The organism is Variovorax multivorans (assembly GCF_051216835.1).
Taxonomy (GTDB): Bacteria; Pseudomonadota; Gammaproteobacteria; order Burkholderiales; family Burkholderiaceae_C; genus Variovorax.
This window is the reverse complement of record NZ_JBPJZL010000005.1, coordinates 219,029-275,187: the sequence shown is the minus strand read 5'-3', so window position 1 is coordinate 275,187 and position 56,159 is coordinate 219,029. Positions and strand designations below refer to the sequence as shown.

Sequence of the window (56,159 nt, the reverse complement as noted above, 5' to 3'; positions counted from 1 at the left end):
TCGACATCGATTCGTACAACTACTACGTCGGGTCGTCCACGGCGCGGCGCCGCAGGACGGTCGCGAGACCATAATTGGCGTCCGCCAGACCCTCCTGATACTCATCATGAAGAAAATCCTCGTCCTCAACGGCCCCAACCTCAACCTGCTCGGCACGCGCGAGCCCGAACAGTACGGACGCGACACGCTGGCCGACGTCGAGCGCCTGTGCAGGGACACGGGCGCGAAGCTGGGCGTAGAGATCGAATGCCGCCAGTCGAACCACGAAGGCGTGCTGATCGACTGGATCCAGGAAGCCGGCCGTGAAGTGGCGGCGGGCACCATGCTCGGCGTGGTGATGAACCCGGGCGCCTACACCCACACGTCGATTGCGCTGCACGACGCCATCAAGGGCGCGAGCGTGCCGCTGATCGAACTGCACATCTCCAACGTGCATGCGCGTGAAGAATTCCGCCACCACTCGTACATCTCGCCCGCGGCGAAGGGAATCATCGTGGGGCTGGGGGTGAAGGGCTACACGTTGGCCATCGCGGCCCTGGTGCCCTGAGCCTTCTCTAGTACAGCTGCTTCGGCGCTGTGGCTTTCCAGCTGCGGCTGATGCGCCCGGCGCTGTCGATGCTTTCGAGGTGCACGTCGAAGCCCCAGAGCCGCGCGACGTGCTTCAGCACTTCTTCCGCCCCGTCGTGCAGCGGCAGGTTGTTGCGCTGCGTATGACGCAGCGTCAGCGAACGGTCGCCGCGCGTGGCCACGCTCCACACCTGGATGTCGGGCTCGCGGCTGCTGATGTCGTACTGGCGTGACAGCGATTCGCGCAGCGCCTGATAGCCGCTGTCGTCGTGGATGGCGGACACCTCCAGCTCGGCCTCGCTCTGGAAGTCACGGATCGAGAACAGGCGGAAGTCGCGCATCGTCTTCGGGCTCAGGAACTGGCCGATGAAGCTCTCGTCCTTGAAGTTGCGCATCGCGTAGTCGAGCGTCTTGAGCCAGTCGCTGCCCGCGAAGTCGGGGAACCAGCGGCGGTCTTCCTCGGTCGGCTTCTCGCAGATGCGCCGCAGGTCGGTGTACATCGCAAAACCCAGCGCATACGGGTTGATGCCGCTGTAGGCGCGGTGCCCCACCGGCGGCTGGAAGATCACGCCCGTGTGCGAGCTGAGCCATTCCATCATGAAGCCGTCGGCCAGCTGGCCACGGTCGTACATGGTGTTGAGCAGCGTGTAGTGCCAGAAGGTGGCCCAGCCTTCGTTCATTACCTGGGTCTGGCGCTGCGGGTAGAAGTACTGCGCGATCTTGCGCACGATGCGCACCACCTCGCGCTGCCAGGGCTCGAGCAGTGCGGCGTTCTTCTCGATGAAGTAGAGCAGGTTCTCCTGCGGCTCCGACGGAAAGCGTTTTGACGAATCGGACTCGGCCGCCTGCTCGCTCTTGCGCGGCAGCGTGCGCCACAGGTCGTTCACCTGCTGCTGCATGTGGCGTTCGCGCTCGGCGCGCTGGGCGCTTTCTTGCGCCAGCGAGCGCTTCTGCGGGCGGCGATAGCGGTCGACGCCGTAGTTCATGAGCGCATGGCAGGAGTCGAGCAGTTCCTCGACCGCATCGAGGCCGTGGCGCTCCTCGCACTCGGCGATGTAGTGCCGTGCGTAGACGAGGTAGTCGATGATGGACGACGCATCGGTCCACATGCGGAACAGGTAGTTGCCCTTGAAGAAGCTGTTGTGGCCATAGGCCGCATGCGCGATCACCAGGGCTTGCATGGCCATGGTGTTTTCTTCCATCAGGTAGGCGATGCACGGATCGGAGTTGATGACGATCTCGTAGGCCAGCCCCATGTGCCCGCGGCGGTAATTCTTTTCGGTGGCGATGAACTGTTTGCCGTACGACCAGTGGCGATAGATCATGGGCATGCCCACGCTCGCGTAGGCATCCATCATCTGCTCGGCCGTGATGACCTCGAGCTGGTTCGCGTACACGTCAAGGCCATAGCCCTTGGCAGTCTTGGCGATCTCGGTGTGATAGGTCTCGATAAGGTCGAATGTCCAGTCGGAAGGGCTGGGCAGGCGTTCGAGTCGAGGGGGGACGATGATGGCGCTCATGACGTGACCCCTTCCTTCTTGAACAGGTCGCGGAAAACCGGATAGATGTCTTGCGCGTCGGACACCTTGCGCATGGCGAAGTTGGGCGCGACGCCCTCGAGCTGCTGGTACTCCTGCCACAGGTTCTGCTCGGTCTCGGCCACCTGCACGTAGGCGTAGTAGCGCACCACCGGCAGGATGTTCTCGACCAGCAGCTCGCGGCAGCGGCCGCTGTCCTGGTGCCAGTTGTCGCCGTCGCTGGCCTGCGCGCCGTACACGTTCCATTCGCCGCTGGGGTAGCGCGCCTTGATGATCTCGTCCATCAGCACCAGCGCGCTCGACACCACGGTGCCGCCGGTTTCGGTGGCGTGGAAGAACTCTTCTTCAGTCACCTCCTGCGCCTGCGTGTGGTGGCGCAGGAACACGAGGTCGATGGTCTCGTAGTGCCGCGTGAGGAACATGTACAGCAGCATGAAGAAGCGCTTGGCCATGTCCTTGCGCGCCTCGTCCATCGAGCCCGACACGTCCATCAGGCAGAACATCACGGCCTTGGCGCTGGGCACCGGCGTCTTCACGCGGTTGCGGTAGCGCAGGTCGATGGGGTCGATGTAGGGCACGTGCCGCATCGTGCGGCGCAGTTCGGCAATGCGCTCCTCGGTTTCGCGAATCTCCTTCTGGATGAGCGCTGAAGTGACCTGCGGATGCAGCTTCAGGTGTTCGAGGTGCGCTTCGAGGCGCTTGAGTTCCTTGCGCGGTTCGCCGCCCAGCGCGATACGGCGGGCGAGCGCACCGCGCATCGAGCGCACCACGTGCAGGTTGTTGGGCGAGCCGTCGCTGGTGAAGCCGGCTCGGTGGCTCTTCCACTCAGGCACATCGGCGATCTGCGTGCGAATGAGGTGCGGCAGCGCGAGGTCGTCGAAGAACACGCGCATGAACTCTTCGCGCGTGAGGCGGAAGACGAAGTCGTCCTCGCCTTCGCCGCTGTCGCTGGCCTCGCCGCTGCCGGAGCCGCCGCTGCCCCCGCCTTCGGGGCGCTTGATGCGGTCGCCTTTCAGGTACTCCTGGTTGCCCGGATGCACGTACTCGCGGTCGCCACCACGCGCATGGCCGAACACCGGTTCGGACACGTCGTGGCGCGGCAGGGTCACGTCTTCGCCTTGCTCCAGTTCGCGGATGTTGCGGCCGCTGACGGCGCGCCTCACCGCTTCCTGGATCTGCCCCTTGTAGCGCCGAAGGAAGCGCTCGCGGTTGCCAATGGACTTGTTCTTGCCCGATAGCCGGCGGTCGATGATCTGCTGCAGGATGGCCACGATGTTGTCAAAGCTCCTTGCAAAGAGAGAACGAACGAAGGGTCGTCTTTTTTATGAACTCTTGCGCACCCGCAGATACCACTCGCAGAGCAGGCGAACCTGCTTGGCCGTGTAGCCCTTCTCGACCATGCGGGTCACGAAGTCTTCGTGCTTCTTCTGTTCGTCGGCGCTGCTCTTGGTGTTGAAGCTGATCACCGGCAGGAGCTCTTCGGTGTTGGAGAACATCTTCTTCTCGATCACCGCGCGCAGCTTTTCGTAGCTGGTCCACGCCGGGTTGCGCCCTGCGTTGCCAGCCCGTGCGCGCAGCACGAAGTTGACGATCTCGTTGCGGAAGTCCTTCGGGTTGCCGATGCCCGCGGGCCGCTCGATCTTCTCAAGTTCGCCATTGAGCGAGGCGCGATCGAACACTTCGCCGGTGTCGACGTCGCGGAACTCCTGGTCCTGGATCCAGTAGTCGGCGTAGGTGACGTAGCGGTCGAAGATGTTCTGGCCGTACTCGCTGTAGCTCTCGAGATAGGCGGTCTGGATCTCCTTGCCAATGAACTCGGCATAGCGAGGCGCCAGCAGCTCCTTGATGTAGCTGATGTACTTCTGCTCGATCTCGGGCGCGAACTGCTCGCGTTCGATCTGCTGTTCAAGCACGTACATCAGGTGCACCGGGTTTGCGGCCACTTCCGAGCTGTCGAAGTTGAAGACCTTCGAGATGATCTTGAAGGCGAAGCGCGTCGACACACCGCTCATGCCTTCGTCGACGCCCGCGTAGTCGCGGTACTCCTGAATCGACTTGGCCTTGGGGTCGGTGTCCTTGAGGTTCTCGCCGTCGTACACCTGCATCTTGCTGAAGGTGCTGGAATTTTCGGGCTCCTTCAGGCGGGTGAGCACCGAGAGCTGGGCCATCATGCGCAGCGTTCCGGGCGCGCAGGGCGCCTGGGCCAGCGACGAGTTGCGCACCAGCTTCTCGTAGATCTTGATTTCTTCCGAGGCGCGCAGGCAGTAGGGCACCTTGACGATGTAGATCCGGTCGAGGAAAGCCTCGTTGTTCTTGTTGTTGCGGAAGGCCTTCCACTCGCTCTCGTTGCTGTGCGCGAGCACGATGCCGTCGAACGGAATGGCGCCGAAGCCTTCGGTGCCCTTGAAGTTGCTTTCCTGCGTTGCCGTGAGCAGAGGGTGCAGCACCTTGATGGGCGCCTTGAACATTTCCACGAACTCCAGCAGGCCCTGGTTGGCCAGGCACAGGCCGCCGGAGTAGGCGTATGCGTCGGGGTCGTCCTGGGCGTAGGTTTCGAGCTTGCGGATGTCGACCTTGCCGACCAGCGAGGAAATGTCCTGGTTGTTCTCGTCGCCGGGCTCGGTCTTGGCGACGGCGATCTGCCGCAGCACCGACGGGAAGCGCTTGACGATCTTGAACTGGCGTATGTCGCCGCCGTACTCCTCGAGCCGCTTGACGGCCCAGGGCGAGAGAATTCGATTCAGGTACCGGCGCGGGATGCCGTATTCTTTTTCAAGGATCTCCCCGTCTTCGAGCGTGTCGAAGAGGCCAAGCGGGGATTCGTTCACCGGCGAGCCCTGGATGGCGTAGAAGGGCACGTGCTCCATCAGCTGCTTCAGGCGCTCGGCGATCGAGCTCTTGCCGCCGCCGACAGGGCCCAGCAGGTAAAGGATTTGCTTCTTTTCTTCCAGCCCCTGGGCTGCGTGGCGGAAATAGGACACCACCTGTTCTATGGCGTCTTCCATGCCATAGAACTCCTTGAACGCCGGATAGATCTTGATGACCTTGTTGGCGAAGATGCGCGAAAGACGGGGGTCGTTGCGCGTATCGACCAGCTCCGGGTCGCCGATGGCCTTGAGCATGCGCTCGGAGGCGGTGGCGTAGGCCGTGGGGTCACGCTTGCAGATGTCCAGATAGTCCTGCAGCGAGATGACTTCCTCGCGGGTGCGCTCGTAGCGGGCGGCAAAGTTGCTGATCACATCCATGGTCACGCCTCCATCAAGTCAGTGGGCTTTAGCCCGATGGCGTGCAGCAAAGGCCTTGCGCAACATTTAAAGGTGTGCCTGCCCATGGCTGCATGCCGCGGAAAACTCCCTTACAACAATCTGCTAACAATCAGCATAAAGCAAAGATTGAACCCGGCAAATCATTTGTTAATTCAGAACCACACGGACGAGTAAAGTTCAACGAAAAACAAGGAACAAATTTCCGGATTTCAGTTAAATTCAAAGGCTCGCTTTCCTAATTCTCCCCGGGTGAAAACACCTATGCCAAATGGCTATCGTCCGTTTTTGCCTTTTCTCCGGGAAAGCATCGCCTATTGAGCCTCGGGGCTCAAAAAAACGGGCGTCTCCTGCAATAACGCGCGGTCTGTCGTTTGGTTTATTGCACAGCCAAAAAAAATATAAAAGCAATCCTCGCGCCACTTTTTGATGGGCCGCTTGCGCGTGTTGGCGTGGGAAGGAAGCTTGGGCGCGGGTCGGCATGTACCGCAGAGGTGCAAGACGCACTGCCAATGTGCCTGCTACGGGCCTGGGAGGGCTGGATGCACCAGTCCGGCGACTCCAGCATGACAAAGGGCCGCTAAGCGGCCCTGGTTGGAGGTGGTGGCATCCACTGAAAGTGAAGCCCCCGGCGTTACATCTCTCGGATGGAGAACAGGTCCGGCGCGTAACGCTGGCGCCGGACGGCGTGGGGATCAAGGCCGCTAGCCAGCCCCTGCACGCCTTTGGTGCTCACGAGCCAACTCAGCTGAAGAATTCCTTCGCCTTGTCGAACCAGCCCTTGTCGGTCGGACTGTGCTTCTCGCCGCCTTTCTTGAGCGACTCGTCGAGTTCCTTGAGCAGCTTGCGCTGGAACTCGGTGAGCTTCACCGGCGTCTCGACGCGCACGTGGCAGTACAGGTCGCCTGGGTAGCTCGAGTTGACGCCCTTGATGCCCTTGCCGCGCAGGCGGAACTGCTTGCCGCTTTGCGTGCCTTCGGGAATGTCGATGGCCGCCGCGCCCTTGAGCGTGGGCACGTTGATCTCGCCGCCCAGCGCCGCCGTGGTCATGCTCACGGGCACCACGCAGTGCAGGTTGTCGCCGTCGCGCTCGAAGATGTCGTGCTTCCTGAGCCGGATCTCGATGTACAGGTCGCCCGGCGGGCCGCCGTTGACGCCTGGCTCGCCGCTGCCGGTCACGCGCATGCGCTGGCCGTCGTCGATGCCCGCGCGGATCTTCACTTCGAGCGTCTTGTTGCGCTTGATCTTGCCTTGGCCATGGCACACGGTGCAGGGCTCGGGAACGATCTTGCCGCTGCCGTGGCAGGTGGGGCAGGTCTGCTGCACGCTGAAGAAGCCCTGGCGCATCTGCACCGCGCCCGCGCCGTGGCAGGTGGTGCAGGTGATGGGCTTGGTGCCAGGTTTCGCGCCTGAGCCATGGCAGGTGTCGCACTCGTCCCAGGTGGGAATGCGGATCTCAGTGGTCTTGCCTTCTGCAGCCTCTTCGAGCGAGATCTCCATCGCGTAGCTCAGGTCGCTGCCGCGGAACACCTGGCGGCCGCTGCTGGTGCGGCCGCGGCCGCCGCCACCGAACACGTCGCCGAAGATGTCGCCGAAGGCTTCCGCGAAGCCGCCGAAGCCTTCCGCGCCCGGGCCGCCGCGCATGTTGGGGTCGACGCCGGCATGGCCGTACTGGTCGTAGGCCGCGCGCTTCTGTCCGTCGGACAGCATTTCGTAGGCTTCCTTCACCTCCTTGAACTTGGCCTCGGCCTCCTTCGAGGTGTCGCCGTGGTTGCGGTCGGGGTGGTGCTTCATCGCAAGCTTGCGATAAGCCTTCTTGATTTCTTCCTCGCTCGCGTTCTTGGGGACGCCGAGGGTTTCGTAGTAGTCGCGTTTGGTGGCCATGGCAGGTCGATCAGCAGATCAGGGAAGCAGCGGGAACTCGGGTAACTTGAAGCGAGAAAGGCTGGAGCACCTTTTCAGGTGTTCCAGCCTTGCTCAAGGGGCTGAAGATCAGCCCTTCTTGACTTCTTTCACTTCGGCGTCGACCACGTTGTCGTCGGCCTGTGCGCTTGCAGCAGCTTCCGCGCCACCCGGGCCTGAGGCGGCCGAGGCGCCGGCTGCAGCCTGCGATTCGGCGTACATCTTCTCGCCCAGCTTCTGGCTTGCGGTCATCAGCGTGTTGGTCTTTTCCTCGATCACGGTCTTGTCTTCACCCTTGAGGGCTTCTTCCAGGTCCTTGATCGCTGCTTCGATCGCGTCCTTCTCGGCGGCTTCGAGGCTTGCACCATGTTCGCCCAGCGACTTCTTCACGCTGTGCACCATTGCCTCGCCCTGGTTGCGCGCCTGCACGATTTCGAGCTTCTTCTTGTCGTCTTCGGCGTTGAGTTCGGCGTCCTTCACCATCTTCTGGATCTCGTCCTCGGAGAGGCCCGAGTTCGCCTTGATGGTGATCTTGTTTTCCTTGCCGGTGCCCTTGTCCTTCGCGCCGACGTGCAGGATGCCGTTGGCGTCGATGTCGAAGCTCACCTCGATCTGCGGCGTGCCGCGCGATGCCGGCGGAATGCCTTCGAGATTGAATTCGCCGAGCGCCTTGTTGCCCGAAGCGATTTCACGCTCGCCCTGGAACACCTTGATCGTCACGGCCGGCTGGTTGTCTTCGGCGGTCGAGAAGGTCTGCGCGAACTTCGTCGGGATCGTGGTGTTCTTCGTGATCATCTTGGTCATCACGCCACCCATGGTCTCGATGCCGAGCGACAGCGGCGTCACGTCGAGCAGCAGCACGTCCTTGCGGTCACCCGAGAGCACCTGGCCCTGGATGGCAGCGCCCACAGCCACGGCTTCGTCGGGGTTCACGTCCTTGCGCGGTTCCTTGCCGAAGAAGGCCTTCACCTTTTCCTGCACCTTGGGCATGCGGGTCATGCCGCCGACCAGGATCACGTCGTTGATGTCCGACACGCTGATGCCGGCGTCCTTGATGGCCAGGCGGCAAGGCGCGATGGTGCGCTCGACCAGCTCGTCGACCAGGCTTTCGAGCTTGGCACGGGTGAGCTTGATGTTCAGGTGCTTCGGACCCGATGCATCGGCCGTGATGTAGGGCAGGTTGATGTCGGTCTGTGCGCTGTTCGACAGTTCGATCTTGGCCTTTTCAGCGGCTTCCTTCAGGCGCTGGAGCGCAAGCACGTCCTTGCTCAGGTCGACGCCCTGGTCCTTTTTGAACTCGGCAATGATGTAGTCGATGATGCGCTGGTCGAAGTCTTCGCCGCCCAGGAAGGTGTCGCCGTTGGTCGACAGCACTTCGAACTGCTTCTCGCCGTCGACGTCGGCAATTTCGATGATCGACACGTCGAAGGTACCGCCGCCGAGGTCATACACGGCGATCTTGCGGTCGGCCTTGTCCTGCTTGTCGAGGCCGAAGGCCAGGGCAGCAGCGGTGGGCTCGTTGATGATGCGCTTGACGTCGAGGCCCGCGATGCGGCCGGCGTCCTTGGTGGCCTGGCGCTGGGCGTCGTTGAAGTAGGCCGGCACCGTGATCACGGCTTCGGTCACGGTTTCGCCGAGGTAGTCTTCGGCGGTCTTCTTCATCTTGCGCAGGATGTCGGCGCTGACCTGTTGCGGCGCCATCTTCTTGCCCCGCACTTCCACCCATGCGTCGCCGTTGTCGGCCTTGGCGATGGTGTAGGGCATCAGGTCGATGTCCTTCTGGACTTCCTTTTCCTCGAACTTGCGGCCGATCAGGCGCTTGATCGCGTACAGCGTGTTCTTGGGGTTGGTGACGGCCTGGCGCTTGGCCGAGGCACCGACCAGCACTTCACCGTCTTCCTGGTACGCGACGATCGACGGCGTGGTGCGCGCACCTTCCGAGTTCTCGATCACACGCGTGGTGTTGCCTTCCATGATCGACACGCACGAGTTGGTGGTGCCGAGGTCGATGCCGATGATCTTTGCCATGTTCTTTACTCCTGAAAGCCTGAAAAATATGTTGTTATGAACTTGTGGATAACCCGTCGCGATTCAAGGTATGAAGCGGGGATTTCCTGTGGGAATCTTGTGTGCCGATGCGAGCCGGTTACTTCGGCGCGCTGACCGTGACCAGCGCCGGGCGCAGCACGCGGTCGTTGATGGTGTAGCCCTTCTGCAGCACGCTCACCACGGTGTTCGGCTCCTGGTCGACGGCGGGCACCACCGAGATGGCCTGGTGCTGGTGCGGGTCGAACTTGGTGCCGGGCGCGGGGGCCACTTCGATCACCTTGTTGCGTTCGAGTGCGCTCTTGAGCTGGCGCAGGGTGGCTTCGGCGCCTTCGCGGATCTGCTCGGGGGTGGCGTCCTTGATGGCCAGGCCGGCTTCGAGGCTGTCGGTCACCGGCAGCAGGCTCTCGGCAAAGGCCTCGACGGCGAACTTGCGGGCCTTGGTGATCTCGTCGTCGGCGCGGCGACGGGCGTTCTGCACATCGGCCTGGGCGCGCAGGTACTGGTCGGCCAGTTCGGCATTCTTGGTCTGCAGGGCGGCGAGTTCGCCTTGTGCCACGGCCAGGGCGTCGAGCGCCTCGGCTTCATTGGCGGCGTGCGCAGCCTCCAGTTCTTCGGGGCTTGGCTCGCCTTGCAGCATTTGAGAATTCTGTGCGGATTGTTGCGGGTCAGACATTTTTCAAAGAACCGGCATGTGCCGGAAAACAAACGTTAGCCAGCCACATGGGGCTGGCCCAAAGCATTTCAAGCGAAAAAACGCGGCCAAAAGGGCCGCGGAGGCATGAAAAAGGCCCGGAATCGGGCCTTGGAGCCGCCGGCTCGAATGCTCAGTGTGCGTCCAGGAGTTCGACGTCGAACTTCAGGGTGGCGTTCGGCGGGATCACGCCGCCGGCGCCGCGAGCGCCATAGCCCAGCGATGCGGGAATGATCAGCGTGCGCTTGCCGCCGATCTTCATGCCGGCCACGCCTTCGTCCCAGCCCTTGATGACCTGGCCCGCGCCCAGCGAGAACGCGAACGGGTCGTTGCGGTCGCGGCTCGAATCGAACTTGGCGCCTTGCACGCCGTCGTTGTAGAGCCAGCCGGTGTAGTGCACGTGCACGTGCTGGCCGGCCTTGGCTTCGGCGCCGGTGCCGACTTCGGTGTCTTCGTATTGCAGGCCGGAGGGAGTGGTAGGCATGAGAAACGCTCCTTGCGTCGATGTGAGATCAGTGGATCGAAGGCGCGGAGTTTACCGATGCCGGGAAGGCCGGCCTGTGGTCCGTCAGCTCTGGCTGGTGTCGTCGGAGGGGGGCGCGGGTGTGGACGCAGGCGCTGCCACTGGGGCCGAAGCGGGCGCGACCGCTGGAGAAACCGCCGCGGCGGGCGGTGCGACCGCTGCGGGTGCCGCCGCTTTCTTGAGTTGTCCCAGTTGCCATTTACCGGCAAAGGCCTGCAGGTCGGAAAGGCGCTTGAGCAGGTCTTGCCCGCTGAGCGTGAGGCTGTAGCCGTCGCTGCCGTGGCCGACGATGCCGGCCTCGCGCAGTTCCTTGATGCGGGTGTTGAGCGTGTTGGGAGTGATGCTGCCCACGCTGTCCTGAAGCAGCCGGAAGGTCTGCGCATGGCCGTCGCGCAGGGCCCAGAGCACGCGCAGTGCGTAGCGGGCTTCGAGCAGGGCGAGCAACTGGCTGACGGCTGCGTTTTCCTTGGTACTCATCGACATCATCTCCTCGAAGCGTTCTTGTGGTTGGTATGAACCGTCTCGTTGGCCGGCGACTATAGCGCAATCGAGGAGGATGCTACTAGTTTTATAGCTGTCAGGGCATGCTGCATGCGGGTTGTGAGACAAACACTCACAAATTGGTGTAGTTGGCCATGGCTTCGCCCAGTCGGATCGCGCGTGTGGGCGACCAGTCCTGGTTGAAGGCCAGCGCGGGCGCCGGGAACAGCATGACGACCGTCGACCCGAGCAAGAAACGGCCCATCTCGTCGCCCTTGCGGATGTCGATCTGCTGGTCGGTGTAGTGCCACTCGCGCAGCTCGCCCACGCGCGGCGGATTGACCACGCCGTGCCACACGGTGGCCATGCTGCCGACGATGGTGGCGCCCACCAGCACCAGCACGAAGGGCCCGTGCGCCGATTCGAAGACGCACACCACTCGCTCGTTGCGCGCGAACAGGCCGGGCACGCCGCGCGCCGTGGTGGGGTTCACCGAGAACAGGTCGCCCGGCACATGGATCATGCGCACCAGCCGCCCGTCGCAAGGCATGTGGATGCGGTGGTAGTCCTTGGGGCTCAGGTACAGCGTGGCGAAGCTGCCGTGCGCGAACTTCGCGGCCAGCGCTGCGTCGCCGCCGACCAGTGCGGTGGTTGTGTAGTTGTGGCCCTTGGCCTGGAAGATCTGGTCGCCCTGGATCGCGCCGAACTGGCTGATCGCGCCGTCCACGGGGCAGACCAGGTCAGCCTGCGCGAGCGGCCGCGCACCGGGCTTGAGCGCGCGCGTGAAGAACTGGTTGAAGCTCTTGTAGTGCTGGATGTCCGACTCCAGCGCCTCGCCCATGTCCACGCCGTACTTGGCCACGAAGCGCCGGATGATCCACGTCGTCACGGCGCCCCGTTCCTTGCCCGCAACCCAGCCGGCGAAATTGGTCAGGGCCTGCTTGGGGAACAGGTATTGGGGCAGTACGGCAGAGCGGTCGGACACGTGGGGAAGGCCTGGAATGCGGAATCGGAGGGGCATTCTATAAAGCGCTTCTCCCCCGGGGCGTAGGAAGCTTCCCTTGGTTCGCCCGGCCCGCCGTCAGCCGGTCAGTCGGCCTTGATGCCCGCCGCCTTGATCACCTGCGCCCACTTCTCCACTTCGGCCTTCTGGAACGCCGCGATCTGCGTGGTGCTCAGGTCGGTCGGCTCCATGCCGAAGCCCTTGAGCTTGTCCTGCATCTCGGGCGTTGCAAGGATCTTGCGGATCTCGGTGTGCAGCCGGTCGACCACGGGCGCCGGCGTGCCCGCGGGCACGAAGATCGCCTGCCACGACACCACCTCGAAGTCTTGCAGGCCCGGCACGCCCGACTCGGCCACCGTCGGCACGTCGGGCATCGAGGCCAGGCGCTTCGACGATGTGACGGCGATCGCGCGCAGCTTGCCGCTCTGGATGTGCGGGCCCGCGACCACCGTGGTGTCGAACATCATGTCGACCTGTCCGCCGATCACGTCCTGGATCGCCGGGCCGCTGCCCTTGTACGGAATGTGCGTGAACTTCACGCCCGACTTGAAGGCCAGCAGTTCCAGCGCCAGATGCTGCGAGGTGCCCGTGCCGGCCGAGGCCGACGAGAGCCCGCCCGTCTTGGCCTTGCTCGCGGCCATCACATCCTTCAAGGTTTTGTACGGGCTCGCCTGATTCACCACCAGCACCACCGGGTTGGTGCCGATCAGCGTGACCGGCGCGAATGACTTCTGCGGGTCGTAACCGATCTTCGGATACAGGCTCACGTTGATTGCGTGCGAGCTGATGGTGCCGCCGATCAGCGTGAAGCCATCGGGCGCCGCGCGCGCGCCGACTTCGGAGCCAACGCTGCCGCCGGCCCCGCCCTTGTTGTCGATGATCACGCTCGTGCCCAGCACGGTGCCGAGCTTCTGCCCGATCAGCCGGCCCAGCACGTCGGTGGTGCCGCCCGCGGGAAAGGGCACGAGATATGTGATGGCCTTGCCCGTCGGCCAGTTGTTGCTGCTCTGCGCGAAGGCCACCGGAAGACCGGCGGCGAGCGAAGAGGCGAGGGCGGTGCGAATGAGTGTGCGGCGTTGCATGCGAAGGTCTCCTATTAATGTGTGGTGCGGCGCCCGTCAGGGCATGTCGACGATCTCGATCCAGTTCGGGTTCTTGCCCACGTCCAGGTGCTGGGGCTTGCCCAGCGCGCCGGTGGCGGCGTCGATGGTGTAGAGCGAGATGCCGTTCGACTCCTGCCCCGCGGCGATCAGGTAGCGCCCGGTGGCATCGATGGCGAAGCCGCGCGGCGTTTTCTCGGTCGGGGTCTGCCCGAGCGGCTGCAGTTGTCCCGTGGCGGCATCGACCTTGAACGTCGACAGCGTGCTCGTCGTGCGCTCCGACGCGTACAGGTAGCGCCCATCGGGCGTCAGGTGCAGGTCGGCGGCCCAGGGCTTGCCGGTGAAGCCGGCGGGCAGCGTGGTCGTGCTCTGTTCGAGCTTGAGCGTGCCGCGCGCGGCATCCCACGCGAACACGTGCAGCGCCGCGTCGAGTTCGTCCAGCAGATAGACATGGCGCTGGGCCTTGTCCCAGACGAAGTGGCGCGGCCCCGCCTTCGCGGCGGTGGTGGTCAGCGGCGGATCGTTGGGCGACAGCAATCCTTTTTCCGCATCGAAGCGCCAGCTCGACACGTTGTCGCCGCCTAGGCTGGTGGCGAGCACGAAGCGGTTGCTCGCGTCCGCATGGATCGCGTGCGCGTTGGGCCCGGTCTGGATCAGCTGGTGAATGGGGCCCACCGCGCCGTCCTTGCCGACGGCGTTGACCGTGATCTTGCCGCCCTGGTATGAGGCCGCGAAGAGCCACTTGCCGCTCGCGTCCAGGTCGATGTTGGCCATGCTGTCGGCCAGCGGCGCCTCGCCGAGCTTCTGCAATTTTCCGGTGGCGCCGTCGATCGACAGCGCGGTCACGCGAAAGGGCTGCGAGCGCAGTGCGGCATACAGCATGCGCTTGTCATGGCTCACAACCATCGGCATCACCGTGCCGCCGACGTTCAGCGTCTGCACCTGCTTGAGCGCGCCCTGGGCACGGTCGAGTTCGAGCACCGAGATTTCCTGGCTGTCGGCGTTCGACACATAGACCCAGGTCGCGGCCGAAGCCTGGCCGATGGCGGCCAGCCACAGCAGCGATGCGATGGTTGTTTTTTTCATGGCTGTGCGGCTCAGGGCTTGATGTTGAGCTTGGTGATGAGCTGCTTGAAGTACACGTTGTCCTTCGCCAGCGTTTCCTTGAACACGGCGCCGTCGGTGTAGACATAGCCAAGGTTCTGCTTGTCCATCACCTCGTGCATCAGCGGCTCGGCGGCAGTCTTCGCGGTGATCTCGCGCAGCTTCGCCATCACTTCGGGCGGTGTGTTCTTCGGCGCGCCGAGGCCGCGCCAGGTGCCGATCGACAGGTCGATGCCGCGCTCCTTGGCGGTAGGCACTTTCTCGAAGCCCTTCACGCGCTTGTCGGCCATCACCATCAGCACCTTGAGCTTGCCGCCCTGCACGTGCGTCGTTACTTCGGCCGGGCTCACCGCCACGGCTTCGATGTGGCCGCCGAGCAGCGCCAGCACGGCGGGTGCCGCGCCCTGGAACGGGATGTGGCCGAACTTGGCGCCGGTCTTGTCTTCCAGCGCCGCGGCGGCAAGGTGCCAGATCGAGCCGTTGCCCGAGTTGCCCACGCGCACGCTCTCTGGCGACTTCTTCGCGGCCGCCAGGAACTCCTCGATGGTGTTCCACGGCGCATCGGCCTTCACCGTGATCGCGGCCGGGTCGGCGTTGAGCTGTGCGATGGGCTGGAAGTCGTCGTAGTTGAACTTGGCCAGGCCCAGGTGCGGCAGCGTCAGCAGCTCGACCGTGAGCACCGCGAGCTTGTAGCCGTCGGGCTTGGCGTTGATCACTTCGGTCCAGCCGATGGCGCCGCCCGCACCGGGGCGGTTGACGATCACGATGCTCTGCGAGATGTGCTTGCGGCTCGCCTCGGCGAATGCGCGCGCCAGGCCGTCGGTGCCACCGCCGGGCTGGTAGGGCACCAGCAGTTCGATCGTGCGGTTCGGAAAATCTGCCTGCGCCGCGGCCGGCGTGACCAGCCCGAGCGAGAGCGCGGCCGTGGCCGAGAGGGCGGCGATGCCGCGAAGAAGTTGGCTTCTCTTCATGATGTCTTTGTCTCCGTTGTTGATCTGATCCTTCAGCCCCGGGGTGTTTCCTCTGTGGGCTTCCTCACTGTCCTCGTGCGTCAGGGCATGTACTGGCCCCCGTTCACCTCGATCACCTGCCCGGTGACGTAGCCCGAGAGCTGCTCCGAGGCGAGATAAAGAAACGCGCCCACGCATTCCTCGGGCTCGCCGATGCGGCCCATCGGAATGCTGGCGCGGAAGTTCTCCAGCATCGCGGGCGTCGAGAAGCGGTCCTGGAACGGCGTCTGAATGACGCCCGGCGCCACTGCGTTCACGCGGATGCGGTCGCCCACCAGTTCCTTCGCCAGGCCGTGCGTTGCCGTGCTCACGAAGCCCTTCGAGCCCGCGTACAGGTACGCGGCCGGCCCGCCGCCGGTGCGCGCAGCAACCGAGGTCACGTTGATGATGTTGCCGCCACCCTGCATGCGCATCAGCGGAACCACCTCGCGGCAGAACGCGAGCACCGAGCGCGCGTTGATGTGCATCACCTCGTCGAACAGCGCATCGTCGAACTCTGCGATGGGCACGCGCTTGACCAGGCTGCCGGCGTTGTTCACCAGCACGTCGATGCGGCCGAACTGCGCCGCGGTCTGCTTCACGCAGTCGCGGATCGCGGCCGTGTCGCGCACGTCGGCCTTCAGCGCAAAGGCCGTGCCGCCGGCCGCGCGGATGGTGTCGACCACGCGGTTCGCTGCATCGGCCGAGCTGTTGTAGTGCACCGCCACGCGCATGCCGCGTGCGGCGAATGCGATGGCCACCGCGGCACCGATGCCGGTGCTGGCACCGGTGACGAGCGCGGTCTTGTCCTTGAGGTCTTCCATGTCGTCGCTCCGTGTCTGAAGGGAATGAAAAGAGTCAGGTGACCGGGGCCGGGTTGAACAGCACCAGCGCGTTGTGCAGCTTCCAGTGCTCGGCCCAGGTTTTCTTGCGGCCGCTGGCCACGTCGAGCATCAGGTGGAACATCTCCCAGCCGATGTCCTCGATGGTGGCGTCGCCATCGGCGATGCGGCCCGCGTTCACGTCCATCAGGTCGTGCCAGCGGCGTGCGAGGTCGCTGCGCGTGGCGACCTTGATCACCGGCACTTCGGCCAGCCCGTAGGGCGTGCCGCGGCCGGTGGTGAACACGTGCAGGTTGATGCCGGCCGCCAGCTGCAGCGTGCCGCAGATGAAGTCGCTGGCCGGCGTGGCGGCGTAGATCAGGCCCTTCTGCGTTGCCTTCTCGCCGGGCGCGAGCACGCCGGTGATGGGGGCCGAGCCCGACTTGACGATGGAGCCCATCGCCTTCTCGACGATGTTCGACAGCCCGCCTTTCTTGTTGCCCGGCGTGGTGTTGGCGCTGCGGTCGACGCGGCCCTTTTCCAGGTAGGCGTCGTACCAGGCCATCTCGCGGATCATGGCCTCGGCCACCTCGGGCGTGGATGCGCGCGAGGTGAGCTGGTCGATGCCGTCGCGAACCTCGGTCACTTCCGAGAACATCACGGTGGCGCCCGCGCGCACCAGCAGGTCGGTGCAGAAGCCAACGGCGGGATTGGCGGTGACGCCCGAGAAGGCGTCGCTGCCGCCGCACTGCACGCCCACCACCAGTTCGCTGGCGGGCACGGTTTCGCGCCTGCGCTTGTTGAGCCGCGCGAGGTGTTCCTCGGCCTGCCGCATGACCGAATCGATCATCGACATGAAGCCGACGTGCTCGTCGTCCTGCAGGCAGACCACGTCGAGTTCCGCGTCACCTTCCTTGCCTTCGATTTCGCCGCGCTTGTCGACGATGGGAATGCTCCCCGGCGGCAGCAGCCGCTCGGGCTGCAGCTTCTCGCAGCCCAGGCTCACCACCATCACCTCGCCGCCGAAGTTCGGGTTGAGGCTGATGTTGCGCAGCGTGCGGATCGGCACGATGGCATCGGGCGCGTCGATGGCCACTCCGCAGCCGTAGGTGTGCGCCAGCGCCACCACGTCGTCGACGTTCGGGTACTTCGGCAGCAGTTCGGCCTTGATGCGCTGCACCGCGAAGTCGGTCACGCCGGCCACGCACTGCACCGTCTGCGTGATGGCCAGGATGTTGCGCGAACCCACCGAGCCGTCGGCGTTGCGGTAGCCCTCGAAGGTGTAGCCCTCCAGCGGCGGCAGGACAGGGGGCTTGACCGTGGCGATGGGCAGGCCGTCGAGCTCGGGTGCGGTCGGCATGCGCATCACGCGCTCGTGCACCCAGCTGCCGCGCGGCAGCGCCTTCAATGCGTAGCCGATCACCACGTCGTAGCGGCGGATGGCGTCGCCTTCGGCCAGGTCGACCAGTGCGACCTTGTGGCCTTGCGGGACGTTGTCCACCAGCCGAAGGCCGTCGGCGAACTCCGCGCCGGCCTTCAGCCCGCCGTCGTTCGCGACGATGGCCACGTTGTCTGCCGCGTGGATGCGGATGTAGAGCGGTGGGCGGGTGGGTTCGGACATCGTGGGCTCCTTGCTTACTTCACGACCATGAACATGCTGGGCAGCCAGGTCGAGAACGCGGGAACGAATGTGACTACTCCCAGCGCAAAGATCAATGCCCCGTAGAACGGCCAGATGGTCTTCATCACCGTGCCCACCGATACCCCGCCGATCGCGCAGCCGACGAACTGCGTCGTGCCCACCGGCGGCGTGTTGAGACCCAGCGCGCAGTTGATCAGCATCACGATGCCGAACTGCACCGAGGTCATGCCGTAGTGCTGGGCAATGGGCAGGAAGATCGGCGTGCACAGCAGGATGGTGGCCGCCATGTCCAGGAAGGTGCCGAGCACGAACAGGATGATGTTGATCAGCAGGAAGATCACCCATGGTGTGCTGGTTACCTGCGACAGCATCTCGCCCGTGAGCTCGGCCACGCCGTACAGGCTGATGAGGTAGCCGAAGGTGCTGGAGATGCCGATCAGCAGCAGGATCACGCCCGTGGTGCGCACCGCCTTCGAGGCCGCCTTGATGAAGTGCTCCCACTTCAGCGTGCGGTACACGAAGATCGTGAGGCCCAGCGCATACAGCACCGCCACCGCCGCAGACTCGGTTGCTGTGAACACGCCCGACAGGATGCCGCCCAGGATCAGCACCACGATGAACAGGCCCGGCAGCGCTGCCGCGAACGAGCGCGCCACGATGGACCAGCCCGGGAAGCTGCCGGCCGGGTAGCCACGCTTCACCGCCACCAGGTAGGCGGCCGCGAGGTTGCTGATGGTGAGAACTGCTGCCGGCAGCAGCGCCGCCAGGATCAGCGCCGCAATCGACACCTTGCCGCCTGCTGCGAGCGAATAGATGATCAGGTTGTGGCTGGTCGGCATCAGCGCGCCGACCAGTGCCGCATGGGTCGTCACGTTGACTGCGTAGTCGGCGTGATAGCCCTCCTTCTTCATCATCGGGATCATCACGGCACCCATGGCCGAGACGTCCGCCACGGGCGAACCCGAGACGCCGCCGAACAGCGTGCAGGCCACCACGTTCGACATGCCGAGGCCGCCGCGCACGTGGCCCACGAGGTCGCGCGCCAGGTTGACGATGCGGTCCGCAATGCCGCCGTAGAGCATCAGCTCGCCGGCGAAGATGAAGAACGGAATGGCCAGGAACGAGAAGATCCCCATGCCGGAGGTCATCTGCTGGAAGCCGACTGCCAGCGGCAGTCCTTCATAGAGCAGCGTGGCAAGGGCCGACAGGCCGATGGAAAAAGCGACCGGCACGCCCAGCAGCAGGAAGAGCGTGAACGAGATGCAGAGAATGAGCAGAGGAATGGTCATGGTGGCTCAGGCCCAGGCAGGTTCGACTTCGCGGCCTTGGGCGAGCGCGATGATGTGTTCGATGGAGAACATCACGATGAGGACGCCCGACACGGCGGCGGGCACGTACTTCCACCCCTCGGAGATCCAGAGCGTGGGCAATCTGTAGTCCCACACCGATTCGGCGAGCGAGGCGCAGTTCCAGGCCATGGCAATGCCGAACAGCAGGATCAGTGCGTGGATGAGGTATTCCATCTTCAGTCGCAGCCAGTCGGGCGCGAGCACGAGGAAGGATTCGAGTCCGATATGGCCCGCGTCGCGCACGCCCACGGCCACGCCGAGCATGGTGACGTAGAGCACCAGCAGCAGCGCGAGGCTTTCGGCCCAGGTGGGGGTGTTGTTGAGCACGTAGCGGCCGAACACCTGCCAGCTCACGGCGCAGATCACCGCGACGAGGCCGAAGATGCCCAACCACATGCAGGCACGTGCGAGGGTGCGGCAAAGTTTGGTGTACATAGATTTTCTTTGCCCTTCCCCCGAGGGGGAAGGAGGGGAGCGGGTCGAATCGACGAGGGTGGGCTTACTTCGTTTCCTGCACGCGCTTGACGAGGTCTTTCAGCTTCGCGTCGGTGATGAACTTGTCGTACACCGGCTTCATCGCTGCCTGGAACGGAGCCTTGTCGACTTCGATGATCTCCGCGCCGCCGGCCTTCACCGTGGCCAGCGACTTCACTTCACGCTCTTCCCACTGCTTGCGCATGTAGGGCACCGATTCCTTGGCGGCCTGGCGGATCCAGCCTTGCTCTTCGGTCGAGAGCTTGTCCCACGCGCGCTTGGAGAACAGCAGCATCTCGGGCGCCATCGAGTGCTCGGTCTTGCTGTAGTACTTGGCCACTTCGAAGGCGCGCGCGCTCTCATACGTGGGGTAGTTGTTCTCGGCGGCGTCGATCAGACCGGTCTTCAGGCCCGTGTAGACCTCGCCCATGGGCATTGGCGTGGCGTTGGCGCCCATGGCCTCGAGCATCGACACCCACAGGTCGGACTGCTGCACGCGAACCTTCAGGCCCTTCATGTCGGCGAAGGTGCGCACCGGCTTCTTGGCCGTGAACATCGAGCGCGCGCCGCTGTCGTAGTAGGCCAGGCCGATGAAGCCCTGCTTCTCGCACGACTTCAGGATCTCTTCGCCGATCGGGCCGTCGAGCACCTTGTGCAGGTGGTCGACCGAGCGGAACAGGAAGGGCATGGTCGGCACCTGCGTCTCGGCACAGATGTTGTTCATGGGCGCGATGTTCACGCGCACCATCTGCAGCGCACCGATCTTGGTCTGCTCGATCGTGTCCTTCTCGCTGCCGAGCGAACTGTTGTTGAACACCTTGATGCTGTGCTTGCCGCCCGACAGCGCCTTCAGGCGCTCGCTCATGAACTTCACCGCGGTCACGGTGGGGTAGTCGTCGGGGTGGATGTCGGCCGAACGGAACTCGGTGGCGTGTGCAGTCAGTGTGGTCAGCGCGGCTGCGGCGCACGCGGAAAGTGCGATCAGGGTCTTGGTGAATTTCATTTGTCTCATCCTCTTGCTTGGTGGTTGTCGAAAAAAGGTCAGGCGCCGAACGTCGGCTCCGGAACGCCCTGGGCGCCGGGCCGCAGGGCGAATACGCCGCCGGCCAATGGCTGGTCCGACAGGTCGATGCCGCCGGGTCGTATGGAAGTAACGAACAGGGTGTCGAGGGCCGGGCCGCCGAAGGCGCACATCGCGGGCTTCTTCACCGGCACTTCGAGCGAGCGGTCGAGCCGGCCGTCGGGCGTGAAGCGGTGCACCAGGCCCGCGTCGTTGCCGCATATCCAGTAGCAGCCGTCGGTGTCCATGGCGGCGCCGTCGGGGCGGCCGGGCAGGGGCTTCATGTCGATGAAGAGGCGGCGGTTGCCGGGCGTGCCGGTTTCGGTGTCGTAGTCGAAGGCCCAGACGGCTTGCACCGTGGGGTGCGAATCCGAGAGATACATCGTGCGGCCGTCGGGGCTGAAGGCCAGGCCGTTGGGCACGATGAGGTCGTCCAGGCACAGGGTGGCGCTGCTGTCGCCCTTGCCGTAGCTGTAGAGGCGGCCGACGCGCGCGCCCGCCGCCATGTCTAGCAGCATCGTGCCGGCCCAGAAGCGGCCCTGGCGGTCGCAGCGGCCATCGTTGAAGCGCATGGCCGGGGCCGCGTGCTCGACCGGGGCGAGCAAGGTGGCGGCCAGCGTGCCGTCGGCCTGCGGCTTCAGCGAGAACAGGCCGCTTTCCATGCCGGCGATCCATTCGCCCTGCGCGTCGGCGCGCGGCGCGATGCAGGCGATCATTTCGTTCGCCGTCCACTTCGCATGGCCTTCGCCCGCATGCCAGCGGTTCAGCGTGCGCGCGGGAATATCGACCCAGTAGAGCGCCTGTTCGACCGCATGCCACACCGGGCTTTCGCCGGTGCCGTTGCGTGCGTCGAGAACGAGTTCAGCGTTCATCGCCGAATGGGCCCTGGGCCGTGAAGGCGCCGCCCTGGTAGATCGCATTCGGATCGGTCGGCGCGACGGGCGGCTGTGCCTCGACCTTGTCGCGGAACACCTCCGAGCTGTCCTGCGGCACGAAGCCCAGGTGCGCGGCCGCGCTGTTGTCCCACCACACGTCGCGGTTGTTCGACACGCCGTAGACCACGGTGTGCTTCACGTCGGGCGTGAACAGCGACTTCTCGATCAGCGAGGTCAGGTCGCGGTAGCTGAGCCAGGTGCTCATCATCCGGCGGTTGGCCGGCTCGGGGAACGACGAGCCGATGCGGATGCTCACGGTCTCGATGCCCCAGCGGTCGAAGTAGAACTGCGCCATGTCCTCGCCGAAGGACTTCGACAGGCCGTAGTAGCCGTCGGGCCGGCGTACGGCATGCGCGTCGATGTGCTCGCTCTGCTTGTAGAAGCCGATCACGTGGTTGGAGCTCGCGAACACCACGCGCTTCACACCATGGCGGCGCGCAGCCTCGTACACGTTGAAGATGCCCTTGATGTTGGCCTCGAGGATTTCCTCGAACGGGCGCTCGACCGAGACGCCGCCCAGGTGGACGATGGCGTCGCAGCCTTCGAGCAGCGCATGCACCGCGGCCTTGTCGGAAAGATCGCAGGGCACGACTTCCTCGCTCGCATCGGCGGCCGGAGCCAGCGAGGCGATGTCCGACAGGCGCAGCACGTTCGCATACGGCTTGAGCCGCTCGCGCAGCACCTTGCCCAGGCCGCCGGCCGCGCCGGTCAGGAGGAGGCGGTTCATCTTGTTGTCGTTCATCGTTGCCTGTCCATACACGGAAGAGTCATGGTTTCCGAGGGCCCGCCGTCACGGTGCTTTTCTGAAAGCGGCCGGTACGATGCCGACGGAGCAAGGTCGAAAGGGCGCTGCATGTCGGTGCCGTGGAGACCGGAAAGCCGCTGGCGGAATGGCCGGCGGCGCCAGGAGTTGAGTGATAAGTTATCTGTTGTCGTACAACTAGTTTGAGGATTATCATCGTGGCCATGGTTCAGACGACTGCGGGTAATCCCTTGATATCGGAAGCGGAAGCGCCGGCAGAAGCGGCGTCCGCCGCTTTCGTGGGCCGCCCGCGCCAGCGCGCACGCGGCTTGGCGCATGGGCTGGTGGAAGACCTGGGCGAGAAGATCCGCAACCAGTCGCTGCGCCCCGGCGACAAGCTGCCGACCGAGTCGGCCATCATGCAGGCCTATGGCGTGAGCCGCACCGTGGTGCGCGAGGCGCTGTCGAAGCTGCAGGCCGGCGGGCTGGTCGAGACGCTGCACGGCGTGGGCACCTTCGTGTTGCAGCCGCGTGCGGGCGGGGTGTTTCGCCTTGACCCGGGCGAGATCGCCGCTTCGGTGGACGTGCTGGCCGTGCTGGAACTGCGCATCAGCCTGGAGACCGAATCAGCCGGCCTCGCCGCCACCCGCCGCACCGACGAGCAACTGGTCGCCATGCGCCAGGCGCTCGACGACTTCGAGCACAACGTGGCGGTGGCAGGGGATACGGTGGCGCCCGACTTCCGCTTTCACCTGCAGATCGCGCAGTCGACCGGCAACCCGTATTTCGCCGACATCATGCGGCACCTTGGCACCACGCTCATTCCGCGCACGCGCATCAGCGCCATCCGAACGCACGAGGGCGGCGGCGCGCCTTATCTGAGCCGCGTCAATCGCGAGCACGAAGAAATCTATGCGGCCATCGCGCGCCGCGATCCCGAGTCGGCGCGCGCTGCCATGCGCATCCACCTGACCAACAGCCGCGAGCGGCTGCGCATGGCGCAAGAGGCCGCGCAGCAGAAGGCGAAGGCCGATGCGGCCGCCGGCACGGGTGCCGCCGCACCGTCGCCTGACGACGCTCCCTCCCGCTGAGTTTTTCTTGTCCGGCACGCTGGACAAGTTGTTTTTCTAGTTGTACGATGACTGATAACTCGCGCGACCAGCCGTGCGCAGTCATGACGACCATCGAACAACAGGAGACAGCATGTCCATCAACCGACGCGGCGCACTTGGCGCTGCACTGGCCACGACGCTGGCCGCCAGCCTGCCTCTGCGCGCCATTGCGCAGGGCACGCAGGGCGGCACCGGCAACTGGCCCTCGAAGCCGATCAGGATCATCGTTCCGTACCCGCCGGGCGGCTCGTCCGACATCATTGCGCGGGCCATCAGCCAGCCGCTGTCGGAGGCGCTGGGCCAGTCGGTAATCATCGACAACCGCGCGGGCGCCAACGGCAACCTCGGCGCCGACCTGCTGGCCAAGGCGCCGGCCGACGGCTACACGCTGATGCTGTGCGACCTCGGCGCGCTGGCCATCAGCCCGTCGCTGTACCCCAAGCTGCCTTTCGATCCGTCGAAGGACCTGCGCAGCGTGTCCATGCTGGCCTATTCGCCGCACCTGCTGGTGGTGCACCCCTCGGTGCAGGCCAGCACGCTGAAGGAACTGGTCGAGCTCTCGAAGAAAAGCGATCTCAACTTTGCCGTTACCGCCAGCGGCAGCACCGCGCATCTGGCGGGCATCGAGCTGCAGCGCAAGGTCGGCGCCAAGTGGGAATACGTGCCCTACAAGGGCGGCGTGCAGGCCGTGCTCGACACCGTGTCGGGCCAGACGCAGGTGCTCATGAACGGCATGCTCGCGACCTACCCGCAGGTGCAGGCCGGCAAGCTCAAGCTGATTGCCGTGTCCAAGGCCACACGCATGCCGCTGATCGGCAACGTGCCGACCATCGCGGAGCAGGGCGCGCCCGGCTACGAGTCGGGCACCTGGCAGGGCGTGGTCGCGGCGCGCGGCGTGCCCGACGCGGTGATCGCCCGGCTCAACAAGGAACTGGTTCGCATCATCCGCACGCCCGACATCCGGGCCCGCCTCGCGGGACAGGGCGCGGAGGTCGTGACCATGACCGCGCCGGAGCAAGACCAGTTCTTCGCCAAGGAGCGCGCGCGCTGGGCGCAAGTCATCAAGGAAGCCAACGTCAGGCTCGACTGACCGGCTGCTTCACCCCTTTTTCTTTTTTCAAATCTTCACTGGACGATTCCCGATGAACCCGCAAGAACTCAAGACCATCATGGGCTCCGGCCTGCTCTCGTTTCCGCTGACCGACTTCGACAGCAACGGCGACTTCAACCCGGCGGGCTATGCCAAGCGCCTCGAATGGCTCGCCCCCTACGGCGCGAGCGCACTGTTCGCGGCCGGCGGCACGGGCGAGTTCTTCTCGCTCACCGGCGAGGAGTACCCCGGCATCATCAAGACCGCAGTGGACACCTGCCGCGGCGTGGTGCCGATCATTGCCGGCGCCGGTGGTCCCACGCGCTTTGCCATCCAGTGCGCGCAGGCTGCAGAGAAGGCCGGCGCGCACGGCATCCTGCTGCTGCCGCACTACCTCACCGAAGCCGGCCAGGAAGGCCTGGCCGCGCACGTGGAAGCCGTGTGCAAGAGCGTGAAGTTCGGCGTGATCGTCTACAACCGCGCCACCAGCCGCCTGAAGCCCGACACGCTGGCCGGCCTGGCCGAGCGCAACCCCAACCTCGTCGGCTTCAAGGACGGCGTGGGCGACATCGAAGCCATGGTCGCCATCTACCAGAAGATGGGCGACCGCTTCGCCTACCTGGGCGGCCTGCCCACGGCGGAGGTCTATGCCGCCGCATACAAGGCAATGGGCACACCGGTGTATTCGTCGGCCGTCTTCAACTTCATTCCGAAGACCGCCATGGATTTCTACAAGGCCGTGGCCGCCGACGACCTGCCGACGCAGCACCGCCTGCTGAAGAACTTCTTCATGCCCTACCTCGAGCTGCGCAACCGCGTGCCGGGCTATGCCGTGAGCATCGTGAAGGCCGGTGCAAAGATCGTCGGCCATGACGCAGGCCCCGTGCGCGCACCGCTCACCGACCTGAAGCCCGCAGAGATGGAACAGCTGAAGGCGCTGATCGACGCGCTCGGCCCGCAGTAAGCCCGCAGCGTCGAACACCACAAACAACAACGGAGACAAGACGCCATGTTCCTCAAGAAACTTTTCCTGATTGCCGCTTCGGCAGCCCTGTTCTCGGCCTGCTCGATGATGCCCGCGGGCAGTGCGGCATCGGCCGCGCCCGAGGTGGCTGCCGCCGCCGAACGCCTGCGCATCGCGATGGTCGACCCGACCCCAGCCGCACTCGGCGCGCTGGTGGCCGACGACCTGAGCTACGGCCACTCGGGCGGCAAGGTCGACACCAAGGCCAGCTTCATCAGCGACCTGCTCGACGGCAAATCCGACTTCGCGTCCATCGCCATCACCGAGCAGACCATCAAGGTGGTCGATGCCAACACGGCCATCGTGCGCCACACGCTCACGGCCGACACCAACGACTCGGGCAAGCCCGGCAAGGTGGCGCTGAAGATCCTCGGCGTCTGGCAGAAGCAAGGCGGAAGCTGGAAGCTGCTCGCCCGCCAGGCCGTGAGGATCTAGTCCGCATGACGAAGAGACTCCTTCTTGCCGCGGCCCTTGCGGCTGCCTCGGCCGCGTTGCTGCCTCTGCATGCCTCGGCGCAAGCCGATGCATGGCCGCAGCAGAAGCCGGTGACCATCATCGTGCCGTTCCCGGCCGGTGGCTCCACCGACATGGTGGCGCGCGCAATCGCGCTGCAGATGCAGACCAAGCTTGGCGGCAGCTTCGTCGTCGACAACCGGCCTGGCGCCACAGGCACCATCGGCACCGGCTTCGTCAAGCGCGCGGCGCCTGACGGCTACACGCTGCTGGTGTCCTCGCTCGGCGCCTTCGTCGTCACGCCGCACCTGCAGAAGGGCGTGCCCTACGACGCGACCAAAGACTTCGACTACATCAGCGTGCCCGTGCAGGCGCCCAACGTGCTCGTCGCCAACGTCGCGCGGCCCGAGCACACGGTGGCCGACGTACTGGCACTGCTGCGCAAGATGCCGGGCAAGGTCTCGTTCGCGAGCTCGGGCAACGGCTCGTCCGACCATCTCTCGGCCGAACTCTTCTGGCAGCAGACCAAGACCGAAGGCGTGCACGTGCCCTACAAGGGCGGCGCGCCGGCGGTCAACGACCTGCTGGGCAACCAGGTCGATTTCTCGTTCCAGAACGTGAATGCCGTGCTGCCGCACATCCGTGCGGGCAAGCTGCGCGCCATTGCGGTCACGGGCGACAAGCGCTCGCCCGTGCTGCCCGACGTGCCCACGCTGGCCGAAGCCGGCGTGAAGGGCGCAGAGGTCTACTCCTGGCAAGGCATGGCTGCGCCCAAGGGCCTGCCGCCTGCCGTGAAGAAAAAGCTGAGCGACGCCGCGATCGCCGCCATGCAAGACCCCGAGACGAAGAAGCGCATGCTCGACCAGGGCCTGGAAATCGTTGCCAGCACGCCTGAAGAATTCACCGCCTTCCAGTTGCGCGAATGGGCGCGATGGAAGACATTGATCGACACCCGCCACATCACCGCAGACTGAGGCACCGAGCCCGAAGATGACAAGTCCTGAATCCGTTGTTTCCAAAGTCGTGTCGGGCGCACCCGTCGTCACCGGCATGCGCGTGGTTCCCGTCGCGGGCCACGACAGCATGCTGATGAACCTCAGCGGCGCGCACGGCCCGTTCTTCACGCGCAACCTGCTGATCCTGACCGACAGCGCCGGCCACACCGGCGTGGGTGAAGTGCCCGGCGGCGAGAAGATTCGCCAGACGCTCGAAGACGCGCGCGGCCTCATCGTCGGCCAGCCGATCGGCCGGCACAACGCGGTGCTCAACAGCCTGCGCAGCGCCTTTGCCGGCCGCGACAGCGGCGGCCGCGGCCAGCAGACCTTCGACCTGCGCGTGACCATCCATGCGGTGACGGCCGTCGAGGCCGCGCTGCTCGACCTGCTCGGCCAGTTCCTCGAAGTACCCGTGGCGGCCCTGCTCGGCGAAGGCCAGCAGCGCGACGCGGTGCAGATGCTCGGCTACCTCTTCTACGTGGGCGATCGCAAGAAGACCGATCTGCCGTACGAGACCGACCCCAACGCCGACAACGACTGGTTCCGCCTGCGCCATGAAGAAGCCATGACGCCCGAAGCCATCGTGCGCCTGGCCGAGGCTACGCATGCGCGCTACGGCTTTACCGATTTCAAGCTCAAGGGCGGCGTGCTGCGCGGCGAGGAAGAAGTCGAAGCCATCCGCGCGCTGCACGAGCGCTTTCCGAAGGCGCGCGTCACGCTCGATCCGAACGGCGGCTGGCTGCTGCAGGACGCGATCCGCCTGTGCCGCGACCTGCACGGCGTGATGGCCTATGCAGAAGACCCGTGCGGCGCCGAAGGCGTGTTCTCCGGCCGCGAGGTAATGGCCGAGTTCCGCCGCGCCACCGGCCTGCCGACCGCAACCAACATGGTCGCCACCGACTGGCGCGAGATGGTGCACAGCCTCTCTCTGCAGTCGGTCGACATTCCGCTGGCCGATCCGCATTTCTGGACCATGCAGGGCTCGGTGCGCGTGGCGCAGCTGTGCCAGGCCTGGGGCCTGACCTGGGGCTCGCATTCGAACAACCACTTCGACGTGTCGCTGGCGATGTTCACGCACGTGGCGGCGGCCGCGCCGGGCAAGGTAACTGCCATCGACACGCACTGGATCTGGCAGGACGGCCAGCGCCTGACGAAGGCGCCATTGCAAATCGAAGGTGGCTTCGTTAGGGTGCCGACGCGTGGTGGCCTTGGCATCGAACTCGACATGGACGAAGTCGAGAAGGCGCACCAGCTGTACCTGAAGCATGGCCTTGGCGCGCGCAACGACGCGCAGGCAATGCAATACTTGATTCCCAACTGGACTTTCGACAACAAGCGACCGTGCATGGTCCGCTGAAGGAAACCTCATGCAGAACTTCGACAACCTCATTGCTGGCGAATGGCGTGCCGGCGCAAGCTACAGCCCCAACGTCAACCCGAGCAACCTGTCCGATGTGCTCGGCCAGTACACGCAGGGCGATGCCGCTCATGTCGACGCCGCCGTGGCAGCCGCCACCGCGGCGTTCCCGGCCTGGGCCACGGGCAGCGTGCAGGCCCGCTCCGATGCGCTCGACAAGATCGGCAACGAGATCCTTGCGCGCAAGGAAGAGCTGGGCACGTTGCTGGCGCGCGAAGAAGGCAAGACCAAGGCCGAAGGCATTGGCGAGGCCACGCGCGCGGGCCAGATCTTCAAGTTCTTCGCGGGCGAATGCCTGCGGCTGTCGGGCGAGTTGCTGCCTTCGGTGCGCCCCAACATCGGCGTGGAAATCACGCGCGAGCCGGTCGGCGTGGTCGGGCTCATCACGCCGTGGAACTTTCCCATTGCCATTCCCGCGTGGAAGATCGCGCCCGCGCTGGCCTTCGGCAACTGCGTGGTGCTCAAGCCCGCCGACCTCGTGCCGGGCAGCGCATGGGCTCTCTCCGAAATCATCAGCCGCTCGGGCATTCCGGCCGGCGTGTTCAACCTCGTGATGGGGCGCGGCAGCGTGATCGGCGAGGCGCTGGTCAACCACCCCGGCATTCATGCGATCAGCTTCACCGGCTCGGTGGGCGTGGGCCGCAACATCGCGATCCAGTGCGTCACCAAGCACAAGAAGGTGCAGCTCGAAATGGGCGGCAAGAACCCGCAGGTGATTCTTGACGACGCCGACCTCGCGCAGGCCGTCGAGCTCAGCGTGCAGAGCGCTTTCTATTCGACCGGCCAGCGCTGCACGGCCTCGAGCCGACTCATCGTCACCGAAGGCATCTACCCGAAGTTCATTGCCGCCATGAAGGAACGCATGGCGAAGATCAAGGTGGGCGATGCGCTCGCGCAAGGCACCGACGTGGGCCCGGTCTCGTCGAAGTCGCAGCTCGAACAAGACCTGAACTACATCGAGATCGGCCAGAGCGAAGGTGCCACGCTGGCCGCAGGCGGCGAACGCCTGAAGTTGGAGACCGACGGCTACTACATGTCGCCAGCCCTCTTCAGCGAATCGGCCGCGGCCATGCGCATCAACAAGGAAGAGATCTTCGGCCCGGTGGCGAGCGTGATCCGCGTGAAGAACTACGAAGAGGCGCTGGCCACGGCGAACGACACCGAGTTCGGCCTGTCGGCCGGTATTGCCACCACTTCGCTGAAGTACGCCACGCACTTCAAGCGCCACAGCCAGGCCGGCATGGTGATGGTCAACCTGCCGACTGCCGGCGTGGACTATCACGTGCCGTTCGGTGGCCGCAAGGGCAGCAGCTATGGCCCGCGCGAGCAGGGCCGTTATGCGCAGGAGTTCTTCACGACGGTGAAGACGGCCTACACGCTGGCCTGATCTTCATTCAGGCGGGTGGCAGCGAGCTCGGCGGGGCTCGTCGCCTGCGCCGCATCAGGTACTCCACGAGCTCGAAGATCCCTTCGCTCAGCAGCGCCAATGCGGCTGCCGGCAGTGCGCCCGCCACGAGCAGCTCGCGGTCGTTGAGCGCCAGCCCCGTCACGATCCGTTCGCCGAAACCACCCGCGCCGATGAAGGCCGCGATGGTCGCCGTGCCGATGGCAATCGCCGTGGCGGTGCGCACGCCCGCCAGCAAGGTGGGCAACGCCAGCGGCAGCAGCACCAGCTGAAGGCTCTGCGGCGGTGTCATGCCGAGCGCGGTGCCGGCCAGCCGCAGGCCGTTGGGCACTTCGGCCAGACCCGTCACCGTGTTGCGCATGATCGGCAACAGCGAATAGAGCGTGAGCGCAATCAGCGCGGGCAACGCGCCGATGGCACCCAGCATCGAGATCAGCACGGCCAGCAGTGCGAGCGACGGCACGGTCTGCAGCAGGCTCGCCAAACCCAGCACCACCGCGCGCAGCCGCACATGCGGGAACACCAGGATCGCGATCGGCACGCCGATCAGGATGGCGATGCCGACCGACAGCGCCACCAGCAGCAAGTGCTGGCGCGCGAGCTTCCACAGGTCGGGCCCGAACAGCTTGGCCATGAAGCCGCGACGCGCTTCCTGCGGCTGCGCCTTCGCATCCTTGCCCGTGTTCGCCAGGAAGTCGCGCGCGATCACGTCGAAGGGCACGCTCTGCAGCTCGGCGCGCGCGTTCATCGCGATCATCGCGTGCTCGTCGACCTTGCCTTCGAGCGTCTGCAATGCCGCCCAGGCCTTGGGCAGCCGCGTCGGCAGGTCGAGCTTGTAGAGCACCACCGCGTCGTAGCGCGGAAAGTATTTTCTGTCGTCTTCCAGCACGCGCAGGCCGAGGTGGTCGATCTTGGCGTCGGTGGTGTAGATGTCGATCACGTCGATCTGCTTGGCAGCCACCGCGTCGTAGGCCAGCCCGTGGTCGAGGCCGGTCGGCACCTGCGTGAAGCCGTAGCGATCGGCCAGGCCCTTCCAGCCGTCGGCGCGGCCGATGAATTCATTCGACAGGCCGAGCTTGAGCTCAGGGTGCTTCGCCAGGTCGCTCAGCGTGCGCAGGCCCAGCCGCTCTGCATCGGGCGCGCGCACCGCGAGCGCGTAGCCGTCGTTGAAGCCCAGCGGAATGGCCACGCCCAGGCCCATCGGCGCGAGCGCCGCGTTCATGGCCTCGCGCGTGTTGGCCGGCGAGCCCTTGAGGATTTCGAGCGCGATGGTGCCGGTGTATTCGGCGTACATGTCGATGGCGCCCGAGCGCAGCGCCTCGTAGACGATGGCCGTGTTGCCCAGCCCCTGCCGCACGACGGGCGGCGATGCGGTATGCGGCGCCGCCGTCTGCGCCAGCAGCTCGGCCAGGATGTACGACTCGGTGAAGCGCTTGGAGCCGACGCGCAGCGTTTCGTCCGCGGCCCGCGCGGGGCCGGACGCGGCAAGCCAGGCAAGGGCGAACAACAGGGCGGCGCGCCAGAGGCTGCGGGGCAGATGCATCCGGGCCAGTGTATAGACATCGCCCCGTTCGGCGTACCCGTCAATCTCCTACACGCCGTGGTGCGCGGTGCCGATGCGGCGGGCTGCCGATAGGCCCCACAGTCGATGGCCATGAAGACCCAACCCAGGAAAGACAAGCTCCCCGGCCCCGACGTCCACGGCCTGCGCGAACTGCTGGGCGTGCAGGTAGACGGCTACAGCCTGCAGCTGCGCGACAAGGACGGCTTCGTCGGCGACCAAGCCAGCCAGACGGCCTTCCGCGAACTGCTCGAACGCTGGCGCAAGCGCCGCCGCAGGAAGGGAAAAGACCCGCTGGGCCTCTCGCATTCGCGCGACCTGAGCAAGAAGGAGCTCGACCGGGCGCTGCAGGAAAAGAAGGCGTCCGAAGCCACCGACGTGATGCATGCAGCCATCGAGGAGTTCGCGCAGGAGCTGGCCTTCGTGATCCAGCGCTTCATGCGCCAGCCTTCGTGGCAGAAGGTGCAGCGCATCGTGATCGGCGGCGGCTTTCCCGAGAGCGACGCGGGCGAGCGCGCCATCCTGCAGGCCGGCGCCATCCTCGAAGAGATGGGCCTGCACGTGCAGATCGGCCGCCTCTCGCACGACGTGGACGACGGCGGCCTGATCGGCTGGGCGCACCTCGTGCCGCCCCACATGCTGAAGGGGCACGACGCGATCCTCGCGGTGGACATCGGCGGCACCAACGTGCGCTGCGGCATCGTGAAGACACGCCACCGCAAAGCGCGCGACTTTTCGCTCGCGAACGTGGTGCGCCGCGAGAAGTGGCGCCATGCGGACGAAGACCCCAACCGCGGCGGCATGGTCGACCACATCGCCGGCATGCTCGAGGACATGGTGCGCTACAGCGAGCGCAAGAAGATCCGTCTCGCACCCTTCGTTGGCATCGGCTGCCCGGGCCTGATCCGGCAGGACGGCTCGATTGCGCGCGGCGCGCAGAACCTGCCCGGCGACTGGGAAGGCCACGCCTTCCACTTGCCGAGCCAGCTGTGGCGCCGCATGCCGATGATGGGCTCCGGCCCGACGCTGGTGCTGATGCACAACGACGCAGTGGTGCAGGGCCTGAGCGAGCTGCCCTTCATGCGCGACGTGCGGCACTGGGGCGTGCTGACCATCGGCACGGGGCTGGGCAACGCGAGCTTCACCAACCGGCCCTGAGGCCGGGCTGCATTACAGGTCTTCGGGTCGCAGGCCTTCGATGCGCATGCTGGCCGAGACGGTGGCGACGTTGCCTGCCGCATCGATGGCGCGCACTTCGATGTTCGCGGCGCCGGGCCTCTTCGGCGTCCAAGCGCAGACGTACGGCGCGGCGCGCAGCGTGCACGCGGTCTTGCCGTCGACGACGAACTTCAGCTCGGCCACGGCTACGTTGTCGGATGCCGTAGCGGAAAGCCTTGTCGCCATGCCTACCGCGGCGGTCGGCGGCGGGGTCAGTGCAACTGTCGGCGCCACCGTGTCGGAAGGCGGATTGACGATCACGTTGGCAGAGGCCACGGCGGAGTTGCCAGCCGCATCGATCGCGACCACACGAATCGTCTGAACGCCGGGCGCGGTCGGCGTCCAGCTGCAGGTGTAGGGCGGGGCGGTGAAGGTGCAGATCGGGATGCTGTCCCGGCCCAGTACCTTGACGCCCCACACGCCTGCGTTGTCCACCACGGCCGGCGCGATGGTGGTGGGTTGGCCCACTACGGCCATGGAAGGCGCGGCCAGCGAAACGGTAGGCGGCGTCGCGTCGGTGCCGCCGAGCGCCAGGTCGATGGTGAACATCGGCTGGCCCTGCACGGCCTTCTGCTCGAACGCATCGAAGATGGTGAACCAGCTCGCACCGGGGGCGCGGTTGGCGGCGCGTGCCTTGACCAGCAGCGTTGTCTTGCCGACGGCGAAGCAGCTGAAGCCGCAGTTCCAGTCGAACACGAAGCGGCCCGAGGCATCGGCCACGCCGGTCACCAGCATGACCAGCGGCTTGCCGGCCCCGGGGTCACGCCACACCGACACCTGCGCGCCGGGCAGCGCGGCGCCGGTGTCTCGGTCGGTCACGCGCACCTGGGTGCCGGTGGTGGCCGCCATGAACTTCGAGCTGCCGAGCTTGGGCCAGTCGGTCCAGTCGGTGTCGATGTTGGCCTTGGTGCCGGCCGTGAAGCGGATCATCTCCAGCGTGGCGATGCGGTTGGCCGCAGGGTCGCGGCGCTGCTCGAAGACGGTGCCCAGCAGCGGGTCGAGCCGCCAGTGCTGGCGCGTCCACCAGTAGCGGTCGTTGTCGTTGGCCAGCGCGAGGTCTGTGATGGGCGCCACGCCGGTGGTGTCCGCCACCGCGACGCCGTTGTAGTACTCGCCCGCGCCGGCGCCGAACACATGCTCCAGTTCGTGCAGCAGGGTCTTGAGCTGGCGGCCGAGGTAGTCCTTCTCGGTGGACTCGGGGGCGCCCGGACTGGGCGCGCGCGACAGGCGCAGCGGGTCGTGGATGGCGATCCAGTTCAGGTTCCAGGTCACGCCTTTCTGCGGAAAGGTCCAGCTGGTAGAGAGGCCGCCGTGGCTGTAGCCGCGGGTGGACTTCGAGATGCACACCACCACTTCACCGTTGACCAGGCCGCTGTAGCTGCACTGCGGGGCGGTGGCGGGCGCGGCGAGCTGCAGGTCGGCTGTGGGGTCGAAGGCAAAGCTGCGCACCGTCTCGCGCGTGAACACCGTGTTGACGTCGGCCACGTACTGCGCGAGCCGGCGGGCGGCTTCGGCGGGGCCGATGTCGGTGGCCAACTCGGGGTCGACGATGAATTTCAGGCGATGGGTGCTGGGGGCGGCCCGGCCGACTTCGTCCATTGCGGCGAAGGCGGGCACCATTCCAGAAAGCGCGAACAGAGCTGGTAGCACGAACGCCAGACTCGCGAATGCACGCAGCGAGAAGAAAGCTCGCATCGGTTTTCCCCCGGGGCAGGGGCGCAGGACTCAAACGGATGACGCCTCGGTCGGCCTTTTCAGGAGCCGGGCCCAGGCGGGCTGCCCCGCAATGCAGGGGGTGCCGGAAGATCCGTTCGCGTCTGCCCGATGACGAATCAGTAGGCAGGCAGGCTTGTCAATCCCGGAAACCGGTGGGTATTTTAGTCTACATGTTCGACTTGTTTCAATTGTGTTGCGTTTGTGCTTCTGGCGCCACAGTGTTACCACCCAGTGCCTTGTAGACCGCCACCAGGCCCACCGAGAGGCGGCTGGTGCTCTGTGCCTGGTCGCGTCGCGCCTGCAGCAAGGTGCGGCGCGCATCGAGTTCAGCGCCGAAGTCGGTGAGCCCGCCTTTGTAGCGAGCCGCCGCCAGCACCAGCGCATCGCGGCTGCGGCGTTCGCGCTCGGCCAGCTCGGCCTGGCGCTGGCCCTCGGCGGCGTAGGCGCTGAGCGCCGAATCGATCTCGTGCCAGGCCTTGAGCACGGTCTGCTGAAACGCCACGGCCGCTTCCTGCTGCTGCAGCTCGCGCAGTTCGATGGTGGCGCGGCGGCGGCCGTTGTCGAAGATCGGCAGGCTGATCGATGGGCCCACCTGCCACTGCCGGCTGCCCCAGTCGCCGAAGCGCTCGCTGCCCACTGATTCATAGCCGAAGCCGGCGCCCAGCGTTACGCGCGGATAGAGGTCGGCCACGGCCACGCCGATGCGGGCTGTGGCGGCATGCAGTTGCGCTTCGGCGGCTGCGATGTCGGGGCGGCGGCGTGCGAGCTCGGCGGGCAGGCCCAGCGTGAGGGCGGGCAGTACGGGTGCGTCTAGCGTGTCGCCAGTAGAGGTGTCTGCCAGCTCGGTGTTCAGCGCGCCCGGCGCGGCTCCAGCCAGCAGCGTGATGCGGTTCATTGCATCGGCTTCCTGCTGCAGCAGCGCGGGAATGCGTGCGCGCAGTTCGGCCACCAGCGCACGCTGGCGCACCGGGTCCAGGTCGGTGACGAGGCCGCCGTCGGCGCGCGCCTGCACCAGTTCGAGAGATTCGGCTGCCGCCGCGATGTCGGCGCGCGCGATGCGCAGTTCGCGCTGCGTGCCGCGCAGCTCGAAATAATTGCGCGCCAGTTCGGCCTGCACGCTGAGCCGGGCCTGCTGGAGCAATGCGGACGATGCGCTCGCGTCGGCATCGGCCGCCTCGATGGCGCGACGCACGCGGCCCCACAGGTCGATTTCCCACGAGGCGTCGAAGCCGGCCTGATAGAGGTTGTAGGGCTCGCTGAGCGTGCGGATGAGCTGGTCGCGGTTGGAGACCGACGAACCCAGCGCATCGATCATCCGCGTGGCGGCGCCGCTCTCGCTCTGGCGCTGCCGGGTGACGCCGGCGCTCGCATTCAGCTGTGGCCCCTGCTGGGCCGCGGTGGTGGTGCGCTGCACGCGGCTTTGCGCGAAGCGCAGGGCGGCGGTCTGCAGGTCGGGGTTGCTCGCGAGCACCATGGCTTCGAGGCGGTCGAGTACCGGATCGTTGAAGGCCCTCCAGTCGCCAGATGCGACGCCGCCAACAGAACCTTGCCGCTCCGCGCCGAGCAGCGCGGGCGAACCGCCATGCCATGCAGACCAGTCGGCGGGCGCACGGGCTTCGGCCGGCTTGTGGTCGGGCCCTACGGCGCAGCCGGCAAGAATGAAAGCGAGAGAGAGCGTGGCCGCGGCGGAAGAAAGAGGAAATGGAAGGGGCATGACGTGCTCCCGTTTTCAGACAAGACGATTGCGGAACAGCCAGGCCGCCAGCGGCAGCGTGACGGCGGCGATGACGGCAAGCGGAATCAGGTTGTGCCAGACCGTGCCCAGCCCCACGCCTTCGAGGTACACGCGCTGCACCAGGTCGATGGCAAAGCGCAGCGGGTTGGCCAGCGTTGCCACCTGCAGCGCGTGCGGCATGTTGCGCACCGGCGTGGTCAGGCCCGACAGCAGCATCAGCGGCATCAGCAGCACGAAGGCATAGAGCATGGCCTGCTGCATGTTGGCCGACACGGCTGAAATCGATAGCCCGATACCCACGCTCGCCACCGTGAAGAACAGCAGCCCCGTGTATAGCGTGACGAGCGAGCCCGCCATCGGAATGCCGAACCAGAAGAGCGCCACCAGCAGGATCAGCGACGACTGCACGAGCCCCACCAGCACAGGCGGCAGCGCCTTGCCGATCATGATTTCGAGCGGCGACATCGGCGTTACCAGCAGCTGGTCGAAGGTGCCTTGCTCGCGTTCGCGTGCCACCGACAGCGCGGTGAGCAGCAGCGTCTGCAGCATGCTGAGCGCGGCGATCATGCCGGGCAGCAGGTTCCAGCGCGTCTCCAGGTTCGGGTTGAACCACGCGCGCGATTCGACGACCAGCGGCGACGGCGGTGCACCCACGCGCGCGCGCAGCTCAGCGTTGTAGCGCTCGACCACCGCACTCACGTAGCCGGCCGCCGAGCCCGCGGTGTTGGAGTTGCGCGCATCGAGGATCAGCTGGATGGCCGCCGTCTGCCCCGCGCTGAGCTGCTGCTCGAAGTTCGCGGGTATCTGGATGACGAGCAGTGCCTTCTCGGTGTCGATCACCTCGCGGATGTCGGCCTGCGAGCGCAGCGTGGCCACGCGGTGGAACACGCCGGTGCTGTCGAGGTGCGCGATCAGCTCCGTCGAGGCGCCGTTGCGGCTCTGGTCGAGCAGTGCGTAGGGCACGTTGGTGAGGTCGTAGGTCGCGCCGTAGCCGAAGACCAGGCTCTGCATGATCGCCGGGGCGATCAGGATGGCGCGCGTGGCCGGGTCCTTGAGGATCGTCAGCAGCTCCTTGCGGCAGAGGTTGGCAACGCGCAGGAAGAAATCGATGAGGGCGTTCATGGCCGGGGCTTTCAGTCGAGGCTCTTGCGCGTTACCGCGCGCGCCACCAGCAGCAGGCCCACCGCATACGCCATCAGGATCGCGCAGTTGCGCCACACCAGCGGCCAGACGTCGCCCGCGAGAAACAGCGTCTTGATGAGGTCCATGAAGTAGGTGGCCGGCAGCAGGTGGCCGATCACCCACACGGCAGTGGGCACGTTGCGCAGGTCGAACAGGAAGCCCGACAGCATCATCGAGGGCATGAAGGTCGCGATCAGCGCCACCTGGCTCGCGAGAAACTGGTTGCGCGTGACCGACGAGATCACGAGGCCCAGGCTCACCGCCACGATCAGGTACAGCATCGAGCTGAACACCACCACCAGCAGCGAGCCGTACATCGGCACCGCGAACAGGAAGCGTGCGGAAAGCAGGCACAGCGCAAGACCCAGCATGCCGACCGCGAAGTACGGAATGATCTTTGCCAACAGGATCTCGACCGGCCGCACCGGCGTGACGAACAGCGCCTCCAGCGTGCCGCGCTCCCACTCGCGCGCCATCACCAGCGCGGTGAGAAAGGCGCCGACCAGCGTCATGATGAGCACGATGAGTCCCGGCACCAGATACCAGGTGCTGGTGTTCGCGGCGTTGAACCACATGCGCTGCTCGACGGTGACGCTGCCGACGGGCGGGGCATCGGCGCCGGAGGCGTTGCCGCTCCTGTCCATCTGCCGTATTGCCGATTGCGCGAGGGCGCCCGTCACGTACGCCTGGATGATGCTCGCGCGCCCCGCGTCGGAGCCGTGCACGATGAGCTGCACGCGCGCATTGCCGGCAGCCAGCGCGCGCGAGAAGTCGGCAGGCACGCGCACGATGCCGTCGACCTTTCGTTCGCGCATCAGCTCTTCGGCGTCGTGCATCGAGCCCAGCAGCACTGGCGCGATGGTGGGCGAGAGCTGCAGGCCGGCGATGGCCTCGTGCGCGGTCGGCGAGGCGTCTTCCATCACCACCGCCACGGGCGCATTCTTCACGTCGAGCGACATGCCGTAGCCGAAGATCAGGATCAGCACCATCGGCAGCAGGATGCCGATGGCCAGGTTGCTGCGGTCGCGCAGCAACTGGCGGAATTCCTTGCGCGTGAGGGAGATCAGGCGGGACCAGAAGCCGCTCATGCCGTTCATGCCGCCACCTCTTCCTTGCTCTTGTGCCGCGCCTTCTCGACGATGCCGATGAAGGCCTGCTCCATGTCGATGCGCCTGCCGCTTTCTTCCTCATCGCCCAGCGCCTGCGCGCGCACCTCTTGCGGCGTGCCGATGGCCAGCACCTTGCCCGCGTCCTGGATCACGATGCGATCGCAGTACTCCGCCTCTTCCATGAAGTGCGTGGTGATGACGACGGTGGTACCGCCTTCGGCCAGCGCCGTGATGCGCCGCCAGAACTCGCGGCGCGCGAGCGGGTCGGCGCCGCTGGTGGGCTCGTCGAGGAACAGGATCTCGGGCTCGTGCAGCAGGCCGGTGGCCATGGCAAGACGCTGTTTGTAGCCGCCGGGCAGCTGGCCGCTGGGTGCGTCGAGCGAGTGGGTCAGGTCGAACTGGCGCAGCACCGTGTCCATGCGATCGTGCAGCTTCGCGCCGCGCAGGCCGTAGGCGCCGCCGAAGAACGAGAGGTTTTCGCGCACTGTGAGGTTGCCGTAGAGCGCGAATTTCTGCGAGACATAGCCGATGCGCTGGCGCGCCTGCGCGCGGGCATGCCGCAGGTCGACGCCGGCCACGCGCAGCTGGCCGCCGCTCGCGGGCAGCAGGCCGCAGAGCATGCGGAAGGTTGTGGTCTTGCCCGCGCCGTTGGGGCCGAGCAGGCCGAAGATCTCGCCGCGCCGCACGGAGAAGCTGGTGCTGGCCACCGCCACGAAGTCGCCGAAGCGGCGCACGAGGTCCTTGACTTCGATGACCACTTCGCCGGGCTGGCCTGTGCTCGGTTGCGAAGTGGTCATGGCGGCTGCCGGGGTGGCGTCGGCGTTGGGCGATGGCTGCGCGCGCAGCAGCGTCATGAAGCCGTCTTCGAGGCGCGGCGTGACCGGCTCGGTGCGCGCGCCTTCGAGCAATGCATCGAGCCGCGCATCGTCTGTCTCGCTGCGGCGAATGAAGCGCACCTCGCCGCCTTGCGGCACCGCATCGATGATGTCCTGCCGCGCGTCGAGCAGCCGCGCCTGCAGCAACCGTGGTGGCTCACCGTCGGGCGGTGTCGCGATGAAGCAGAGGCCGTGTGCGCGGTCGCGCAGCTCTGTGGGCGCGCCCTGCGCCAGCAGCTTGCCGCCGTGCAGCACGAACACATGGCTGCAGCGCTCGGCCTCGTCGAGGTAGGCAGTGCTGACGATGACCGAGAGCTTTTCGTCGTCCACAAGCTGCTGCACGATCTGCCATAGCTCGCGGCGCGAGAGCGGGTCTACGCCCACGGTCGGCTCGTCGAGCAGCAGCAGGTCGGGCGAGCGCACCAGCGTGCAGGCCAGCCCGAGCTTCTGCTTCATGCCGCCAGAGAGCTTGCCGGCCGGGCGATCGGTGAAGCGGCCGAGGTCGGTCATTTCCATCAGCCGCGCATAGCGTTCGCGCCGCTTGTCGCGGGGCACGCCGTGCAGGTCGGCGTAGAGGTCGAGGTTCTCCTGCACGCTCAGGTCGTCGTAGAGGCCGAAGCGCTGCGGCATGTAGCTGATGCGGTCCTGCACCGCCTGTGGATCGGCCGAGACGTCGATGCCGAGCACGCGCAGCTCGCCCGCGTCGGCGCGCATCAGGCCAGCCATGAGGCGCAGTAGCGTGGTCTTGCCGGCACCGTCTGGGCCGACCAGGGCGGTGAGCGTGCCGGCGGGCACTTCGAGCGAGACGTCGTCGAGCGCGTGCACGGGTTCTTTCGACGCTTTCAGCAGGAAGCGCTTGTGCAGCGAGCGTCCGGCCACGGCCGGCCCGGTGGTGGTCATCAGGGCTTGCCGGTGGCGGACGACAGTTGCAGCCGCACAGTGGCCGGCATGCCGAGCCGCAGCCGGTCTTGCGGGTCATCGACCATCACGCGAATTTCGTAGACGAGGCTGCTGCGCAGTTCCTCGGTCTGCACGGTCTTGGGCGTGAATTCAGCCACCGACGAGATGTAGCCGACCTTGCCCGCGATGGCTTCTCCGGGCTGGCTGTCGGTGCTCACGCGGGCGTCCTGCCCGGCGCGCACGCGGCCGAGGTCGGGCTCGGCCACATAGGCACGCACCCACTTGGGATCGGTGATGGCGAGCGTGAAGGCCGGGCGCTGCGGCGAGGCCATGTCGCCTGGCTCGAGCAGGCGGGCGCGCACGACGGCGTCGATGGGCGCCTTGAGCTCGGCCTCGGTGAGCTGGTGGTTCATGAGCGCGAGCTCGGCGCGGGCCGATTCGAGCTGCGCCGTCGCCTGGCCGATGTCTTCCTTGCGCGGGCCGGTGACCACCAGTTGCTGAGCCTTGCGGGCGTTGTCGAGCTGCGCCAGCGCCACCCTGCGCCTGGCCTGTGCGCTGTCGAGGTCCTGCTGGCTCACGGCGCGGCCGGCCGTGGTGTTGCCGATGGCCTGCAGGCGCGCGAGCTGCTGCTGCGCAAGTTCGGCATCGGCCTGCGCGGCGGCCACCTGGGCACTGGCCTGCGCCACTTCTTCGGGGCGGCTACCGGTCTTCAGGCGTAGCAGGGCCTGTTCCTGCACGCCGATGCGCGCCTGCGACTGCGCCACGCGCAGCACCAGCGAGCGGGTGTCGAGCCGGCCCAGCACCTGCCCGGCGCGCACGCGGTCGCCTTCGCGCACCGCCAGCTCGGCCACGCGGTCGTTGGCGTTGAAGGCCAGCGAGACCTGGCGCAGGTCAACGTTGCCGTACAGCACGAGCTGGTCGGAGGGTGTGGCGGAGTGGTGCGTGTACCACCAGCCGCCTACCGCCGCGACGATGGCCACGGCGGCGATGGCAATGAGGGGCTTCTTGTTCATGGCGTGTGTCCTGACGAGGCTGCTGCCCGGGGGTCGGCGCGATGTTATCAAATTCAAATTTGAATTTGAAGTATTTTTTTGTTTGAGTTAGCCTCGGGGCATGGCAACCCGCACTCAGCGTACCGACGGCAACACCACGCGCCTGCACATCCTCGAAACCGCTGGCCGGCTGTTCGCGGCGCAAGGCTTCGCAGAAAGCACCAGCAAGGAAATCTGCACCCGCGCGGGCACCAACATGGCCGCCATCAACTACCACTTCGGCGGCCGCGACGGGCTCTACGAGGCGGTGCTGGTCGAAGCGCACAAGCAGCTGGTGAGCCTCGACGAGCTGATGGCGTTGTCATTGGAGTCGACCGATCCGCGCCTGAAACTGCGCGCATTTCTCACGCACATGCTCGAGATGAGCGCCCAGCCGAAGGCGCCATGGGGCTTTCGCGTGGTGCTGCGCGAGGCGCTGTCGCCGTCGCCGGCCATGCCGGCGCTGATCCAGCGCGCGGTGCTGCCCAAGGCCAAGCTGCTGCGCGGCATCGTCGGCGAGATCATGGGCCTGCCCGACGACCATCCCTCGGTGCAGCGCAGCCTGCTGCTCACGGTGCTGCCGTGCCTCGTGATGACGGTGGCGCCCAAGGACCTGAGCAGCAAGGTTCTGCCGGCCCTGAAGGACACGCAAGCCCTTGCCGAAGAAGTTGTGCGCTATGTGCTCGCGGGGCTCGATGCCGTGGCGAAGGAGGCAAAGGCCACCGAACCGCCCCAGGCGTCCACAACGCCTAAAGCTGGAAAGCGACGGTGAGCAGCAGCCCCTCGGCCACGTCGCGCATCAGCCCCGGGCGCCGCGCACGATAGGGCTCGCCAGCCGAGGCGGTGGTCTCGATCCACTCGGCCAGCCATTCGATGTCCTCACGGCCGTAGAACACAACGGCTGCCTCGTGGTTCAGCAGCAGGCTGCGCAGGTCGAGGTTGATTGAGCCGCACATGGCGAGCTCGTCGTCCACCACCACGGCCTTTGCGTGCGCCATGAACGGCAGCATGCGAAAGCTCACGCCCGCGCGCGCAAGGTCGCGCATGGCGCGGGCGCGTACGAAGTCGGCAAGGCGATGGTTCGACTGCGCGGGCATCGCGATGGTCACTTGCACGCCGCGCCGCGCGGCCAGCCGCAGTGCATCGCGCAGGCCGTCGCCGGGCACGAAGTAGGGCGTGATCGCAAGCACGCGATGCTCGGCGCGAAAGCAGGCGTCGATCAGCAGCGCATGTGCCGTGTCCTCTGTCTGGTCGGGGCCGCTCGGCAGGAACTGCGCCATCGCTGTGCCCGGCCCTTCGGGCACGTCGTCGGCCGTGATGGCACGGGCCTTTCGGCTGCGCACCGAGGCCCAGTCGTGGTCGAACTGGCGCGCCGCCGCCGCGGCCACGCTGCCATGCAGGTCGAAGGACAGGTCGCGCCAGGCCTCGGGGTGCTTGTCGTTGCCGGTGAAGTATTCGCCCGCGAGGTTGCGCCCGCCCGACCAGAGCCAGCCGTCGTCGGCAATGGTGAACTTGCGGTGGTTGCGCAGGTTGCGCGGGCCGATGCGGCGCAGGCTGAAGAAGGGGCGGAACACGGCCACCTCGCCACCTGCCACACGCAGCCGGTCGAAGTGATGGCGCGGCAGCGACAGCGCGCCGAAGCCGTCGAGCAGCACCCGCACTTTGATGCCCTCGCGCGCCCGCTTGGCGAGCCGGTCGATCACCGCGTGGCCGAGCGGATCGTCGCCGATGATGAAGGTGCACACGTCGATGCGCTCGCGCGCGCCGTCGATCACCTGCCACAGCGCATCGCGCGCGGCCTCGCCGTCGGCATGCATGCGGATCGCGCAGCGCCCCGGCGGCGCGAGACCGAAGCTTTCGATCAGGTCGGCGGCCCAGTGGCCCGGCGGCACAGAGCGCGGCGGCCTGGGCGAGCCTGCCGGGCGCAGCTTGCGCTGGCCGAACAGCAGGTACATCGGCAGGATGAAGTAGGGCATCAGCACCAGCCCCATGACCCAGGCGATGGCCGTGGTGGGGGCGCGCTGCTCGCGGCGTGCGCGTGTGGTCAGCACGTAGACCAGCAGCGCGAAAGTGACGACGAGAAAATGCTGCGAAGGAGAGGGCAGCCAGTCGAACTCTTTGGTCGGCATGGACCGATGATGCCTCAGCGTTGCGCGCTGTGCCTTCAGTGTCCCTTCAGCGTTGCAGGAAGGCCGGCACGCCGCGCCCTTGCGAGGCCAGGAATCGCATCATCGGATCGACCACCGCGCGCACTGCGGGCCGGTCGCCTACGCGCGTGCGCCAGGCCAGCAGGCGCGGCGTGGCAGCGGTCATGCCGGCGCCCTTGCGGTCGGCGAACACACAGGCCATGTAGAAGGCGATGTCGGCGAAGGAATAGGAGCCGGCCAGGTACTCGCGCGTGGCCAGCAGGCCTTCCATCTCTTCGTAGAAGCGCGCGCAGCCGGCGCAGGCCGCGAGCGCGGGAGGGCTCTGCATGGCGTCCTGCAGGCCGAAGAGCTTGATGACATTCGGGAAGAAGACCTCGTCGGACTTCTGCTCCAGCTGCCGCGCGCGGGCCCGTTCGGCAATGCCTTCGGGCCACAGCGCAAGGCTGGGGTAGCGGTCTTCGAGGTACTCGAAGATCTGCGTCGAGTCGAACAGCGAGACCTCGTCGTCGACCAGCACGGGCACCTGCTGCTTGACGGGGTTGACCCGAAGCACCTCGGGATGCTTGGGCTCGTAGGCGTCGCCTTCGATGAAGGGCACCATGACCAGTTCGAAGGGCACGCCTTTTTCGCGTGCCGCGATCTCGACCTTGGCGCCGAACATGCTGAGGGGGCCTGAGTAGATGTGAGTCGTCATGCCCCGACTTCACCAGAAACGGCGCGTCAGGTCGAGCCCCAGACCTCCTGCGCGGTCTCGACCACCAGGCGCAGCTTGTTGCGCTGCGCTTCCACCGCGATGTTGTTGCCGTGCACCGTGCTGGAGAAGCCGCACTGCGGCGACAGCGCGAGCTGGTCGAGCGAGGCGTACTTGGCGGCGTCCTCGATGCGGCGCTTGAGTTCGTCCTTGTCTTCCATCTCGCCGAACTTGGTGGTCACGAGGCCGAGCACCACGGTCTTGCCCTTGGGCAGGTAGCGCAGCGGCTTGAAGTCGCCCGAGCGGGCGTCGTCGTATTCCATGAAGTAGGCGTCGAGGTCCATCTCCTTGAGCAGCGCCTCGGCCACGGGCTCGTAGTTGCCGGCCGCGGCGTGCGTGCTCTTGAAGTTGCCGCGGCACAGGTGCATGGCCAGCAGCATGCCTGGCGGCTTCTGCGCCACCACCTTGTTGATGAAGGCGGCGTAGCGGTGCGGCAGTTCGTTCGGGTCGTCGCCGCGCTTGCGGGCGGCTTCGCGCATGTGCTCGTCGCACAGGTAGGCGAGGTTGGTGTCGTCCATCTGCACGTAGGTGCAGCCGGCGGCGGCCAGCGAGCGCAGCTCGTCGCCGTAGGCCTTGGCCACGTCGTCGTAGAACGTCGGGTCGAGCTCGGGGTACGCCTCCTTGCTGATGCCGGCGCGTCCGCCGCGGAAGTGCAGCATGGTCGGCGAGGGGATCGTCACCTTCGGTGTGCGGCCCGCCGAGACCTGGCTCTTGAGGTACTGGAAGTCGGCGAGCTGGATGTCCTTGATGTGGCGCACCTTGTCGAGCACGCGCATCGCGGGCGGAGCGAGTTCTTCGGTGCCGTCGGGCTTGCGGATGGTGACCGGAATGTCGGTCTTCACGCCGCCGAGCTGGTCGAGGAAGTCGATGTGGAAGTAGGTGCGGCGGAACTCGCCGTCGGTGATGCTCTTCAGGCCAATGTCTTCCTGGAAGCGGACGATCTCGGTGATTGCCTTGTCTTCGACGAGGCGAAGCTGTTCGGGCGTGATCTCGCCCTTGGCTTTCTGTTCGCGGGCTTCGAGCAGGTACTTGGGGCGCAGGAAACTGCCCACGTGGTCGTAGCGGGCAGGCAAGGCGGCGTGCTGTGACATGGATGACTCCGTCGTGATTTGGGGAACGAGCGGAACATCGTATCGCCTTCGAAATGTCGATGCCTGTATACAGATATCTCAGTGTTTACCCTCGAAATGGCTTTAAAAGCTGGAAATTTATAGTTTTCTGTATACATTGAGTATTCATGAAAACGCCCACGACCGCCTTTCCACTGAACGCCTGGTATGCCGCCGCCTACGACGTCGAAGTGCGTCACGCGCTGCTGCCACGCACTATCTGCAACCAGAAAGTGGTGCTGTTCCGCCGCACCGATGGCCAGGTGGCCGTGCTCGAAGACGCCTGCTGGCACCGGCTGATGCCGCTGTCGCTGGGCCGCCTCGAGGGCGACGAACTGGTCTGCGGCTACCACGGCCTCGTCTACAACAGCCAGGGGCGTTGCACCCACATGCCGAGCCAGGAAACGCTCAACCCCTCGGCTTGCGTGCGCAGCTTTCCGGTGGTCGAGAAGCACCGCTTCGTGTGGATCTGGCCCGGCGATCCGGCCAAGGCCGACCCGGCGCTGGTGCCCGACATGCACTGGAACGACGACCCCGCCTGGGCCGGCGACGGCAAGATGATCCGCGTCAACTGCGACTACCGCCTCGTGGTCGACAACCTCATGGACCTGACGCACGAGACCTTCGTGCACGGCTCGTCCATCGGCAACCGCGAAGTGGCCGAGGCGCCTTTCGTGGCCACGCATGGCGACCGCTCGGCAACCGTCACGCGATGGATGGAAGACATCGACCCGCCGCCGTTCTGGGGCAGCCAGATCCGCCATGCGCGCGGCTACACCGGCAAGGTCGACCGCTGGCAGATCATCCGTTTCGAAGGCCCGTGCACCGTGAACATCGACGTCGGCGTGGCCGAGGCGGGCAGCGGCGCGGTGCCCCAGGGCAGCGACCCTGGCGACCGCAGCAAGGGCGTCAACGGCTACGTGCTCAACACCATCACGCCCGAGACCGACAAGACCTGCCTCTACTTCTGGGCCTTCTCGCGCAACTACTGCCTGGGCGAGCAGCGCCTCACGCACGAGCTGCGTGAAGGCGTCGCCGGCATCTTCCGTGAAGACGAGCTCGTGCTCGAGGCGCAGCAGAAGGCGATGGATGACCACCCCGACCACAAGTTCTACAACCTCAACATCGACGCCGGCTCGATGTGGGCGCGACGGCTGATCGACCGCATGATCGAAAAGGAAAAGCCCGCGCGCGCCGCGATCCCGATCCGGCCGGCCGAAAAGGCAGCCGCGTGAAGGTCGCTGCCGTTTCCACCGCCGCCGAGCCCGGCGACAGCGGCAGTTCGCAGGCCGTGAAGGCGCAACTGCGGCTGCGCGAGATGATCCTTGCGGGCGAGTTGCCCGGTGGCGCGCGCATTGCCGAAGTGGCCATCTCCGAGCAGCTTGGCGTGTCGCGCACGCCGGTGCGCACCGCGCTCATGCGGCTCGAACAGGAGGGCCTGCTCGAAGCGCTGCCCAACGGCGGCTATGCGGTGCGTACTTTTTCGGAGCGCGACGTGGCCGACGCCATCGAGCTGCGCGGCACGCTCGAAGGACTGGTCGCCCGGCTCGCGGCCGAGCGCGGCGCGGCGCCCGTGGTGCTGCGCGAGGCGCGCGCCTGCCTGCAGCGCATCGACGAGCTGCTGCGCGAGCCCGCACTCGACGACGCGGCCTTCTCGCGCTACGTGACGCACAACGAGCGCTTCCACGCGCTGCTCTGCGAAATGGCGGGCAGCCCCGTCATCGCGCAGCAGCTGGAGCGCGTGATCAACCTGCCGTTTGCCTCGCCCTCGGGCTTCGTCATCGTGCAGGCCAACTCGCCGGCCGCGCGCGACATGCTCGTGATTGCGCAAGACCAGCATGTGCAGGTGCTCGACGCCATCGAGTCCGGCGAAGGCTCGCGTGCCGAGGCGCTGATGCGCGAGCACAGCCGCATCGCGCGGCGCAACCTGCGCGATGCGCTGCACGGCACGCCCACCGCCGAACAGCGACCGCTGCCGGGCGTGCAGCTGATCCGCCGGCGCGGCTGATTTCTCCTTTTTCTCTCTCCGGTTGTTCTCCCGATGAAAAGCGATCTTCAATGGATGCAGGCGCAAGTCGTTGCGCTGCGCGATGTCACGCCCACCGTGCGCGAATTCGAACTGCGCCCCGACGGCGGCTTTGCCGAATCCCATGAACCCGGCGCCCACCTGCAAGTGCAGGTGCTGACGGCGCAGGGCAAGGTGCAGACCCGCTCGTACTCGCTGGTGGGCGAGGGCGACGGCCAGTGCTGGCGCATCGCCGTCAAGCGGCTCGATGACGGCCGTGGCGGCTCGCTCGCAATGTGGCGGCTGGCCGTGGGCGACCGTCTGCAAGTGAGCGCGCCGCAGAACCACTTTCCGCTCGACCTCTCGGCGCCCGGCTACCTGCTGGTGGCGGGCGGCATCGGCATCACGCCGCTGGTGCTGATGGCGCAGCGGCTGGGCGCGCACGCAAGGCGCACCGGCGTGCCGGTGAAGATGCTCTACGGCGCGCGGCATGCGGGCGAGCTCGGCTATCTGTCGCATCTGCAAGAGGCATTGGGCGAGGGCGTCGAAGCTCATGAAGGCTCGGCTCCCATCGACTTCGCCGCTGCCATCGCCGCGCTGCCGTCCGGCGGCCAGCTCTACACCTGCGGCCCGGTGCCCATGCTCGAAGCCGTCAAGCGCGCGTGGCACGCAGCCGGCCGTGCCATCGAAGACCTGCGCTTCGAAACCTTCGGCAGCAGCGGCCGCCTGGCCACGCAGTCCTTCCAAGTGCGCATTCCCCGGCACGACCTGGCCATTACGGTGCCGGCCGACTGCACGCTGCTCGAAGCCCTCGACGCAGCCGGCGTACAGACGCTCTCGGACTGCAAGCGCGGCGAATGCGGCTTGTGCGCCATGGACGTGATCGCCGTCGACGGCGAGATCGATCACCGCGACGTGTTCCTCAGCGAGCACGAAAAGAAGTCGACCACGCGCATCTGCGCCTGCGTGTCGCGCGCCGTGGGCACCCTCACGCTCGACTCCGCCTACCGCGCCGACAGCTGACCTGCCCGCTCTGCAAGCTGCCTTGCGCGATGATCGCGCAGTTCATTTGGCAATCGCGCAACAAAGGTCAACAGTCTTGGCCGGCTAGGTGATTGCCTGCTCCGCCGGATGTTGCAAAGTGTTGAAAATAGCCCCGGTTCGCGTTCCGCCCCTCAAAGGAAAAAACATGCAAAGACGCCATCTCATCCAGACCGCCGCCCTCTCGGCACTTGCGCTTTCAATGTCGCTGGCCAGTGCCCAGGACGCCAACAAGTTCAAGATCGGCCTGATCCTTCCGATGACGGGCCAGTCGGCCTCCACCGGCCGCCAGATCGAAGCCGCCGCGCGCCTGTACATGGCCCAGAACGGCGACACCGTGGCCGGCAAGAAGGTGGAGCTGATCGTCAAGGACGACACTGGCCTGCCCGACGTGACCAAGCGCCTCGCGCAGGAGCTGGTGGTGAACGACAAGGTCAACGTGCTGGCCGGCTTTGGCCTGACGCCGCTGGCGCTGGCCGTGGCGCCAATTGCCACGCAGTCGAAGACGCCAGAAGTGGTGATGGCGGCGGCCACGTCGAGCATCACCGAGGCCTCGCCCTACATCATCCGTTCGAGCTTCACGCTGCCGCAGGTGTCGGTGGCCATGGGCGACTGGGCGCCGAAGAATGGCGTGAAGACGGTCGTCACGCTGGTGGCCGACTACGGCCCGGGCAACGATGCCGAGAAGTTCTTCAGCGAGCGCTTCCAGCTCAATGGCGGCAAGGTGCTCGACAAGCTGCGCGTGCCGCTGCGCAACCCCGACTTCGCTCCCTTCCTGCAGAAGGTGCGCGACGTGAAGCCCGACGCGCTGTTCGTCTTCGTGCCCTCGGGCGCAGGCGCGGCGGTGATGAAGCAGTTCCTCGAGCGCGGCATGGACAAGGCCGGCATCAAGATGATCGCCACCGGCGACGTGACGGACGACGACCAGCTCAACGACATGGGCGACGGCGCGCTGGGCGTGGTCACCTCGCACCACTACTCGGCCGCGCACCCCTCGGCCATGAACAAGAAGTTCGTCGAGGCCTTCGAGAAGGCCAACCCGAAGATGCGCCCCAACTTCATGGCTGTGGGCGGCTACGACGGCATGCGCGTGATCTACGAAGCACTCAAGATCACCAAGGGGCAGGGCGGCGGCGAAGCGCTGCTGGCGGCCATGAAGGGCCAGGTCTTCGAGAGCCCGCGCGGCCCGGTGCTGATTGATGCGCAGACGCGCGACATCGTGCAGGACGTGTATCTGCGCAAGGTCGAGAAGAAGGACGGGCAGCTTTACAACGTCGAGTTCGATGTGATCAAGGGCGTGAAGGATCCAGGTAAAGCCAAGTGAGGCTTGTCTCTGGGGGGCGTTGTTGTTCGGGGCGCGATCACGCCGACGGGGTACCTTGCTCCGCGAATGTCCCCCGGCCTTCGGCCTCCTCCTTTATTTTGCTGCGCAAGGCACCCCATCGGCGTGATCTTTCAGAGCAGTCGTTGATCGGCCGGCATAAGCACGCACCCCGAACGAAACGAACAGCCCCAGAAATAGCTTCGTAAAAAACACGACATGCTGACCATTCTTTTCGACGGCATCGCCTATGGCATGCTGCTCTTCGTGCTGGCGGTAGGCCTCGCCGTGACGCTCGGCCTGATGAACTTCATCAACCTCGCACACGGCGCTTTCGCCATGGCGGGTGGCTACCTCACGGTGTTCGCAATGCAGAAGCTCGGCGTGCCCTTCCTGGCCTGCCTGCCGCTCGCATTCATCGTCGTCGCGCTGGCTGGGGCCTTGCTCGAACGCACGCTCTACCGGCCGATGTACGGCAAGCCGCACCTCGACCAGGTGCTCTTTTCCATCGGCCTTGCCTTCATGGCGGTGGCGGCCATCGACTACTTCGTGGGCTCCTCGCAGCAGAACGTGCAATTGCCTGAATGGCTGCGCGGGCGCACCGAGATCGGCGACGGCGCGCTGCTGTTGGGCATGGGGCACTACCGGCTCTTCATCATCGGCGTGTGCGCGGTGCTCACCGTGGTGCTGCAGCTCATTCTTTCGAAGACGCGCTTCGGCAGCCGGCTGCGCGCCGCGGTCGATGACCCGCGCGTGGCGGCGGGCCTGGGCATCAACGTGAACATCGTGTTCCTGCTGACCTTCGCCGTGGGCTCGGGGCTCGCGGGCCTGGGCGGTGCGCTGGGCGCGGAAATTCTCGGGCTCGACCCGACCTTCCCGCTCAAGTACATGATCTATTTCCTGATCGTGGTGTCGGTCGGCGGCACCTCGTCGATCACCGGGCCGCTCGCGGCGGCGCTGCTGCTGGGCATCGCCGACGTGGCGGGCAAGTATTTCATTCCGAAGATGGGTGCGTTCACCGTCTACCTCCTGATGATCATGATCCTGATGTGGCGGCCCCAGGGCCTGTTCACGCGCAAGGGAGGCCGTTGATGAGTGCGCCTTCAACCACCGAGTTCCAGTCGGCCCTCTTGCGCAAGGCGCGCTGGCACCCGCTCGAATTCGTGGCCTGGGCCGTGGCCTTTGCGCTGCCGCTCGTCATGCCCTCGCACTCGCTGCTGGTCAACGAGATCGCCATCGTCGCGTTGTTCGCGATGTCGCTCGATTTGATTCTTGGCTACACCGGCATCGTGTCGCTGGGTCATGCCGCCTTCTTCGGTTTCGGCGCGTATGCGGCGGCGTTGTTCGCCAAGCTCGTGATGCCGGACCCGACCGTGGGGCTGGTGATCGCAACCGTGCTGTCGGCCTTGCTGGGCCTCGTGGCCAGCGTGACGATCTTGCGCGGCAGTGACCTCACACGGCTGATGGTCACGCTCGGCACCGCGCTGCTGCTGCTCGAACTCGCCAACAAGCTCGACTGGCTCACCGGCGGCGCCGACGGCCTGCAGGGCGTGGTGATGGGGCCGGTGCTCGGCCTGTTCGAGTTCGATCTGTACGGCCGCACGGCCGCCTGGTATTCGCTGGCCGTGATGCTGGTGCTGTTCCTCGTGATGCGCCGGCTCGTGCATTCGCCGTTCGGCGCCACGCTGAAGGCCATTCGCGACAACCGGCTGCGCGCCATGGCCATCGGCATTCCGGTCGTGTCGCGGCTCGTGGTGATCTACACCGTGGCGGCGGGCATCGCCGGCGCCGCGGGCGCGCTGCTCGCGCAGACCACCGGCTTCGCCTCGCTCGACGTGCTGGCCTTCGACCGCTCGGCCGATGTGCTGCTGATGCTGGTCATCGGCGGCGTGGGCTGGCTCTATGGCGGCGTGGCGGGCGCCATCGTGTTCAAGCTGCTGCAGACCTGGCTGTCGGCCGTGACGCCGCAGTACTGGATGTTCTGGATCGGCCTGATCCTGGTGCTGCTGGTGCTCGTGGGGCGCGACCGCCTGCTCAAGCCGTGGACATGGTTCGGCTTGGGCGGCAAGAAGAAGGCCGAGAAAGGTGGTGTGGCATGACCGACACCGTGCTCTCGACCCATGGCCTCGTGATGCGCTTCGGCGGCATCACCGCCACCAACAACGTGACGATGGAGCTCAAGCGCGGCGCACGCCATGCGCTGATCGGCCCCAACGGAGCGGGCAAGACCACGCTCATCAACCAGCTGACGGGCGTGCTCACGCCGACCGAAGGCCGCATCACGCTGCTGGGCGAAGACATCACCACGCTCGCGCCGCACAAGCGAGTGGCGCGCGGGCTGGTGCGCACCTTCCAGATCAACCAGCTGTTCGATTCGATGACGCCGCTCGAAACGCTGGCGCTCGTGGTGTCGCAGCACCAGGGCATCGGCGCGCAATGGTGGCGGCCGCTCGGCGCCAGCAAGGCGATTGCCGAGCGCGCGGGGCAACTGCTCGAACAGTTCCACCTGGGCGACGTGGCGCAACAGCAGGTGAAGCACCTGGCTTACGGCAAGCGCCGCCTGCTGGAGATTGCGATTGCGTTGGCCTGCGAGCCGCGCGTGCTGCTGCTCGACGAGCCCGTGGCGGGCGTGCCCGCCGGCGAGCGCGAAGAACTGCTGCAGACCGTGGCCGCGCTGCCCGCCGATGTGTCGGTGCTGTTGATCGAGCACGACATGGACTTGGTGTTCAGCTTTGCCGACAGCATGACCGTGCTGGTCAACGGCACGCTGCTGACCGAAGGCGACCCCGAAACCATCGCCAACGATCCGAAGGTCAAAGAGGTCTACCTGGGCCACGGGGAGAGCGCTCATGTCTGAGCTGCTGCGAATAGAAAACCTGAGCGCCGGCTACGGCGAGGCCGTGGTGCTGCACGACGTGGCGTTCGCGCTCGGCGAAGGCCAGACGCTGGCTCTGCTGGGCCGCAACGGCACGGGCAAGACCACGCTGATCAACACGCTCGCGGGCGCGACGCGCCAGCACGGCGGCAGCATCACGCTGGGCGGCCAGGCGCTGCACAAGCTCGCGCCGCATCAGCGTGCGGCGGCCGGCATCGGCTGGGTGCCGCAGGAGCGCAACATCTTCAAGTCGCTCACGGTGCACGAGAACCTCACGGCGGTGGAGCGGCCGGGCAAATGGAACCCGCAGCGCGTCTACGAGATGTTCCCGCGCCTTGCCGAGCGCAAGACCAACCTCGGCACGCAGCTCTCGGGCGGCGAGCAGCAGATGCTGGCCGTGGGCCGTGCGCTGGTGTTGAACCCGAAGCTGCTGCTGCTCGACGAGCCGCTCGAAGGGCTCGCGCCGATCATCGTGGAAGAGCTGCTGCGCGCCATCCGCCGCATCACGCAGGACGAGGGGTTGGCCGCGATCATCGTGGAGCAGCATCCGCAGGCGATCCTCGCGATTTCCGACGAAGCGGTGGTGCTCGACCACGGCACCATCGTGCACACCGACAAGGCCGCGACGTTGCGCACGCAGCCTGAAGTGCTCGACCGCCTGCTGGGCGTCGCGCGCTAGACGAGTTCCGCCAGGCGCGCCTTCCAGTCTTCCGCGCGGCCGAGCCATGGGCCGATGTCGATGCGGCTGGCGCTGCCATCGGCCTGCGTCAGCACGAAGGTCGGAAAGCCCTGGCCGCCAGCGCGCTGCAGGAACTGGCGGCTTTCGGCGAAGTGCCGTGCGGTCGATTCGCCTGACAGGCCCTCGAAGGCCGACGCGAAGGCTTCGGCATCGAAGCCGAGTTCGGCGGCGATCGCCTTCAGCACCTGCTCATCGGCGATGCGCTGGCCCTCGACGTAGTGCGCCCGCTGCAGGCGATGGATCATGTCCAGCCCGCCGCCTGCCCGCAGCGACTCGGCCGCGAGGATGGCGGTGGTCGGCGGCTCGGAGTCCATCGTCGCGCCAGTGTCGCGAAGCAGGCCCTCGAAGTAGCCTTCGCCGAAGGGCTGGCCCGTGAGTTCCGCGATGCGCCGGTCGTGCGGCATCACGTACTCGCGCCACTGCGGCGTGATCGAGCGGCGGTTGGCGCCGGTCATCATGCCGCCGCCGTGGAACTCGACCTTCAGGCCCGGCACGCTGCGCGCCGCGTCGACCAGCGGCGCGGCGGCATAGCACCAGCCGCACAGCGGGTCGAAGATGTAGTGGAGCGTGGCGCCTTCGCTCACTGCTTCGTTCATTGCGGCCACTTCATTTCTCCCTTGATGACCTTGGCGCCGAGTTCCAGCGACGAGGCGTCTTCCAGCTTCGGGTAGCGCTTCTTCATCGCGGCGATCAGCGCTGCCGAGTCCTTGGCCTTGGCGGCTTCGGTTTCGAAGGCCTGCAGATAGCTTCGCGTGAATTTCACCGAGGCGAGCGAGTAGGGCGCGCTGCCGTCGGCATTCGGCAGGTAGTGGCCGGGCACCACGGTCTTCGGGTGCAGCGCTTCGATGCGGCCCAGCGTCTTGATCCAGTCGCGGCGCGATTCAGGCGTCTGCGTGTCGGCCACCCAAACGTGGATGTTGGCCGACACCGGAATGCCGCCGACCACCGCCTTCAGCGAGGGAATCCACGCGAAGCTGCGCTCGGGCGTGGGGCCGTCGAGGCCCACGACCTGGATCTTGCGGCCTTCGAGCGTGAGGCTGTCGCCGGCCAAAGGTTGCGGCACGACCAGCGCCTTGGGCGCGTTGTCTTTCAGGATCGGGCCCCAGTGCGCGAGCTTGCCGTCCTTCGAGGCCTGGATGGCGGCCACGGTCTGGGGCGTGGCGACGATCTTCGCGTCGGGGAAGGCGGCCTGGATCACGTCGAGGCCGAAGTAGTAGTCGGGGTCGCTGTGGCTGATGTAGACCGTGGTGAGCTTCTTGCCCGTGGCCTTGATCTTCTGCACGAGCGCCTCGGCGTCGTTGCGCTGGAACTGCGCGTCGATCAGCACGGCGTCGGTCTGGCCGGTGACGATTTCCGAAGAGACCGGAAACATCGACTTCGCGCCGGGGTTGTAGACGTCGAGCTTGAGCGGCTGGGCAGCCTGCGCAGCGAGCGGGGCGAGGCTCAGGGTGGTGGCAAGGGCGGCGGCGGAGAGGAGGGCTCTGCGGAACATGCGGTGGTCTTTCTGTGTGCGGTGTGAAGGAGTGACAGCTCTGACCTTTCGAATGTAGGTTGCGCGAATCGAAATAAAAACCCGCTCCAGAGCAATGGATAGTTTCGGATTTCGGTCGAATGGGGTGCCTGGCCGTCAATCCGTGGCGCGCCGCTCAAGGTGTGCGACCAGCAATTGAGCAGACGGCGACAGCGCCGCCTCACTGCGGAAGCAGATTGCAAAACGCCGCCGCGCCCACGCATCGGTAAGCGGCATCAGGCGCAGGCCGAAGGCATCGGTGAAGGGCCGCGCAACCTCCGCCGGCACCACGCTGATCGCCAGTCCGGCGCGCACCACGCGCAGCGCCGCATCGAAGTTGGACACCAGCACGCGGTAAACCAGCGGCTTGCCCGCCACCGCCGCCTCGCGCGCCAGCATCAGCTGCACCGCACTGAGCGCGGGCATGCCGACGAATTCATGGTCGAGCACCTGCTCGAAGCGCACGTGTTCGTGCCTTGCCACAGGGTGCGAGGGATGCGCGACGATGGCGAGGTGGTCGGTGCGGTAATCGCGCCGCTCCAGGCCGTCGAGGTCGGCGGCGTCCCAGCACAGGCCGATGGAGGCGCTGCCCTCGCGGATGCCGCGCACGATCTCGGGGCTCACGCGCTCTTCCATGTCGACGCGGATGTTGCGGTGCGCCGGGTCTTGCAGAAAGTCGGCCACGTCCTCGGCCAGCGATTCGGCCATGACCGAGGCCGAGGCCAGGATGCGCACGTGCCCGCGCGCGCCGCCGGCGTAGGCGGCCATGTCGCGCTCGATGCGGTTCGCGCTGCCGAGCATCGCGCGGGCGTGCTCCAGCAGGGTTTCGCCGGCCGGCGTGGGCAGCACGCCGCGGCGCTTGCGCAGCAGCAGCGGCGTGCCGACGGCTTCTTCGAGCTGGGCCAGCCGCTTGCTGATGGCCGAGCCGACGATGCTGGCCTGCTCGCCGGCGCGCGCGATGCTGCGCGTTTCGCAGACGGCCACGAACAGGCGCAGGGTGGTCAGGTCGAGGTCTCTCATGATGTTCCGTTCTGGAATCAGATGGCTTCCAAAATATACCTTCTGGATCGAATCGGAACTTCTAACATCGACTCTGTACCCTCACGACGGAGACAAAGCCTTGATTCACGCCTTCCTGCCGCCACGCGCGGTCGTCCGCGAAGTGGGCCTGCGCGACGGCCTCCAGAGCATCGCCCGTGTACTGCCCACCGAACGCAAGCTCGAATGGATCCGCGACGCGTACGCGGCCGGACAGCGCGAGATCGAGGTCGGCTCGTTCGTGCCGGCGCATCTGCTGCCGCAGCTTGCGGACACAGCCGAACTGCTGGCCTATGCCAAGACCTTGCCGGAGCTCTTCGCCTCGGTGCTCGTGCCCAACCTCAAAGGCGCCGAACGAGCCATCGAGGGCGGGGCCGACCTGATGGTCGTGCCGCTTTCGGCCAGCCATGCGCACAGCCTCGCCAACCTGCGCAAGACGCCCGACGAGGTGGTGGCCGAGGTCGGGCGCATGCGCGCGGCGCGCGATGCGGCAGGCTCCAAAACGCTGATCGACGGCGGCGTGGGCACGGCCTTCGGCTGCACGCTGCAGGGCCACGTCGAGCCGGAC

The 56,159-nt window shown here is 66.2% G+C and carries 51 protein-coding genes and 1 pseudogene (2 of these 52 running past the window's edge); 20 read left to right on the top strand and 32 right to left on the bottom strand.

The features are described 5' to 3' along the window. Together ACSFCA_RS14650 and aroQ are read left to right on the top strand one after the other, a co-directional pair. Positions 1–74, top strand: the 3' end of a protein-coding gene (locus tag ACSFCA_RS14650) for a LysR family transcriptional regulator (RefSeq protein WP_435459973.1). Its footprint begins 895 nt before the window's first position; only the last 74 of its 969 coding nucleotides appear in the window; its start codon lies off the left edge, out of view; its stop codon occupies positions 72–74. A gap of 32 nt (positions 75–106) precedes the next feature. Continuing rightward, complete coding sequence (gene aroQ / locus ACSFCA_RS14645; RefSeq protein ID WP_435459972.1) at positions 107–547, top strand: type II 3-dehydroquinate dehydratase; 441 nt, start codon at positions 107–109, stop codon at positions 545–547. A gap of 7 nt (positions 548–554) precedes the next feature. Here aroQ and ACSFCA_RS14640 read toward each other — a convergent pair whose 3' ends face one another. The 19 genes from ACSFCA_RS14640 to ACSFCA_RS14550 all read right to left on the bottom strand — a co-directional run bounded on the left by ACSFCA_RS14640 (position 555) and on the right by ACSFCA_RS14550 (position 22,232). Beyond that, positions 555–2,087 carry a SpoVR family protein gene (locus ACSFCA_RS14640; RefSeq protein ID WP_435459971.1) on the bottom strand — a complete coding sequence of 511 codons (1,533 nt, stop codon included), beginning with the start codon at positions 2,085–2,087 and terminating at the stop codon, positions 555–557. Further along, positions 2,084–3,376, bottom strand: coding sequence for a YeaH/YhbH family protein (locus ACSFCA_RS14635; RefSeq protein WP_093051409.1), 1,293 nt, complete (start codon positions 3,374–3,376; stop codon positions 2,084–2,086). The genes ACSFCA_RS14640 and ACSFCA_RS14635 overlap by 4 nt, the downstream gene beginning before the upstream one ends. A gap of 51 nt (positions 3,377–3,427) precedes the next feature. Then, a complete protein-coding gene (locus ACSFCA_RS14630; RefSeq protein ID WP_093051862.1) occupies positions 3,428–5,350 on the bottom strand; it encodes a PrkA family serine protein kinase in 1,923 nt (640 codons plus the stop codon). A gap of 762 nt (positions 5,351–6,112) precedes the next feature. Then, positions 6,113–7,252, bottom strand: a complete 1,140-nt coding sequence (gene dnaJ, locus ACSFCA_RS14625) for a molecular chaperone DnaJ (protein ID WP_258353871.1) — start codon at positions 7,250–7,252, stop codon at positions 6,113–6,115. 108 nt (positions 7,253–7,360) lie between these two features. Further along, positions 7,361–9,298, bottom strand: coding sequence for a molecular chaperone DnaK (gene dnaK / locus ACSFCA_RS14620; protein ID WP_258353872.1), 1,938 nt, complete (start codon positions 9,296–9,298; stop codon positions 7,361–7,363). A gap of 118 nt (positions 9,299–9,416) precedes the next feature. Then, a complete protein-coding gene (gene grpE, locus ACSFCA_RS14615; protein ID WP_435459970.1) occupies positions 9,417–9,992 on the bottom strand; it encodes a nucleotide exchange factor GrpE in 576 nt (191 codons plus the stop codon). 151 nt (positions 9,993–10,143) lie between these two features. Next, positions 10,144–10,494 carry an FKBP-type peptidyl-prolyl cis-trans isomerase gene (locus ACSFCA_RS14610; RefSeq protein ID WP_013540334.1) on the bottom strand — a complete coding sequence of 117 codons (351 nt, stop codon included), beginning with the start codon at positions 10,492–10,494 and terminating at the stop codon, positions 10,144–10,146. Between the two features lie 84 nt (positions 10,495–10,578). Next, the gene (locus ACSFCA_RS14605; protein ID WP_258353874.1) at positions 10,579–11,010 is read right to left on the bottom strand and encodes a winged helix-turn-helix transcriptional regulator; all 432 of its coding nucleotides are present in this window, start codon (positions 11,008–11,010) and stop codon (positions 10,579–10,581) included. A 136-nt stretch (positions 11,011–11,146) separates the two neighbouring features. Then, on the bottom strand, positions 11,147–11,998 hold the full coding sequence (gene asd / locus ACSFCA_RS14600; RefSeq protein WP_258353875.1) for an archaetidylserine decarboxylase: 852 nt from the start codon (positions 11,996–11,998) through the stop codon (positions 11,147–11,149). Between the two features lie 104 nt (positions 11,999–12,102). Then, the gene (locus ACSFCA_RS14595) at positions 12,103–13,098 is read right to left on the bottom strand and encodes a Bug family tripartite tricarboxylate transporter substrate binding protein (protein WP_258353876.1); all 996 of its coding nucleotides are present in this window, start codon (positions 13,096–13,098) and stop codon (positions 12,103–12,105) included. A 36-nt stretch (positions 13,099–13,134) separates the two neighbouring features. Then, a complete protein-coding gene (locus ACSFCA_RS14590) occupies positions 13,135–14,202 on the bottom strand; it encodes a lactonase family protein (RefSeq protein WP_435459969.1) in 1,068 nt (355 codons plus the stop codon). An 11-nt stretch (positions 14,203–14,213) separates the two neighbouring features. Continuing rightward, the gene (locus tag ACSFCA_RS14585; protein WP_435459968.1) at positions 14,214–15,191 is read right to left on the bottom strand and encodes a Bug family tripartite tricarboxylate transporter substrate binding protein; all 978 of its coding nucleotides are present in this window, start codon (positions 15,189–15,191) and stop codon (positions 14,214–14,216) included. An 80-nt stretch (positions 15,192–15,271) separates the two neighbouring features. Then, positions 15,272–16,033, bottom strand: a complete 762-nt coding sequence (locus ACSFCA_RS14580) for an SDR family NAD(P)-dependent oxidoreductase (RefSeq protein ID WP_435459967.1) — start codon at positions 16,031–16,033, stop codon at positions 15,272–15,274. Between the two features lie 34 nt (positions 16,034–16,067). Next, entirely contained in the window at positions 16,068–17,651 is a 1,584-nt protein-coding gene (gene garD / locus ACSFCA_RS14575) for a galactarate dehydratase (RefSeq protein ID WP_435459966.1), read from the bottom strand. 14 nt (positions 17,652–17,665) lie between these two features. Continuing rightward, positions 17,666–18,961 carry a TRAP transporter large permease gene (locus tag ACSFCA_RS14570; protein ID WP_093051379.1) on the bottom strand — a complete coding sequence of 432 codons (1,296 nt, stop codon included), beginning with the start codon at positions 18,959–18,961 and terminating at the stop codon, positions 17,666–17,668. Between the two features lie 6 nt (positions 18,962–18,967). Beyond that, entirely contained in the window at positions 18,968–19,456 is a 489-nt protein-coding gene (locus tag ACSFCA_RS14565; RefSeq protein ID WP_093051376.1) for a TRAP transporter small permease, read from the bottom strand. 64 nt (positions 19,457–19,520) lie between these two features. Then, positions 19,521–20,498: a TRAP transporter substrate-binding protein gene (locus ACSFCA_RS14560; RefSeq protein WP_435459965.1), complete on the bottom strand. Its 978-nt coding sequence runs from the start codon at positions 20,496–20,498 to the stop codon at positions 19,521–19,523. A gap of 38 nt (positions 20,499–20,536) precedes the next feature. Beyond that, a complete protein-coding gene (locus ACSFCA_RS14555) occupies positions 20,537–21,427 on the bottom strand; it encodes an SMP-30/gluconolactonase/LRE family protein (protein ID WP_435459964.1) in 891 nt (296 codons plus the stop codon). Further along, complete coding sequence (locus ACSFCA_RS14550; protein WP_435459963.1) at positions 21,417–22,232, bottom strand: NAD-dependent epimerase/dehydratase family protein; 816 nt, start codon at positions 22,230–22,232, stop codon at positions 21,417–21,419. Before ACSFCA_RS14550 ends, ACSFCA_RS14555 begins: the two co-directional genes overlap by 11 nt. Before the next feature lie 224 nt (positions 22,233–22,456). Between ACSFCA_RS14550 and ACSFCA_RS14545 the strand changes: the two genes are divergently transcribed. The 7 genes from ACSFCA_RS14545 to ACSFCA_RS14515 all read left to right on the top strand — a co-directional run bounded on the left by ACSFCA_RS14545 (position 22,457) and on the right by ACSFCA_RS14515 (position 29,710). Next, a complete protein-coding gene (locus ACSFCA_RS14545; RefSeq protein WP_258353883.1) occupies positions 22,457–23,323 on the top strand; it encodes a FadR/GntR family transcriptional regulator in 867 nt (288 codons plus the stop codon). A 112-nt stretch (positions 23,324–23,435) separates the two neighbouring features. Beyond that, positions 23,436–24,434 carry a Bug family tripartite tricarboxylate transporter substrate binding protein gene (locus ACSFCA_RS14540; protein ID WP_258353884.1) on the top strand — a complete coding sequence of 333 codons (999 nt, stop codon included), beginning with the start codon at positions 23,436–23,438 and terminating at the stop codon, positions 24,432–24,434. A gap of 52 nt (positions 24,435–24,486) precedes the next feature. Next, the gene (gene kdgD / locus ACSFCA_RS14535) at positions 24,487–25,398 is read left to right on the top strand and encodes a 5-dehydro-4-deoxyglucarate dehydratase (RefSeq protein ID WP_258353885.1); all 912 of its coding nucleotides are present in this window, start codon (positions 24,487–24,489) and stop codon (positions 25,396–25,398) included. A 45-nt stretch (positions 25,399–25,443) separates the two neighbouring features. Further along, the gene (locus ACSFCA_RS14530) at positions 25,444–25,893 is read left to right on the top strand and encodes a nuclear transport factor 2 family protein (protein ID WP_435459962.1); all 450 of its coding nucleotides are present in this window, start codon (positions 25,444–25,446) and stop codon (positions 25,891–25,893) included. Between the two features lie 5 nt (positions 25,894–25,898). After that, entirely contained in the window at positions 25,899–26,885 is a 987-nt protein-coding gene (locus ACSFCA_RS14525; RefSeq protein WP_435459961.1) for a Bug family tripartite tricarboxylate transporter substrate binding protein, read from the top strand. 16 nt (positions 26,886–26,901) lie between these two features. Beyond that, positions 26,902–28,263: a glucarate dehydratase gene (gene gudD, locus ACSFCA_RS14520; RefSeq protein WP_435459960.1), complete on the top strand. Its 1,362-nt coding sequence runs from the start codon at positions 26,902–26,904 to the stop codon at positions 28,261–28,263. Between the two features lie 10 nt (positions 28,264–28,273). Beyond that, positions 28,274–29,710, top strand: coding sequence for an aldehyde dehydrogenase family protein (locus tag ACSFCA_RS14515; protein WP_093077759.1), 1,437 nt, complete (start codon positions 28,274–28,276; stop codon positions 29,708–29,710). Between the two features lie 7 nt (positions 29,711–29,717). Here ACSFCA_RS14515 and ACSFCA_RS14510 read toward each other — a convergent pair whose 3' ends face one another. Continuing rightward, positions 29,718–31,271: an ABC transporter permease/substrate-binding protein gene (locus ACSFCA_RS14510; RefSeq protein ID WP_435459959.1), complete on the bottom strand. Its 1,554-nt coding sequence runs from the start codon at positions 31,269–31,271 to the stop codon at positions 29,718–29,720. A 105-nt stretch (positions 31,272–31,376) separates the two neighbouring features. Here ACSFCA_RS14510 and ACSFCA_RS14505 point away from each other — a divergent pair, with 105 nt between their 5' ends. Then, the gene (locus ACSFCA_RS14505) at positions 31,377–32,447 is read left to right on the top strand and encodes an ROK family protein (protein WP_435459958.1); all 1,071 of its coding nucleotides are present in this window, start codon (positions 31,377–31,379) and stop codon (positions 32,445–32,447) included. A gap of 12 nt (positions 32,448–32,459) precedes the next feature. On the opposite strand, the gene ACSFCA_RS14500 is transcribed toward ACSFCA_RS14505, so the two are convergent. The 6 genes from ACSFCA_RS14500 to ACSFCA_RS14475 form a co-directional block, all read right to left on the bottom strand. Further along, a complete protein-coding gene (locus ACSFCA_RS14500; protein WP_435459957.1) occupies positions 32,460–34,202 on the bottom strand; it encodes an Ig-like domain-containing protein in 1,743 nt (580 codons plus the stop codon). A 205-nt stretch (positions 34,203–34,407) separates the two neighbouring features. Further along, entirely contained in the window at positions 34,408–35,937 is a 1,530-nt protein-coding gene (locus ACSFCA_RS14495; RefSeq protein WP_435459956.1) for an efflux transporter outer membrane subunit, read from the bottom strand. 15 nt (positions 35,938–35,952) lie between these two features. After that, the gene (locus ACSFCA_RS14490) at positions 35,953–37,080 is read right to left on the bottom strand and encodes an ABC transporter permease (protein ID WP_435459955.1); all 1,128 of its coding nucleotides are present in this window, start codon (positions 37,078–37,080) and stop codon (positions 35,953–35,955) included. Positions 37,081–37,091: 11 nt separating this feature from the next. Next, complete coding sequence (locus tag ACSFCA_RS14485; RefSeq protein ID WP_435460202.1) at positions 37,092–38,228, bottom strand: ABC transporter permease; 1,137 nt, start codon at positions 38,226–38,228, stop codon at positions 37,092–37,094. A 5-nt stretch (positions 38,229–38,233) separates the two neighbouring features. Then, the gene (locus ACSFCA_RS14480) at positions 38,234–40,024 is read right to left on the bottom strand and encodes an ATP-binding cassette domain-containing protein (protein ID WP_435459954.1); all 1,791 of its coding nucleotides are present in this window, start codon (positions 40,022–40,024) and stop codon (positions 38,234–38,236) included. Further along, complete coding sequence (locus ACSFCA_RS14475; RefSeq protein ID WP_435459953.1) at positions 40,024–41,037, bottom strand: HlyD family secretion protein; 1,014 nt, start codon at positions 41,035–41,037, stop codon at positions 40,024–40,026. The genes ACSFCA_RS14480 and ACSFCA_RS14475 overlap by 1 nt, the downstream gene beginning before the upstream one ends. 100 nt (positions 41,038–41,137) lie before the next feature. Here ACSFCA_RS14475 and ACSFCA_RS14470 point away from each other — a divergent pair, with 100 nt between their 5' ends. Then, positions 41,138–41,827: a TetR/AcrR family transcriptional regulator gene (locus ACSFCA_RS14470; protein WP_435459952.1), complete on the top strand. Its 690-nt coding sequence runs from the start codon at positions 41,138–41,140 to the stop codon at positions 41,825–41,827. Here the strand turns inward: ACSFCA_RS14470 and ACSFCA_RS14465 are convergent. Genes ACSFCA_RS14465 through ACSFCA_RS14455 form a run of 3 tightly spaced genes read right to left on the bottom strand, consistent with a single transcriptional unit; the run spans position 41,805 to position 45,044 of the window. Then, positions 41,805–43,184: a phospholipase D-like domain-containing protein gene (locus ACSFCA_RS14465; protein ID WP_435459951.1), complete on the bottom strand. Its 1,380-nt coding sequence runs from the start codon at positions 43,182–43,184 to the stop codon at positions 41,805–41,807. The two genes, ACSFCA_RS14470 and ACSFCA_RS14465, sit on opposite strands and share 23 nt — an antisense overlap. 46 nt (positions 43,185–43,230) lie before the next feature. Further along, entirely contained in the window at positions 43,231–43,896 is a 666-nt protein-coding gene (locus tag ACSFCA_RS14460) for a glutathione S-transferase family protein (RefSeq protein WP_435459950.1), read from the bottom strand. 26 nt (positions 43,897–43,922) lie between these two features. Then, on the bottom strand, positions 43,923–45,044 hold the full coding sequence (locus tag ACSFCA_RS14455) for a 5-methyltetrahydropteroyltriglutamate--homocysteine S-methyltransferase (RefSeq protein ID WP_435459949.1): 1,122 nt from the start codon (positions 45,042–45,044) through the stop codon (positions 43,923–43,925). Between the two features lie 146 nt (positions 45,045–45,190). Here ACSFCA_RS14455 and ACSFCA_RS14450 point away from each other — a divergent pair, with 146 nt between their 5' ends. From ACSFCA_RS14450 to ACSFCA_RS14415, 8 genes are all read left to right on the top strand, one after another. Beyond that, entirely contained in the window at positions 45,191–46,297 is a 1,107-nt protein-coding gene (locus ACSFCA_RS14450) for an aromatic ring-hydroxylating dioxygenase subunit alpha (protein WP_258353900.1), read from the top strand. Next, positions 46,294–47,070 (top strand): GntR family transcriptional regulator, encoded by a 777-nt coding sequence (locus tag ACSFCA_RS14445; RefSeq protein ID WP_093051306.1) that lies wholly within the window; start codon positions 46,294–46,296, stop codon positions 47,068–47,070. Before ACSFCA_RS14450 ends, ACSFCA_RS14445 begins: the two co-directional genes overlap by 4 nt. Positions 47,071–47,103: 33 nt before the next feature. Next, positions 47,104–48,090: a PDR/VanB family oxidoreductase gene (locus ACSFCA_RS14440; protein ID WP_258353901.1), complete on the top strand. Its 987-nt coding sequence runs from the start codon at positions 47,104–47,106 to the stop codon at positions 48,088–48,090. A gap of 166 nt (positions 48,091–48,256) precedes the next feature. Continuing rightward, entirely contained in the window at positions 48,257–49,432 is a 1,176-nt protein-coding gene (locus tag ACSFCA_RS14435; protein ID WP_258353902.1) for an ABC transporter substrate-binding protein, read from the top strand. Positions 49,433–49,648: 216 nt separating this feature from the next. Beyond that, positions 49,649–50,521 carry a branched-chain amino acid ABC transporter permease gene (locus ACSFCA_RS14430; protein WP_258353903.1) on the top strand — a complete coding sequence of 291 codons (873 nt, stop codon included), beginning with the start codon at positions 49,649–49,651 and terminating at the stop codon, positions 50,519–50,521. Continuing rightward, positions 50,521–51,528 carry a branched-chain amino acid ABC transporter permease gene (locus ACSFCA_RS14425; RefSeq protein WP_435459948.1) on the top strand — a complete coding sequence of 336 codons (1,008 nt, stop codon included), beginning with the start codon at positions 50,521–50,523 and terminating at the stop codon, positions 51,526–51,528. The genes ACSFCA_RS14430 and ACSFCA_RS14425 overlap by 1 nt, the downstream gene beginning before the upstream one ends. Next, complete coding sequence (locus tag ACSFCA_RS14420) at positions 51,525–52,286, top strand: ABC transporter ATP-binding protein (protein ID WP_435459947.1); 762 nt, start codon at positions 51,525–51,527, stop codon at positions 52,284–52,286. The genes ACSFCA_RS14425 and ACSFCA_RS14420 overlap by 4 nt, the downstream gene beginning before the upstream one ends. Next, complete coding sequence (locus ACSFCA_RS14415) at positions 52,279–52,983, top strand: ABC transporter ATP-binding protein (RefSeq protein WP_258353906.1); 705 nt, start codon at positions 52,279–52,281, stop codon at positions 52,981–52,983. Before ACSFCA_RS14420 ends, ACSFCA_RS14415 begins: the two co-directional genes overlap by 8 nt. Here the strand turns inward: ACSFCA_RS14415 and ACSFCA_RS14410 are convergent. The 3 genes and pseudogenes from ACSFCA_RS14410 to ACSFCA_RS14400 form a co-directional block, all read right to left on the bottom strand. After that, positions 52,980–53,639, bottom strand: coding sequence for a DsbA family protein (locus tag ACSFCA_RS14410; protein WP_435459946.1), 660 nt, complete (start codon positions 53,637–53,639; stop codon positions 52,980–52,982). The two genes, ACSFCA_RS14415 and ACSFCA_RS14410, sit on opposite strands and share 4 nt — an antisense overlap. 2 nt (positions 53,640–53,641) lie before the next feature. Continuing rightward, positions 53,642–54,535, bottom strand: a pseudogene (locus tag ACSFCA_RS14405) (MBL fold metallo-hydrolase); the annotation flags it as partial. 135 nt (positions 54,536–54,670) lie between these two features. Beyond that, positions 54,671–55,573, bottom strand: a complete 903-nt coding sequence (locus ACSFCA_RS14400; protein WP_435459945.1) for a LysR family transcriptional regulator — start codon at positions 55,571–55,573, stop codon at positions 54,671–54,673. 100 nt (positions 55,574–55,673) lie between these two features. On the opposite strand from ACSFCA_RS14400, the gene ACSFCA_RS14395 reads away from it, so the two are divergent. Continuing rightward, positions 55,674–56,159, top strand: partial view of a hydroxymethylglutaryl-CoA lyase gene (locus tag ACSFCA_RS14395; protein ID WP_435459944.1) — the 5' portion only. Its footprint extends 462 nt past the window's final position; only the first 486 of its 948 coding nucleotides appear in the window; it begins with the start codon at positions 55,674–55,676; the stop codon falls past the right edge of the window.

Bases quoted from the DNA above. Each gene is read 5' to 3' on its own strand.
- aroQ (WP_435459972.1), top strand. From the start codon at position 107: ATGAAGAAAATCCTCGTCCTCAACGGCCCCAACCTCAACCTGCTCGGC.
- ACSFCA_RS14640 (WP_435459971.1), bottom strand. From the start codon at position 2,087: ATGAGCGCCATCATCGTCCCCCCTCGACTCGAACGCCTGCCCAGCCCT.
- ACSFCA_RS14630 (WP_093051862.1), bottom strand. From the start codon at position 5,350: ATGGATGTGATCAGCAACTTTGCCGCCCGCTACGAGCGCACCCGCGAG.
- dnaJ (WP_258353871.1), bottom strand. From the start codon at position 7,252: ATGGCCACCAAACGCGACTACTACGAAACCCTCGGCGTCCCCAAGAAC.
- dnaK (WP_258353872.1), bottom strand. From the start codon at position 9,298: ATGGCAAAGATCATCGGCATCGACCTCGGCACCACCAACTCGTGCGTG.
- grpE (WP_435459970.1), bottom strand. From the start codon at position 9,992: ATGTCTGACCCGCAACAATCCGCACAGAATTCTCAAATGCTGCAAGGC.
- ACSFCA_RS14610 (WP_013540334.1), bottom strand. From the start codon at position 10,494: ATGCCTACCACTCCCTCCGGCCTGCAATACGAAGACACCGAAGTCGGC.
- ACSFCA_RS14605 (WP_258353874.1), bottom strand. From the start codon at position 11,010: ATGAGTACCAAGGAAAACGCAGCCGTCAGCCAGTTGCTCGCCCTGCTC.
- ACSFCA_RS14595 (WP_258353876.1), bottom strand. From the start codon at position 13,098: ATGCAACGCCGCACACTCATTCGCACCGCCCTCGCCTCTTCGCTCGCC.
- ACSFCA_RS14590 (WP_435459969.1), bottom strand. From the start codon at position 14,202: ATGAAAAAAACAACCATCGCATCGCTGCTGTGGCTGGCCGCCATCGGC.
- ACSFCA_RS14585 (WP_435459968.1), bottom strand. From the start codon at position 15,191: ATGAAGAGAAGCCAACTTCTTCGCGGCATCGCCGCCCTCTCGGCCACG.
- ACSFCA_RS14580 (WP_435459967.1), bottom strand. From the start codon at position 16,033: ATGGAAGACCTCAAGGACAAGACCGCGCTCGTCACCGGTGCCAGCACC.
- garD (WP_435459966.1), bottom strand. From the start codon at position 17,651: ATGTCCGAACCCACCCGCCCACCGCTCTACATCCGCATCCACGCGGCA.
- ACSFCA_RS14570 (WP_093051379.1), bottom strand. From the start codon at position 18,961: ATGACCATTCCTCTGCTCATTCTCTGCATCTCGTTCACGCTCTTCCTG.
- ACSFCA_RS14565 (WP_093051376.1), bottom strand. From the start codon at position 19,456: ATGTACACCAAACTTTGCCGCACCCTCGCACGTGCCTGCATGTGGTTG.
- ACSFCA_RS14560 (WP_435459965.1), bottom strand. From the start codon at position 20,498: ATGAAATTCACCAAGACCCTGATCGCACTTTCCGCGTGCGCCGCAGCC.
- ACSFCA_RS14555 (WP_435459964.1), bottom strand. From the start codon at position 21,427: ATGAACGCTGAACTCGTTCTCGACGCACGCAACGGCACCGGCGAAAGC.
- ACSFCA_RS14550 (WP_435459963.1), bottom strand. From the start codon at position 22,232: ATGAACGACAACAAGATGAACCGCCTCCTCCTGACCGGCGCGGCCGGC.
- ACSFCA_RS14545 (WP_258353883.1), top strand. From the start codon at position 22,457: ATGGTTCAGACGACTGCGGGTAATCCCTTGATATCGGAAGCGGAAGCG.
- ACSFCA_RS14540 (WP_258353884.1), top strand. From the start codon at position 23,436: ATGTCCATCAACCGACGCGGCGCACTTGGCGCTGCACTGGCCACGACG.
- kdgD (WP_258353885.1), top strand. From the start codon at position 24,487: ATGAACCCGCAAGAACTCAAGACCATCATGGGCTCCGGCCTGCTCTCG.
- ACSFCA_RS14530 (WP_435459962.1), top strand. From the start codon at position 25,444: ATGTTCCTCAAGAAACTTTTCCTGATTGCCGCTTCGGCAGCCCTGTTC.
- ACSFCA_RS14525 (WP_435459961.1), top strand. From the start codon at position 25,899: ATGACGAAGAGACTCCTTCTTGCCGCGGCCCTTGCGGCTGCCTCGGCC.
- gudD (WP_435459960.1), top strand. From the start codon at position 26,902: ATGACAAGTCCTGAATCCGTTGTTTCCAAAGTCGTGTCGGGCGCACCC.
- ACSFCA_RS14515 (WP_093077759.1), top strand. From the start codon at position 28,274: ATGCAGAACTTCGACAACCTCATTGCTGGCGAATGGCGTGCCGGCGCA.
- ACSFCA_RS14510 (WP_435459959.1), bottom strand. From the start codon at position 31,271: ATGCATCTGCCCCGCAGCCTCTGGCGCGCCGCCCTGTTGTTCGCCCTT.
- ACSFCA_RS14505 (WP_435459958.1), top strand. From the start codon at position 31,377: ATGGCCATGAAGACCCAACCCAGGAAAGACAAGCTCCCCGGCCCCGAC.
- ACSFCA_RS14500 (WP_435459957.1), bottom strand. From the start codon at position 34,202: ATGCGAGCTTTCTTCTCGCTGCGTGCATTCGCGAGTCTGGCGTTCGTG.
- ACSFCA_RS14495 (WP_435459956.1), bottom strand. From the start codon at position 35,937: ATGCCCCTTCCATTTCCTCTTTCTTCCGCCGCGGCCACGCTCTCTCTC.
- ACSFCA_RS14490 (WP_435459955.1), bottom strand. From the start codon at position 37,080: ATGAACGCCCTCATCGATTTCTTCCTGCGCGTTGCCAACCTCTGCCGC.
- ACSFCA_RS14485 (WP_435460202.1), bottom strand. From the start codon at position 38,228: ATGAGCGGCTTCTGGTCCCGCCTGATCTCCCTCACGCGCAAGGAATTC.
- ACSFCA_RS14480 (WP_435459954.1), bottom strand. From the start codon at position 40,024: ATGACCACCACCGGGCCGGCCGTGGCCGGACGCTCGCTGCACAAGCGC.
- ACSFCA_RS14475 (WP_435459953.1), bottom strand. From the start codon at position 41,037: ATGAACAAGAAGCCCCTCATTGCCATCGCCGCCGTGGCCATCGTCGCG.
- ACSFCA_RS14470 (WP_435459952.1), top strand. From the start codon at position 41,138: ATGGCAACCCGCACTCAGCGTACCGACGGCAACACCACGCGCCTGCAC.
- ACSFCA_RS14465 (WP_435459951.1), bottom strand. From the start codon at position 43,184: ATGCCGACCAAAGAGTTCGACTGGCTGCCCTCTCCTTCGCAGCATTTT.
- ACSFCA_RS14460 (WP_435459950.1), bottom strand. From the start codon at position 43,896: ATGACGACTCACATCTACTCAGGCCCCCTCAGCATGTTCGGCGCCAAG.
- ACSFCA_RS14455 (WP_435459949.1), bottom strand. From the start codon at position 45,044: ATGTCACAGCACGCCGCCTTGCCTGCCCGCTACGACCACGTGGGCAGT.
- ACSFCA_RS14450 (WP_258353900.1), top strand. From the start codon at position 45,191: ATGAAAACGCCCACGACCGCCTTTCCACTGAACGCCTGGTATGCCGCC.
- ACSFCA_RS14440 (WP_258353901.1), top strand. From the start codon at position 47,104: ATGAAAAGCGATCTTCAATGGATGCAGGCGCAAGTCGTTGCGCTGCGC.
- ACSFCA_RS14435 (WP_258353902.1), top strand. From the start codon at position 48,257: ATGCAAAGACGCCATCTCATCCAGACCGCCGCCCTCTCGGCACTTGCG.
- ACSFCA_RS14430 (WP_258353903.1), top strand. From the start codon at position 49,649: ATGCTGACCATTCTTTTCGACGGCATCGCCTATGGCATGCTGCTCTTC.
- ACSFCA_RS14425 (WP_435459948.1), top strand. From the start codon at position 50,521: ATGAGTGCGCCTTCAACCACCGAGTTCCAGTCGGCCCTCTTGCGCAAG.
- ACSFCA_RS14420 (WP_435459947.1), top strand. From the start codon at position 51,525: ATGACCGACACCGTGCTCTCGACCCATGGCCTCGTGATGCGCTTCGGC.
- ACSFCA_RS14415 (WP_258353906.1), top strand. From the start codon at position 52,279: ATGTCTGAGCTGCTGCGAATAGAAAACCTGAGCGCCGGCTACGGCGAG.
- ACSFCA_RS14410 (WP_435459946.1), bottom strand. From the start codon at position 53,639: ATGAACGAAGCAGTGAGCGAAGGCGCCACGCTCCACTACATCTTCGAC.
- ACSFCA_RS14400 (WP_435459945.1), bottom strand. From the start codon at position 55,573: ATGAGAGACCTCGACCTGACCACCCTGCGCCTGTTCGTGGCCGTCTGC.